General features: G+C 63.9%; 47 protein-coding genes, 1 tRNA gene, 3 pseudogenes and 1 riboswitch. Of the genes and pseudogenes, 14 read left to right on the top strand and 37 right to left on the bottom strand.

The annotated features are described in order from the left end of the window. On the bottom strand, positions 1-95 hold a 95-nt coding region (locus DBO86_RS26755; RefSeq protein ID WP_244185501.1), incomplete at its 3' end, for a hypothetical protein. A 99-nt stretch (positions 96-194) separates the two neighbouring features. Then, positions 195-1,001, bottom strand: a pseudogene (locus DBO86_RS14805) (DUF2167 domain-containing protein). Between the two features lie 99 nt (positions 1,002-1,100). On the opposite strand from DBO86_RS14805, the gene DBO86_RS26750 reads away from it, so the two are divergent. Next, complete coding sequence (locus tag DBO86_RS26750; RefSeq protein ID WP_244185561.1) at positions 1,101-1,256, top strand: hypothetical protein; 156 nt, start codon at positions 1,101-1,103, stop codon at positions 1,254-1,256. A gap of 185 nt (positions 1,257-1,441) precedes the next feature. On the opposite strand, the gene DBO86_RS14800 is transcribed toward DBO86_RS26750, so the two are convergent. Further along, the gene (locus tag DBO86_RS14800; RefSeq protein ID WP_108234069.1) at positions 1,442-7,621 is read right to left on the bottom strand and encodes a peroxidase family protein; all 6,180 of its coding nucleotides are present in this window, start codon (positions 7,619-7,621) and stop codon (positions 1,442-1,444) included. Between the two features lie 209 nt (positions 7,622-7,830). Next, positions 7,831-8,013: pseudogene (locus tag DBO86_RS14795) on the bottom strand (hypothetical protein); the annotation flags it as partial. Between the two features lie 666 nt (positions 8,014-8,679). Between DBO86_RS14795 and DBO86_RS14790 the strand changes: the two are divergent. The 3 genes from DBO86_RS14790 to DBO86_RS14780 are packed head-to-tail and all read left to right on the top strand — an operon-like array spanning position 8,680 to position 13,117. Beyond that, positions 8,680-10,419, top strand: coding sequence for a type I secretion system permease/ATPase (locus tag DBO86_RS14790; RefSeq protein ID WP_108234067.1), 1,740 nt, complete (start codon positions 8,680-8,682; stop codon positions 10,417-10,419). Positions 10,420-10,479: 60 nt separating this feature from the next. Then, positions 10,480-11,772 (top strand): HlyD family type I secretion periplasmic adaptor subunit, encoded by a 1,293-nt coding sequence (locus tag DBO86_RS14785; protein ID WP_425266796.1) that lies wholly within the window; start codon positions 10,480-10,482, stop codon positions 11,770-11,772. Position 11,773: 1 nt separating this feature from the next. Beyond that, positions 11,774-13,117 carry a TolC family outer membrane protein gene (locus tag DBO86_RS14780; RefSeq protein WP_074858964.1) on the top strand — a complete coding sequence of 448 codons (1,344 nt, stop codon included), beginning with the start codon at positions 11,774-11,776 and terminating at the stop codon, positions 13,115-13,117. Positions 13,118-13,151: 34 nt separating this feature from the next. Here the strand turns inward: DBO86_RS14780 and DBO86_RS14775 are convergent, their stop codons facing one another. The 4 genes from DBO86_RS14775 to DBO86_RS14760 form a co-directional block, all read right to left on the bottom strand. Continuing rightward, positions 13,152-13,676, bottom strand: a complete 525-nt coding sequence (locus tag DBO86_RS14775; protein ID WP_003461655.1) for a DUF2937 family protein — start codon at positions 13,674-13,676, stop codon at positions 13,152-13,154. 4 nt (positions 13,677-13,680) lie between these two features. Next, positions 13,681-14,454, bottom strand: coding sequence for a class II glutamine amidotransferase (locus tag DBO86_RS14770; protein WP_003461657.1), 774 nt, complete (start codon positions 14,452-14,454; stop codon positions 13,681-13,683). A 4-nt stretch (positions 14,455-14,458) separates the two neighbouring features. After that, positions 14,459-14,905: an HIT family protein gene (locus tag DBO86_RS14765; protein WP_003461659.1), complete on the bottom strand. Its 447-nt coding sequence runs from the start codon at positions 14,903-14,905 to the stop codon at positions 14,459-14,461. A gap of 63 nt (positions 14,906-14,968) precedes the next feature. Then, positions 14,969-15,442 carry a hypothetical protein gene (locus DBO86_RS14760; protein ID WP_039964782.1) on the bottom strand — a complete coding sequence of 158 codons (474 nt, stop codon included), beginning with the start codon at positions 15,440-15,442 and terminating at the stop codon, positions 14,969-14,971. A gap of 105 nt (positions 15,443-15,547) precedes the next feature. Between DBO86_RS14760 and DBO86_RS14755 the strand changes: the two genes are divergently transcribed. Continuing rightward, positions 15,548-17,590: a S9 family peptidase gene (locus DBO86_RS14755; RefSeq protein ID WP_108234065.1), complete on the top strand. Its 2,043-nt coding sequence runs from the start codon at positions 15,548-15,550 to the stop codon at positions 17,588-17,590. Positions 17,591-17,646: 56 nt separating this feature from the next. Here DBO86_RS14755 and DBO86_RS14750 read toward each other — a convergent pair whose 3' ends face one another. After that, a complete protein-coding gene (locus tag DBO86_RS14750; RefSeq protein WP_108234064.1) occupies positions 17,647-17,961 on the bottom strand; it encodes a hypothetical protein in 315 nt (104 codons plus the stop codon). A 75-nt stretch (positions 17,962-18,036) separates the two neighbouring features. Between DBO86_RS14750 and DBO86_RS14745 the strand changes: the two genes are divergently transcribed. Next, entirely contained in the window at positions 18,037-18,405 is a 369-nt protein-coding gene (locus DBO86_RS14745) for a YajD family HNH nuclease (RefSeq protein ID WP_108234063.1), read from the top strand. A 301-nt stretch (positions 18,406-18,706) separates the two neighbouring features. On the opposite strand, the gene DBO86_RS14740 is transcribed toward DBO86_RS14745, so the two are convergent. The 5 genes from DBO86_RS14740 to rnd all read right to left on the bottom strand — a co-directional run bounded on the left by DBO86_RS14740 (position 18,707) and on the right by rnd (position 23,188). Then, on the bottom strand, positions 18,707-19,933 hold the full coding sequence (locus tag DBO86_RS14740) for a gluzincin family metallopeptidase (RefSeq protein ID WP_108234062.1): 1,227 nt from the start codon (positions 19,931-19,933) through the stop codon (positions 18,707-18,709). A 101-nt stretch (positions 19,934-20,034) separates the two neighbouring features. Beyond that, entirely contained in the window at positions 20,035-20,484 is a 450-nt protein-coding gene (locus DBO86_RS14735; protein ID WP_075746827.1) for a YcgN family cysteine cluster protein, read from the bottom strand. A gap of 183 nt (positions 20,485-20,667) precedes the next feature. Then, complete coding sequence (locus tag DBO86_RS14730) at positions 20,668-21,600, bottom strand: D-2-hydroxyacid dehydrogenase (protein WP_108234061.1); 933 nt, start codon at positions 21,598-21,600, stop codon at positions 20,668-20,670. Between the two features lie 3 nt (positions 21,601-21,603). Next, a complete protein-coding gene (locus tag DBO86_RS14725; RefSeq protein WP_108234060.1) occupies positions 21,604-21,897 on the bottom strand; it encodes a YcgL domain-containing protein in 294 nt (97 codons plus the stop codon). 169 nt (positions 21,898-22,066) lie between these two features. After that, positions 22,067-23,188 carry a ribonuclease D gene (rnd, locus tag DBO86_RS14720; protein ID WP_108234059.1) on the bottom strand — a complete coding sequence of 374 codons (1,122 nt, stop codon included), beginning with the start codon at positions 23,186-23,188 and terminating at the stop codon, positions 22,067-22,069. 267 nt (positions 23,189-23,455) lie between these two features. Between rnd and DBO86_RS14715 the strand changes: the two genes are divergently transcribed. Then, positions 23,456-24,517: an SMP-30/gluconolactonase/LRE family protein gene (locus DBO86_RS14715; protein ID WP_108234070.1), complete on the top strand. Its 1,062-nt coding sequence runs from the start codon at positions 23,456-23,458 to the stop codon at positions 24,515-24,517. A gap of 153 nt (positions 24,518-24,670) precedes the next feature. On the opposite strand, the gene DBO86_RS14710 is transcribed toward DBO86_RS14715, so the two are convergent. Further along, the gene (locus DBO86_RS14710; protein ID WP_108234058.1) at positions 24,671-25,351 is read right to left on the bottom strand and encodes a spermidine synthase; all 681 of its coding nucleotides are present in this window, start codon (positions 25,349-25,351) and stop codon (positions 24,671-24,673) included. A gap of 129 nt (positions 25,352-25,480) precedes the next feature. Continuing rightward, on the bottom strand, positions 25,481-26,818 hold the full coding sequence (gene gdhA, locus DBO86_RS14705) for an NADP-specific glutamate dehydrogenase (protein WP_108234057.1): 1,338 nt from the start codon (positions 26,816-26,818) through the stop codon (positions 25,481-25,483). Between the two features lie 306 nt (positions 26,819-27,124). Here gdhA and DBO86_RS14700 point away from each other — a divergent pair, with 306 nt between their 5' ends. The 4 genes and pseudogenes from DBO86_RS14700 (at position 27,125) to DBO86_RS14685 (ending at position 30,739) form a co-directional block, all read left to right on the top strand. Next, positions 27,125-27,979 (top strand): sulfurtransferase, encoded by an 855-nt coding sequence (locus DBO86_RS14700; protein ID WP_108234056.1) that lies wholly within the window; start codon positions 27,125-27,127, stop codon positions 27,977-27,979. 187 nt (positions 27,980-28,166) lie between these two features. Next, positions 28,167-28,646, top strand: coding sequence for a hypothetical protein (locus DBO86_RS14695; protein ID WP_074858937.1), 480 nt, complete (start codon positions 28,167-28,169; stop codon positions 28,644-28,646). Positions 28,647-28,798: 152 nt separating this feature from the next. Then, positions 28,799-30,064: pseudogene (locus DBO86_RS14690) on the top strand (OmpP1/FadL family transporter). A gap of 63 nt (positions 30,065-30,127) precedes the next feature. Continuing rightward, complete coding sequence (locus DBO86_RS14685) at positions 30,128-30,739, top strand: response regulator transcription factor (RefSeq protein WP_108234055.1); 612 nt, start codon at positions 30,128-30,130, stop codon at positions 30,737-30,739. Here the strand turns inward: DBO86_RS14685 and DBO86_RS14680 are convergent, their stop codons facing one another. The 21 genes from DBO86_RS14680 to moaB form a co-directional block, all read right to left on the bottom strand. Further along, positions 30,740-32,488, bottom strand: a complete 1,749-nt coding sequence (locus tag DBO86_RS14680) for a hybrid sensor histidine kinase/response regulator (protein WP_108234054.1) — start codon at positions 32,486-32,488, stop codon at positions 30,740-30,742. Positions 32,489-32,500: 12 nt separating this feature from the next. Further along, positions 32,501-32,761 carry a lipase secretion chaperone gene (locus tag DBO86_RS14675; protein WP_244185560.1) on the bottom strand — a complete coding sequence of 87 codons (261 nt, stop codon included), beginning with the start codon at positions 32,759-32,761 and terminating at the stop codon, positions 32,501-32,503. A 278-nt stretch (positions 32,762-33,039) separates the two neighbouring features. After that, a complete protein-coding gene (locus DBO86_RS14670; RefSeq protein WP_108234053.1) occupies positions 33,040-33,591 on the bottom strand; it encodes a glutathione peroxidase in 552 nt (183 codons plus the stop codon). A 62-nt stretch (positions 33,592-33,653) separates the two neighbouring features. Then, a complete protein-coding gene (locus DBO86_RS27065; protein ID WP_269076709.1) occupies positions 33,654-33,779 on the bottom strand; it encodes a hypothetical protein in 126 nt (41 codons plus the stop codon). Then, positions 33,776-34,981: an MFS transporter gene (locus DBO86_RS14665; RefSeq protein WP_108234052.1), complete on the bottom strand. Its 1,206-nt coding sequence runs from the start codon at positions 34,979-34,981 to the stop codon at positions 33,776-33,778. The genes DBO86_RS27065 and DBO86_RS14665 overlap by 4 nt, the downstream gene beginning before the upstream one ends. Positions 34,982-35,033: 52 nt before the next feature. Next, positions 35,034-35,438 carry a MarR family winged helix-turn-helix transcriptional regulator gene (locus DBO86_RS14660; RefSeq protein WP_074858922.1) on the bottom strand — a complete coding sequence of 135 codons (405 nt, stop codon included), beginning with the start codon at positions 35,436-35,438 and terminating at the stop codon, positions 35,034-35,036. A 73-nt stretch (positions 35,439-35,511) separates the two neighbouring features. Continuing rightward, complete coding sequence (locus DBO86_RS14655) at positions 35,512-36,243, bottom strand: adenosylcobinamide-GDP ribazoletransferase (protein ID WP_108234051.1); 732 nt, start codon at positions 36,241-36,243, stop codon at positions 35,512-35,514. Further along, on the bottom strand, positions 36,240-36,812 hold the full coding sequence (gene cobC, locus DBO86_RS14650; protein WP_074858916.1) for an alpha-ribazole phosphatase family protein: 573 nt from the start codon (positions 36,810-36,812) through the stop codon (positions 36,240-36,242). The genes DBO86_RS14655 and cobC overlap by 4 nt, the downstream gene beginning before the upstream one ends. Next, positions 36,812-37,867, bottom strand: a complete 1,056-nt coding sequence (cobT, locus tag DBO86_RS14645) for a nicotinate-nucleotide--dimethylbenzimidazole phosphoribosyltransferase (protein WP_074858913.1) — start codon at positions 37,865-37,867, stop codon at positions 36,812-36,814. Before cobT ends, cobC begins: the two co-directional genes overlap by 1 nt. Beyond that, complete coding sequence (gene cobU, locus DBO86_RS14640; RefSeq protein ID WP_108234050.1) at positions 37,864-38,385, bottom strand: bifunctional adenosylcobinamide kinase/adenosylcobinamide-phosphate guanylyltransferase; 522 nt, start codon at positions 38,383-38,385, stop codon at positions 37,864-37,866. The genes cobT and cobU overlap by 4 nt, the downstream gene beginning before the upstream one ends. 89 nt (positions 38,386-38,474) lie before the next feature. Next, entirely contained in the window at positions 38,475-39,923 is a 1,449-nt protein-coding gene (locus DBO86_RS14635) for a cobyric acid synthase (RefSeq protein ID WP_108234049.1), read from the bottom strand. Then, positions 39,923-40,933 (bottom strand): threonine-phosphate decarboxylase CobD, encoded by a 1,011-nt coding sequence (gene cobD / locus DBO86_RS14630; protein WP_108234048.1) that lies wholly within the window; start codon positions 40,931-40,933, stop codon positions 39,923-39,925. The genes DBO86_RS14635 and cobD overlap by 1 nt, the downstream gene beginning before the upstream one ends. Continuing rightward, positions 40,926-41,834: an adenosylcobinamide-phosphate synthase CbiB gene (cbiB, locus tag DBO86_RS14625; RefSeq protein ID WP_108234047.1), complete on the bottom strand. Its 909-nt coding sequence runs from the start codon at positions 41,832-41,834 to the stop codon at positions 40,926-40,928. Before cbiB ends, cobD begins: the two co-directional genes overlap by 8 nt. Before the next feature lie 3 nt (positions 41,835-41,837). Next, a complete protein-coding gene (gene bluB / locus DBO86_RS14620; RefSeq protein ID WP_108234046.1) occupies positions 41,838-42,491 on the bottom strand; it encodes a 5,6-dimethylbenzimidazole synthase in 654 nt (217 codons plus the stop codon). Beyond that, positions 42,488-43,783, bottom strand: coding sequence for a cobyrinic acid a,c-diamide synthase CobB (locus tag DBO86_RS14615; RefSeq protein WP_108234045.1), 1,296 nt, complete (start codon positions 43,781-43,783; stop codon positions 42,488-42,490). The genes bluB and DBO86_RS14615 overlap by 4 nt, the downstream gene beginning before the upstream one ends. Next, positions 43,783-44,394 carry a cob(I)yrinic acid a,c-diamide adenosyltransferase gene (gene cobO, locus DBO86_RS14610; protein ID WP_108234044.1) on the bottom strand — a complete coding sequence of 204 codons (612 nt, stop codon included), beginning with the start codon at positions 44,392-44,394 and terminating at the stop codon, positions 43,783-43,785. Before cobO ends, DBO86_RS14615 begins: the two co-directional genes overlap by 1 nt. Before the next feature lie 435 nt (positions 44,395-44,829). Further along, positions 44,830-44,965, bottom strand: a riboswitch (cobalamin riboswitch). A gap of 39 nt (positions 44,966-45,004) precedes the next feature. Continuing rightward, the gene (locus DBO86_RS14605) at positions 45,005-45,325 is read right to left on the bottom strand and encodes a hypothetical protein (protein ID WP_108234043.1); all 321 of its coding nucleotides are present in this window, start codon (positions 45,323-45,325) and stop codon (positions 45,005-45,007) included. A 10-nt stretch (positions 45,326-45,335) separates the two neighbouring features. Next, entirely contained in the window at positions 45,336-45,860 is a 525-nt protein-coding gene (locus DBO86_RS14600; RefSeq protein WP_084340683.1) for an NlpC/P60 family protein, read from the bottom strand. An 85-nt stretch (positions 45,861-45,945) separates the two neighbouring features. Next, the gene (locus DBO86_RS14595; protein ID WP_092374575.1) at positions 45,946-46,578 is read right to left on the bottom strand and encodes a C40 family peptidase; all 633 of its coding nucleotides are present in this window, start codon (positions 46,576-46,578) and stop codon (positions 45,946-45,948) included. Positions 46,579-46,729: 151 nt separating this feature from the next. Beyond that, positions 46,730-47,944 carry a molybdopterin molybdotransferase MoeA gene (locus DBO86_RS14590; RefSeq protein ID WP_108234042.1) on the bottom strand — a complete coding sequence of 405 codons (1,215 nt, stop codon included), beginning with the start codon at positions 47,942-47,944 and terminating at the stop codon, positions 46,730-46,732. Continuing rightward, positions 47,941-48,480, bottom strand: coding sequence for a molybdenum cofactor biosynthesis protein B (gene moaB / locus DBO86_RS14585; RefSeq protein WP_017677474.1), 540 nt, complete (start codon positions 48,478-48,480; stop codon positions 47,941-47,943). Before moaB ends, DBO86_RS14590 begins: the two co-directional genes overlap by 4 nt. A gap of 68 nt (positions 48,481-48,548) precedes the next feature. Here moaB and mobA point away from each other — a divergent pair, with 68 nt between their 5' ends. The 3 genes from mobA (at position 48,549) to DBO86_RS14570 (ending at position 49,653) form a co-directional block, all read left to right on the top strand. After that, on the top strand, positions 48,549-49,139 hold the full coding sequence (mobA, locus tag DBO86_RS14580) for a molybdenum cofactor guanylyltransferase MobA (protein ID WP_084340684.1): 591 nt from the start codon (positions 48,549-48,551) through the stop codon (positions 49,137-49,139). A gap of 86 nt (positions 49,140-49,225) precedes the next feature. Next, the gene (locus tag DBO86_RS14575; RefSeq protein WP_003461730.1) at positions 49,226-49,447 is read left to right on the top strand and encodes a YgdI/YgdR family lipoprotein; all 222 of its coding nucleotides are present in this window, start codon (positions 49,226-49,228) and stop codon (positions 49,445-49,447) included. 129 nt (positions 49,448-49,576) lie between these two features. After that, positions 49,577-49,653, top strand: a tRNA-Pro gene (locus DBO86_RS14570). Positions 49,654-49,998 lie beyond the last annotated feature (345 nt).

The raw sequence follows: 49,998 nt of genomic DNA, 5'->3' as shown, positions 1-49,998 counted from the left end.
AGTTGCTTGCGGCATTTGACCTGCTCATGGCTGTCGACACCATGAACTTGAAAAACCTGCTTTGCCAAATCCACGCCTATGCGTTTAAGTTTCATGCGGGCTCCCCCTCCGGGATTGCTTGTTTTACAACCTTCAGTCTGGCGCAATGACGCCGTAGGAGGGAGGAGTCCATCTCATTGGGCTACGGACTAAACTCAGCGTTTGTCCGCATCGTCCGGTTTGTTCAGATCCATCACCGTTTGCGCTGGCTCTTGCGGTTTGGCCTCGGCAAACGGTGCGACCGGAGCGCTCACTGCGCCGACCGGCGCTTGCTTCTTGCGCATGCCAATGCGCTTGAACAGCCAGCCGCCCAGCACCACCGGGATGAACCAGAACTTCTTCAGCAATACCAGCAGCAGCGCCAGCAAACCAGTCTTGGCCGCCACCTTGCCGGCGACCAGCGCGCCCAGGCCGTATGCGGCTACGGTATCCAGATCCGGGTCGAACTCGGCATAGCGCTGGCCCGGGTTGAACTCGGTTGCAGCCAGCACGGCCGGTACGCTGGCCTCGATTTCTGCCAGTTGATCCATATTGGCGACGAAATTTAGCACCAGCACGCCCTTACGGCCCAAGACGCGAATGTTGTAGTTCAGGGTATTGGCCTCGGTGTCGCCAAACTTCAGCTCCTTGGCCCAATACAGCTTCTTGCCTTCGGTATCTTAGTGCGGCTCGGCGGCCCAGCCGACCAGTTGCACGGCCTCGCAGCCGTTCTCTTCACGCCAGGTGTTGGCCTCGCGCATGTCGGCCTGCATGTCCTTGAGCATGTCGCCGTAGTCGATATCGCCGGCGTCCTCATCGGACACGTAGCCGCTGTCTTCGTATTCGACGGTCACACCCCAGGATTCATCGGCCAGCGGCGACACGCCAGCCGGCAGGATCATGCCCAGCGGCGGAACGTCATCTGGCGGATTGCCCCAGCCATCGACCAACAGACGCTGAGCGTTCTCACCGTCGAGAAACACCAGGGTATCGGGCAGGTTGAGGGTGGCCAGATCGTTGCCCAGGACGACGCGGCCGCCCTTGAACTCCAGGCTGGCGACGAATTCTTCAGGACTGATGTATTGCGCCACATCCTCGGTCTCGATGACCTCGGCGTCGACCGCAGCGTTTCTGGCTCGGTCTCGGGATTGGCGTATGCAACACAGGTGAACGGCAGGACAGCAGCCAGCGCGGCTGCCAGGATCGAATCCTTGATCGACATGGGAACGGGTAAGTGAATGTAACTGCGTATTACGTTACCACGCTCGCGGAACTCGACATGCGTCATGCCGCAACTTTTTGCGATATTCCACCCCCTGCAAAGAAGACCACGGAGCACCGCCCCCGCAGGCGATGCTCCGCAGCCAACCTGGCGCCGACCTTGGCTACCGTGCGTGATCCGAACGCCAGGGATCACGCCACCTCATACCAACTGGAAGTCGGCGATGGTCACGCTGGTGTGGTCGGTCACACCGACCAGGCGGATATTGCCGCCATCTGCACCGCCCACCGTCACCAACACATCGTTGCCAGCATCGGCGATTGATACCCGACTGGCGAAAGTCGCCGCCGTCAGATTGAACGCCGCGATGTTGAGCAGGTCCTGCCCTCCAGCCGGGTTGGCGTCGAAACCGATGATGGTGTCGCTACCGAAGTTGGGGCCGAACACGAGGATGTCGTTGCCCTGATCGGCATACAGAGTGTCGTTGCCGGCACCGCCGATCATGATGTCGTTACCCGCACCACCATCGAGGATGTCGTCACCGTCGCCGCCGTCGAGGATGTCGTTGCCACCCTCACCGAACAGGGTATCGGCCCCCTCGCCTCCCAACAGACTGTCGGCACCGGCTCCGCCGTAGAGCGTGTCGTTGCCGCCCATGCCGCTGAGCACATCGTCGCCGCCCTGGCCACGTAGAATGTCGGCGGCCGCGCCGCCAGTCATCTGGTTGGCCAGGCCGTTGCCGGTGGCATCGGCAGCGCCTGTGCCGAGATGCACATAGTTCTCCACATTGGCCCGCAGGGTATAGCTGGAGGCAGTGGAGTAGACGGTATCGATACCGCCACCAGCGGTCTCGACCGTCACGTCGCCGGCATCGTCGACATAGTAGCTGTCGTTGCCCAGCCCGCCGACCAAGCGGTCGGCGCCGGCGCCGCCATCGAGCACATCGTTGCCATCTCCTCCCGTTATGGTATTGGCCAGGGCGTTGCCGTAGCCGGTGAAGTTGCCGCTGCCGATAAAGGTCAGGTGCTCGACGTTCTCGCCCAGGCCATAACTGAGCAGCGTGGTGCGCACGGTATCGGTGCCGGCGCCGGCGGCCTCGATCACCTGATCGCCGAGGTTGTCGACGATATAGATGTCGTTGCCCAGGCCGCCGAGCATGACATCGGCGCCGAGGCCGCCATCCAGGGTGTCGTTGCCGGCGCCGCCATCGAGGATGTCGTTACCGGCCAGACCGTTGAGCACGTCGTTGCCGCCCAGGCCGAGGATATGGTCGTCCAGCGCGGTGCCGTTGAGCGTATTGGCCGCGTTGGTGCCCATGATCACCGCACTGGCTACCACCGCCGTGGCAGCCGAGGTCAGCGACTCGAAGGTGCCGCGGTTGTCGGTGTAGCTGACCTGCACCCGCACCTGTTGGCCGGCCTGAGCCGCCGTCAGGGTGAAGGACTGTGCGGTGGCGCCGGCGATATTGCTGAAGCTACTGCCACTACCGACCTGCCACTGGTAGGCGAAGGTCACCCCGACCAAGCCGTCGGCATCGGCGATCATCGCCGTGGAGGCGATCAGCACCTGACCGACACTGGGCGAAGCATTGTTGAGTTGCGGCAAGCCGGTCGGCGCATCGTTGACGTTGAGCACCGGCGCGGTGACCGCGGACACCAGGCTCTCCGGGTTGCCCATGTCATCGTTGAAGCTGACCACCACGCGCAGCGCCAGCCCGACCTCGGCATCGCCGGGGGTGAAACTCTGCCCCGTACCGACCTGCACCCACTCGCCGGCCACCAGCGCCTGCCAGGCGTAGCTGAGCACAGCGAATTCGGTGCCATTGGGATCGCTGACGGTGGCGGCAGCCAGCAGCATCTCGTCCTCGGCCGGCGCCATGTTGCTGATGGCCACGCTGCCCTCGGCCGGGCGGTCGATCAACCAGACCACCTGGTCGGCGAACTGCACGCGGTCGATATTGCGCAGGGTATCGGTGCCGTCGGAGACGATCTTGCGGGTGGTGCTGAGGCCGTCCGGATCGAGCGGGTCGAAGGTGGTCACGGTGCCGCCGCCACCGGCGAAGCGGGTATGGCTGACGGTCCAGGTACCATCGAAGTTCTCAATGATGTCGTACTCGTCGGCCAGACCGAAGTACACCGCGGTGTCGATGTCGTTTTCGTCCTTGCTGTAGAGAATCTCACGCACGATATGTAACTGGCCGGGATTGAGCAGGCGGCTGAACATCGCCTGATCCAGGGTCAGGCTCTCCGCAGTGCCGGCCAGCACCCCGCTCTTGCCGGTGATCACCTTGGTCATACCATCGGCCGTGCCGATCTCGTTGCCGGCGTCGTCGCGAATGCTGATGCGCACGTTGAGCCAGGCCGCACCGTCGATGTAGTCGTCACCACCGCGGCCCTCGATCACGTCGCTGCCGCCGCCGCCGAGCAGGATATTGCCGGCATTGAAGGCGATGGCGGCCTCGAGGTCGCCCTCTTCTGGCGGCAGTTCCACCAGATAGTCGAGCATCTCGCGCAGACCATTGATACGGTCGACCCCGGCCTGGCTGAGGGCGTTGTTGGCGTTGAGCTGTTCCTCCTCGCCGGCATCCGGGTCGTTGCCGCGGTCGTCGCCGCGCAGCACATCGTCCCGATCCCAGCCCGACAGCGCCTCGACGTCGCTGAAGCGGTCGCGCAGCACCTTCAGCGGCTCGGTGTCGAACACCAACTGGTTAAGATCCGAGTAGGCGGACACCGTGCTGTCCTTGTGGATCACCCAGTCGAAGCCCCACATGCCGATATTCTTTTGGATACCCGCGCCGGCGAACATGATGTCGTCGCCGGAGTCGGCGTCGTAGTCGGTGTCGCCCTGGCCGCCGTTGAGCACGTCGTGGCCGAGGATCGGGCTCTCGAAGAAGATGTCACCGTTGTCGCCGGCGATGTAGTCGAAACGACCGCCGCCCTCCACCCAGTCGTCGCCGGAACCGCCGAACAGCGCGTCGATGCCGTCGCCACCGTGGATGAAATCGTTGCCGGTGCCGCCCAGGATCTCCTTGCCGTCGGTGCCGCCGATAACGAAGTCATGGCCGTCGCCGGCGAAGATCAGGTCGAGGCCGTTGCCGCCATGGATCACGTCGTTGCCGTCGCCGGCCTTGATGATGTCGTCGCCGCCGATGTCGGTGATGATGTCGTCGCCGTCGCCGCCCTGGATGATGTCGTTGCCGTAGCCACCCTCCAGGCGGTCGTTGCCGCCGTCGCCCCACAAGGTGTCGTCGCCGATACCACCGATCAGGGTGTCGTCGTCTTCGGTGCCACCCAGCACCACGTGCTCTTCACCGTTGTAGCGCAGGTAACCGTCGCCACGTTCCACCATGGGCGTCAGCGCCTGCATGATGGGGTTGCCCCAGACCGGGTCCTCGCCGATCTGCAGCGCCTGGTTCAGCTCGAGGATATGGTCCACCGAGGCGAACAGATCCCCCGGCAGGTGCGAGGAACCCGGCCGGCCGAGGTCGGTGTTGGCCATCACCAGCGAGGCGAAGGAGTTGGCCTCCAGCGCCCCCAACAGGTCGAGCCCCTGAGTGCGCGACAGGTAGTAGAAGCGGTCGCCGTCCTGCAGATTCTCCATCTGTATTTCGAAGACGAAGTTGAAGGTCGAGCCGAGCATGCCGCCGAACGGCATCTTGCGCTCGGCCAGGCCGCCGATCCAGAAGTCCACCAGGTTCAGGCCGGACTCGCGCCCGGCCCAGGTGCCGCTGCTGTTGAGGAAGTCGGTGCGATCGCTCGGGCTGCCGCTACCGCCCATCACCAGCAGAGTGGCGGCGGCGCGCTTGGCCTCGGCGGTATCGGCCGCGAGGATGCTCTCGTGCTGACCGTAGGCGGCGATGAAATTGATGATCGACGCCGGGTTCTTGATGTTCAGCGCGAAATCGACCCAGCTGACATAGGGCTTGAGGTTGCTGTCGCCGGTGGCGGCGAAGAACTGCTCGCGCGCACTGTTGAGTGACGGCACGCCGGTGTCGCGGCCGCGGGCGATATTGATCGCCGGCAGATCCAGGGGCAGCCCCACCAGGTTGTTGCGCAAGGCGCCGGTGACGAACTCGTCGATCTCGTTACCGGTTTGCCGGGTCATGCCGCGGATGATCGAGCCGGCCATGACATCGGCATCGGCGCTGCCGAACTCGACCGGGTTGAGGAAGGCCTCGATCAGGCCGATGTCGCTGGACTGCATGTCGAAGCTCAACCGATCCACCGTTTCGTTGAGCATGGAGTGGCCGAAGCGGTACACCACGCGGGCGAACTCGGCGACGATGGCCGCATCGATCTCAATATCCGGCTGCACCATGAAGATATCGGTGAACGGCTGGATCTTGCGCACGAACTCCTCGAACACCAGGTGCTGGTACTGCATCTCGTTGACGAAGCGCGCGGCCTGGAACAAGCGCTCGCCGTTCCAGATCAGCCCGTCGACACTCTCCGGCACAGACTCCACCGGCTGCTGCAGCCACTCGTTGATAAAGGCCAGATCGCCGCTGGCGAGAATGGCCTGCTTGTTGGCCTCGACCAGCCGATTGTGCTCGGAGTGGAACACATGGTGCACCGCGGTCAGGCCGATGTTCTCGTTGCCGCGGCCGTCGCCGGTGATGTAGTGAGCGTCGAGCAATTCGTTGTCGTACTCGAGGTTGCGTCCGGTCATGGAGTTGACTCCCACGGCATTGCCGGCCACCTCATCGGCATCGGCTACCAATTGGCCGCCGACTATCACCGGCACAGCGTTATGGGCGATATCGTCGAGGAAAGCATGCCCGGTACGCACAGCCCCCTGGGTGCTGATGGGATTGTCCGGATCGCCCTCTACCTGAACCGGTGGATTGCCGGGCATGATCAGCATGGCGAAACCGTTCTCGCCACGGATGAACTGACCGTACTGGTCGGTGGCCAGCAGCGGCACGTTGCCGATATCGGCATCGGTGAGGTTGATGCCGAGCATCTCGCGCGCCTGCGCCTTGATATCGGCCCAGGTAGCCAAGCCACCATTCTGGCCGTCGAGCAAATGCCCGGTGGCCACCGGCTTACCGTCGACCATGACGTACTCGCGCAGGAACACCTGATGCGAGGCGTGCGAGGTGTAGGTCTGGTTCTGGTCGACGAAGGGGGTGGTCTGGTTGACATGCTCACGCACGTCGTCGGGCGTGCCGAGGATGCCATCCGGCCCCGGCTGGTTGGTGGCGCGGGTAAGCACCATGAAGTTGCTGTGCGAGCCCTCAACGTACAGCGGGTCGTCCGGCTGCAGCGGGATATACACGGTGCCGCTGCCGCCCTTGTTGACCAGATCCAGGCCATGGTCGAAGAACTGGCCGAACAGGCTCATCCAGGCGTTGAAAGGCGCGCTCAGGCCTTCGTCCGGCGAGACGTTGGGCACCTGCACGCTGCCGTTGTCCATGACGATACCCATATCGTCCAGCAGCCCATCCAGCGCGGCCTGGGCAGCAGCAACCTCGGCGCTGCTTTCAGCAACCTCGGCCAGCAGCAGTTCGTGGGCGGCCGTATCGCTGGCCAACTGTGTAGCCGCTGCCAGAGCAACGGTCTGAGCCTCCATAGCAAGCGCAGCCGATGCGGCAGCACTTTCGCCAGCTGTGCCAGCCTGCTCCTGAGCTGCAGCAGTCGCAGCCGCTGCCGCGTTGTATGTGGCCAAAGTGCCGACAACATCACCACCGTTGTTCAGGGCGAAAATCAACGCCGCCAAGGCAGCCCCTTCCGCGGCCTGCGCAGCAGTTACCAGCGCCAACGCCTCGCTGTGCGCCAGGTCATCGGCATCGGCCTCCTCCTGCGCCAGCTCCACCGCTCCGGCTGCAGCCTGGGCCGCAGCGGCAGAGGCGGCCAGCAGCGCGGCGCTAGCCTCGACCAGCGCACTATTGCCCTGCGCCGCCGCCTCGGCGGTTTTCAACGCGGCCAGGGCGTTGGCCACCAACTGCGCATCGCCGAAGACGTCGCTGGAGCCGGCGTACTCCAGCGCGGCCATCACCGCCGCCGGGTTGTTCAGGCTCTGGTCGACGATCAGGTTGCTGATGATCCGCGGCTGCGAATCCACCACATATCCGCTGGTTTGTTCGTAGCTGGTCTGAGTGCCTGAACCGGGAAAGCCAGGAGGGGCGCCGGCACCATCGATACCATTTTCCGCATCGCGAAACTCGGGTTCCAGCAGCCGCGGCATGACCTGGTCGGCCGAGCCGTATTGCTCCTGGCCAGGTACCAGATTGTTGTAGGTACCGTCGACCGTGCGCAGACCGTAGGGCAGCAGCGGGTTGCCGACCAGGTCGTAGAGCGAGGCGCCAGCGGCGTGGGCTTCGGCGATCTTGATTTGCTGGAGGATGAACTCCAGATCGGATTGGGTTGTCTTGACAGCCATTTTGTTGTGCTCCCTCGATGTAAGTGCGACTGACGAAGGCGTCAGAAAAACCACATGCATACGGCAACATTGCAACGGCGTGGCTAAGCGCAGGCAGAAGAGTGTCTGGATCGGTGCAAGGGGATCGAGCCGCGACTGGCGCTTGCTCGACCCGGGCGGCGGCGGGCCGCAGGACGTGGCTAGGGCGGCCCGTGGCAATCCCACAGGCCGGCGGTGCCGCATGAGGTCCGGCCCTTCACCAGATTGTTGTAGCTGCCATCCACTGTACGCAGCCCCCAGGGCACCTGGGAGTTGGGCAGCAACTCGCTCAGGCTCTGTCCGGCGGCATGCGCCTCAGCAATGAAAATCTGCTGCTGGATGAACTCGAGATCGGATTTGATGAAATCGGCCATTTCCTTCCACCTCTGAAACCCAGCAGCTGAATGCGCGAAATAGGAGGAATCGCTGGCCCAGAAACAGCCCACCCCGTCCGTTGCGCATCACGCAATCGTCAGAGCGTTCCCGGGATAGAGGCCAAACGCTGCCACACCAACCTGCCGGGCTAATCGGCGTGCAATCAGTATTTGGTATGTCCCTATGCTGAAGCTGGCACGAAGCCTGGCGTCAGAAATCAGGCAGTAGGAGACCCGTGCAGTTTCAGGTCGGCGAAATGCCCTAGCAAAGACGCCTCAGGCGTCCGGTAAAACGTGATTCCGATGGTGATCACCCCATGCAGGAGCTTGCCAACGAAAGCTGTGTCGACTTATTGGCTTGGATCACACGCCTAGACTTAAGTCCAAGCCAATAGGATTGTCAAGATACCGTCAATCGCCTCATTAATTATCCTTATTTCCTATAAGCTTTTATTGAATAAAGATTTTTTTTATGAAACAAAACGAAACATCGAAAAAATAAGGCGATTAAATCCCTTGCACATCGACGAAAACCCCATCTATACCTAGAGGGCGACACCCAAAGAGACAAGAAAATGTCTCCAATAGACGGTCCTGCACACCAATCGTCGAAATGCCGTCATCCCATGCAGGACACCCAGCGAACATGCAGTGCCGGAGGGTCCCATGGACGTCCCGCAGCCCCCGCGTTCCGAGCTGGCCGAGGTGCTCTTTCGCCTGCGCCGCACCTTCTACGCCCTGGCCGCCTTCAGCGGGGTGATCAACCTGCTGATGCTGACCCCGGCTGTTTATATGCTGCAGGTCTACGACCGTGCCTTGGTCAGCAGCAATGTCACCACCCTGCTGATGCTCACCGTGCTGGTGATCGGCCTGTATGTACTGATGGCGCTGTTGGAAGTGGTGCGCTCAAGCGTACTGATCCGCGTCGGCAACCGCCTCGACATGATGCTCAACAAGCGCATCTTCGGCGCCGCCTTCGAGCGCAACCTGCGCCGCGCCGGCGGCAACCCGGCGCAGGCGCTGCAGGATCTCTCACAGGTTCGCCAGTTTCTCACCGGTAACGGCCTGTTCGCCTTCTTCGACGCCCCCTGGACCCCCATCTTCCTGCTGGTGATCTACCTGGTACACCCACTGCTCGGCCTGATTACTCTGATCGGTTCGTTACTGCTGGTGGGCCTGGCCTGGCTCACCGAAGTCAGCACGCGCAAGCCGCTGGCCGAGGCCAATCAGGCCTCGCTGGTATCCGGCAGTTTCGCCAACAACAACCTGCGCAATGCCGAAGTGATCGAGGCCATGGGCATGCTGCCGGCAATTCGCCAGCGCTGGTTCGGCAACCACCTGAAAATTCTCGAGCTGCAGACCCTGGCCTCCGACCGCGCGGCCTACATCGCCGGAGGCAGTCGTTTCGTGCGTGTCACCCTGCAGTCACTGATCCTTGGTGCCGGCGCCTTGCTGGCGATCCAGGGCACGATCACCCCGGGCATGATGATCGCCTGCTCGATCCTCTCCGGCCGTGCCATGGCGCCGGTGGAGCAGGTGATCTCGGCCTGGAAGCAGTTGCTCTCCAGCCGTGCAGCCTGGGCTCGGCTATCCGGGCTGCTGGCTGACTTTCCTGCGCACAAGCCGTCCATGCCGCTACCCAAGCCGCTGGGCATGCTCCACGTGGAGAACGCCTTCGCCAGCGCACCGGGCTCGCCCACGCCGATCCTGCGCGGCGTCAGCTTCAACCTGGCACCCGGCGAAGCCCTGGGCATCATCGGCCCCTCAGCCTCAGGCAAATCCACCCTGGCACGTCTGCTGGTTGGCGTCTGGCCGGCGCAAGGCGGCAAGGTGCGCCTGGACGGCGCCGATATCTATCAATGGAACAAGGCTGAGCTGGGTCCCTGGCTCGGCTACCTGCCACAGGACGTCGAGTTGTTCGAGGGCAGCATCGCCGAGAACATCGCGCGCTTCGGCGCAATCGACGGCGAGGCGGTGATCCTCGCCGCCAGGCAGGCCGGCGTGCACGAGATGATCCTGCACCTGCCGCAAGGCTACGACACCCACCTGAGCGCCGACGGCGGCTCGTTGTCCGGCGGGCAGAAGCAACGCATCGGCCTGGCCCGTGCACTCTACGGCGAGCCATCACTGATCGTCCTCGACGAGCCCAACGCCAGCCTCGACGACGTCGGCGAAGCAGCGTTGCTGCAAGCGCTGCTCGACCTCAAGCAACGCGGCAAGACCCTGGTGCTGATCTCCCACCGCCCCACCGTGCTGAACATGGTGGACAAGGTGCTGGTACTGCGCGAAGGCGCTGTGCAGATGTTCGGCAGCCGCGATGAGGTATTCGCTGCGTTGCGCCAGGCCAACGTGATCCCCACCGGCAAGGGGTCGCCGACCCTGGCCTCGGTACGGGCCAAGGAGTGACATGTCATGTCCGATCTGCAGTTCGAAAGCAAGGGGCTGATACTGACGGATAGCCCCTGCATGGTTGACATGGACGACGGCAAACCGAGTCGCTGGGGCTTGTCGCTGGTGCTCGCAGGCTTCGGTGGATTCATTCTCTGGGCCATTCTCGCGCCTCTGGATGCCGGGGTGGTGGCCAATGCCACGGTCAACGTCACCGACAACCGCAAGACCATCCAGCATCTGACCGGCGGCTCGGTCGGCGCCATCCTGGTGCGCGAGGGGGATCTGGTGCAACGCAACCAGCCGCTGATCGAGCTGGATGCCACCCGCGCCATCGCCGAGCAAGGCATGGTCAGCGCCCAGTACATAGTGGTCAGCACGGTGAAAAGCCGCCTGCAGGCCGAGCGCGACGGCGCCACACAGGTGGAGTTCGATCCCGAGCTGCTCAGCCGTTTCGCCGGCGACCCACGTTTGGATGCCTCGGTCGCCCTGCAGCAGCGCCTGTTCGCCACCCGCCGCGCGGCACTGAGCGGCGAAGCCGAGATTCTCCGCGAGAACATCCTCGGCGCCGAGGAACAGCTCAAGGGCCTGCGCCAGGTCCAGTACTCGCGCAGCGCGCAGATCAGGCTGCTCAACCAGGAGCTTGACGGGGTGCGCAGCCTGGCGGCGGAAGGCTATGTGACGCGCAACCGCATGCTCGAACTGGAACGCAACGCCGCCGAACTGAGCGCCTCGCTGGCGCAGAACATCGCCGACACAGGGCGTACGCGCAACCAGATCGCCGAGCTCAAACTGCGCATCCTCCAGCTTGAACAGAATTACCAGCAGGAAGTGCAATCGCAGCTCAGCGATATGCAGAAAGAGGCCGCCGCTCTCGCCGACCGCCTGCGGGCGCTGGACTACGAAGTCAGCAACACGGTGATCCGCTCGCCCATCGATGGCGTGGTGCTGGGACTGTCGGCCTCCACCATAGGCGGGGTGATCCAGGCCGGCTCGCGAATCATGGACGTGGTGCCGGCCAATGAGCCTCTGCAGGTCGATGCCATGGTGCCGGTGCAGGCCATCGACAAGATGCAACCGGGATTGCCGGTGGACATCGCCTTCCCCGCGTTCAATCACGCGCAGACGCCGAACATCCCCGGTCGCGTACTGACGATTTCCGCCGATCGCCTTATCGACGAGACCAACAAACAGCCCTACTACCTGGCCGAGATCGAGGTCACCACCGACGGCATGGACAAGCTGGGCAGCAATCGCATTCGCCCCGGCATGCCGGCCACCGTGACGATCAAGACCGGTGAACGCAACCTGATGAGCTATCTGATGAAGCCCATGCTTGACCGTATCGACGGAGCCTTCAAGGAGCAATGACATGCTCGTACGCCAGATATTGTCAGGCCTCTGCTGCCTGGCCTGCCTGCCCGCCCACTCCATGGATCTGTTACAGGCCTGGGAATTGCTGCAACTGCAGGGCCCGACCTATCGTGCGGCCGTCCACGAACGTGCCGCTGGTCTGGAAAATCCCGCTATCGGCAGAGCCGGGCTGCTGCCGCAGATCACGGCCAGGGCCAGCAAAAGCCAGGTCGACGGCACCCAGGAGCAACAGAATGCACTTGGCCGGCGCATCGAGAACGATCTGGACTACGACTCGGAAAACCTCAGCCTGCAATTGCGTCAGCCGCTGTATAACCGCCAGAAAATGGTCGAGTATCGCCAGGGCAAGCAGCGCGCCAGCTATAGCGAAGCGGTGTTCGATGCCAAGACGCAGAGCGTTGCCGTACGCCTGGCCAGCCGCTACTTCGATGTGTTGCTGACGCGCGAGACCATCGAGCTTTCACGCGCCAAGCTCAAGGCTTTCGAGCAGCAGGTAGCGGCTGCCAAACGCCGCTTCGATCTGGGCGACGGCACCATCACCGACGTCGACCAGGCCACCGCCCGACGTGACCTGGCGCAGGCCGGCGTGATCGAAGCCGAAGACAATCTGGTAGTCGCCCTGCGCCTGCTGCAGGAGTTGCTCGGCAACAACCCGGATCAACTCGCCACCCTGCACGCGGAATTTCCTACCCCGCCCCTGCAACCGGACAACCTCCAGGACTGGCTACAGAAGGCGCAATTGAACAACCCTTCGCTGCGCGCACGCCAGCTCAATCATGGCCTCGCCGAAGAAGAGGTCAAACGCGCCAGCAGCGCCCACTGGCCGACTCTCGACCTGGTCCTGGGCTATACCGACAGCGAGAGCGATTCGCTCTCCACCATCAACCAGACCAACCGCTACAGCTCCATCGGCCTGGAATTCACCATGCCGCTTTACTCCGGCGGCGGCGTCAGCGCGCGGGTGCGCCAGGCCACCGCGAGTCGTGAACAGGCCGGGGAAGAAGTCAATGCCAGCCGCGAGGAAGTGTTCTCCGCCACAACCCGTGAGTTCCACGGCGTGCAGAGCGGCCAGGCACGCATTCGCGCCCTGCAGCAGGCCGTCATTTCCAGCGAGCGGGCACAGGATTCAGCGCGCAAGGGGTTTCTCGCGGGCTCCAGTACCAATGTCGATATCCTCAACGCCGAGGAACAGGTGTTCATCGCCCGCCGTGATCTGCTCGAAGCCAAACTTCGCTATCTGCTCGCACGCCTGCAACTGGCCGCTGCGGTCGGCCTGCTCGGCGAGGACGATATCCTCCAGGTCAATGACTACCTGGGTCCGGAGTTGGCACTCGGCTACTGAGCCAGCGTTTTGCCCGATGCCCCTGGGCAGGTATTCAGCGCCAGTGGCGCTGTTGAGCGCGCCTGGTCTGCCCTGCGCCGAACATCCAGCCGCACAGCACCACCAGCACCTCCGCCAGCCAGGCCAGCAGCAGTGCGCTGATCACACCCCAGAGAATCGCATCCGGGGTAAACAGCACCTGATAACGGTAAGCCTGCAGGGTTTCCTCGAACAGCTCGTGATCCGCGCCAGTTGCCAGGTGCCAGGCCTGGGCGTACCAGGGCCCCTGCATGGCCTGCCATTCGCGTTCGAGCAAGGCGGAGCGCTGCACCAGGTGCCCGACGCTCTTGGCATCGCTGCGCATCACCGGGTCATCGCTGACGCGGTAGTGCGCAACCAGCGCGTCCATATCGCCCTTGAAGAAATTGCGCGCCGTTTCCTGAAAACCTTTGAGACTCTGCTGCGACTCCAGGCGATGAGCTTCGACCCGCTTGGCGTAGTCATCGACGAAGCCCGGCACCTGCACGCCGAGCAACAGGCCGAAAGCGAACAGCGTCAGGCGCAGGTAGCTTCTAAGCATGAGATCAGGCCTTGCCGTGAGTGATGCATTCGCCGCGGCGCCACAGGCGCCATTCGCCCGGCTGGTACAGCGACCACTGTTCGTTGTCGGTCAAAGGTTCAGTGGCGATGACGGTCACCACGTCGTTGGGCGTGGTCTCTGACTGGAAATCCACCTTCAGGTCAGCGTCCTTGAGCTGCGCAGGGCCAAACGGCGCGCGGCGGGTGATATGCGCGAGCTTGGTCGAGCAGAAGCTGAACAGCCAGTCGCCATCGCTGAGCAGACAATTGAACACGCCGAGCTTGCGGTAACTGGCACAGGACGCCACCAGCACCGGCAGGAGCATTTCCACCGATACCGGCTCGGGAAAGGCGCGACGCACGCGGTTGAGCAGGTCGCAGAACGCCGCTTCGCTGTCGGTCTCGCCGACCGGTCGGTAGAAGGTAGTGGAGCCTTCCAGGCCCGCCAGCTGGCCGTTATGGGCGAAACACCAGTTACGCCCCCACAACTCACGACTGAAGGGATGAGTGTTGACCAGGCAGACCTTGCCGACGTTGGCCTGGCGGATATGGCCGATCACCACTTCGCTCTTGATCGGGTAGCGCTGCACCAGCTGCGCCACCTCGGATTCGCTGCTCGCCCGCGGGTCCTGGAACAGACGCAAGCCGCGCCCTTCGTAGAAGCCGATACCCCAACCATCACGGTGCGGCCCGGTGCGGCCGCCACGCTGCATCAGCCCGGTAAAGCTGAACACGATATCGGTGGGTACATTGGCGCTCATGCCGAGCAATTCGCACATCGAATCAATTCTCCTTGCCGAGGATCAGGCGCAGACGCTCGGCTTCATCTTGCAGACGCGCTTCGATTCGCTTGCGGCCCATTGGCAGAAAGCGCACCAGCAATCGCCAGAGCAGCGCCGGCAGGTCACCCGGCCGACGCGGAATCAGGTGTAAATGGAGATGGGGCACGTGCTGATTGGAATCCGGACCGTCATTGATCAGCAGATTGATGCCGTTCTTACCGAAGCCGGCCTCGCGCAGCGCGGCGGCGATACGCTCGGCCAGCGTCAACAGACGTTCACGCACCGGTGGCGGCAGATCTCGTAGAAATGGCGCATGCAGACGACTGACGATCAGCACATGGGCCGGACGCATCGGGAAGATATCCAGCAGCACGATGAAATCTTCGTCTTCATACAGACGATGAGAGGGCAGCCGTTGCTCGGCAATGGCACAAAACACGCAATCCATCAGGCCTCCCTTGCACAAGGCCATCATGCTGAACGCCTGGGCCGGCAGGCGCAAGGGGTCAGATCAAATACGCGGTTCCATACGCCCCGAGCGATCGCGCCCGTAGTCACGAGTTGGCAGGTCGTCGCCCTCTTCCATGCGCTCGCGCAGGGTGCGCGGGTCCTCGTCGGGCTCGGTTACATGCTCGCCCTGACGCCCCTTCCACCAACGCTCGATGGGCCAGCGAACAGCGACGAACAATAGATACATGGCAAGCGCGATCAGGCTATAGAGCGCCAGATCAGCGACCGCGCGCCAGGCGTTGTTGCCAACCTTGAGCAATATATCCATGGCGGTCACCGCGAGGGCGGGCGCGAACAGTTCGCGCGCCGGGTCGACGATGGTCGGGCTGAACAGCAGCACGGCCATCAGCACCCGCAGCGGCTCGCGCAGGTAGCGCCACATCCAGCTGGTCAGGCGCATCCACACCAACAGGCAACCCAGAGCGGCAATCCCGTAGGCCGCCCAGGCCAGGAGGTAGTCGTTTTCATTCATCATAAGCAGGCGCCGGCGTGGCAGGTCTGGCAAAGGGGCGCTTATGATAGCGGCTTTTGCCCAGTGCGGCGCCCCTGCCGTCGCCCTCTCGTTCTCTGGAGCCACGCCATGTCCTCTGCCCCCATCGCCCGCCAGGAAGCCGGCAACGACCCTTATCACTGGCTGGAAAACCGCGACAGCGAGGAGGTGCTGGCATACCTGCAGGCCGAGAACGCTTACCTGGAGACGGTGCTGGAACCGCAGCAGGCGCTGCGCGAGCAACTGTTCGAGGAGATCAAGGGGCGCATTCGCGAAAACGACCTGTCGCTGCCCACGCCCTGGGGCGACTACCTCTACTACCAGCGCACCACCGCCGGAGACGAATATCCGCGGCACTATCGCTGCCGCCGTCCTGCCGATGGTTCGCTGGATATCGACGCGGCCAGTGAAGCCTTGCTACTCGACGCCAACGAACTGGCCGGCGGCGGCTTTCTTTCCGTAGGCGCCTTCAGCATCAGTCCTGACCAGCAACGCCTGGCCTACAGCCTCGACAGCAACGGCGACGAAATCTACCGCCTGTTCGTCAAGGAACTGGACAGCGGCCAGATCATCGAACTGCCCTTCGACGACTGCGACGGCAGCATGATCTGGGCGAACGACAGCCAGACGCTGTTCTTCACCGAACTGGACGACACCCACCGCCCCTACAAGCTCTACCGTCACCGCCTCGGCGACGCCGCTGCGCAAGCCGTATTCGAGGAAGCAGATGGCCGCTTCTTCCTGCACTGCTACCGCTCCAGCTCCGAGCGCCAGTTGATCCTGCAACTGGGCAGCAAGACCACCAGCGAGGTCTGGGTGCTCGACGCGCAGCAGCCGCAGGGCGATTTCAGCTGCCTGGCACCGCGCGAGGAAGGCCACGAATACGATGTCGATCACGGCATGCTGGACGGCCAGTGGTGCTGGCTGATCCGCAGCAATCAGAGCGGCATCAACTTCGCGCTCTACCGCGCCAGTGAGGCGCAGCCGCAGCGCCCGCACTGGCAACAGATTCGCGCCCACGACCCGCAGGTAATGCTCGAAGGCGCCACGCTGAACCAGCGTGCCATCGTCCTGGCGCTGCGCGAAGGCGGTCTGCCGATCCTCGAAGTGCAGCCACAGGGCGCTGAAGCCTATCGCGTGCAGTTGCCGGATGCCGCCTATAGCCTCTACGTGCAAGACAGCCTGGAGTTTCACAGCCCGGTGATCCGCCTGCGCTATGAAGCGCTCAATCGCCCCGCGCAGATACGCCAACTGGAGCTGACCAGCGGCGCGCAGCAGGTACTGAAGCAAACGCCCGTGGAAGGTCCGTTCGATGCCGACGCCTATGAAAGCCGACGCCTCTGGGCCACTGCGGCCGACGGCACGCAGATACCGATCAGCCTGGTGGCGCGCCGCGAGGTATTCGCCGCAGGGAAGCCTGCACCGCTCTATCTCTATGGTTACGGCGCCTACGGCGCGAGCCTCGACCCCTGGTTCTCCCACGCCCGCCTAAGCCTGCTGGAGCGCGGTTTCATCTTCGCCATCGCGCATATCCGCGGTGGCGGCGAGATGGGTGAAGCCTGGTACCGGGCCGGCAAGCTCGAACACAAACAGAACAGCTTCGACGATTTCATCGCCAGCGCCGAACACCTGATCGCCGAGGGTCTGACCACCACCGCACAACTGGCGATCAGCGGTGGCAGCGCCGGTGGCCTGCTGATCGGCGCCGTGCTCAACCAGCGCCCCGAGCTGTTCGCTGCTGCCATTGCCGAAGTGCCTTTCGTCGATGTGCTCAACACCATGCTCAACCCGGACCTGCCACTGACCGTGACCGAGTACGACGAATGGGGCGACCCGAATCAGCCCGAGGTATATGCACGCATCAAGGCCTACGCGCCCTACGAGAACGTACGCGCCCAGGCCTACCCGCCCATCCTCGCCGTCGCCGGTTACAACGACAGCCGCGTGCAGTACTGGGAAGCAGCTAAATGGGTGGCGAAACTGCGTCGCGACAAGACCGACGACAACCCGCTGCTACTCAAGACCGATCTCGGCGCCGGCCATGGCGGCATGAGTGGGCGTTATCAGGGCATCAAGGATGTGGCGCTGGAGTACGCGTTTCTGTTCCGTGTGCTCGGGATAGCACAGCCGTAGCAGCGACTTCAGCCGCGATTCCCCAAGCATCGCGGCTGAAGCCGCTCCTACACCGATCACTCCGCCTTGCGCTGCCCGTCCAGCCCCTGGCTATTGCGGCGCAGTTGCTCATCGAGCTGCGGAATCGATTGATCGCCAGCGGATTTCGGCGCAGTCCCTGGAGGCGTTTGTCCCTGCGGCGGCGGTAAGAGGGGCGCCGATCCCTGGCGCTTGATCGGTACTACTGTCGAAGGCTGGCCATAGGGCTGCGGGGTTGCCGTACCCGGTGAGCCGGCCTCCGGCGCCGACGGCATGCGCACGGGTTGCTGCGCCCAGGCTAGAGTGGCAAGGCTGGACGCCAGGACCATAGCGGCGAGAATGGGGATACGCATGATAGCTCTCCTGCTCGACTGGCTTTCGTTCTATTCTGGCAACACCTGCCCACGAACGTTCCAGTGAATTGCCTCATGACACCCACCAGCAAGCTCGACAAGATCCTCGCCGAAGCCCAGCAACGCCGCGAAACCAGCTACAGGGAAAAGGCGCTGCGCATGTATCCGCACATCTGCGGCCGTTGCGGCCGCGAATTCAGCGGCAAGCGCCTGAGCGAGCTGACCGTGCACCACCGCGACCACAACCACGACAACAACCCGGAGGACGGCTCCAACTGGGAATTGCTGTGCCTGTACTGCCACGACAACGAGCACCAGCGTCAGGTCGATTTGCACTACCAGAAGGAAGAAGCGGCCAGCGCCGGTTCCGGCAGCAAGGTCACGCACAAGGGGCTGGCTGGCTTGGCTGCCCTGCTGAACCGCCCGGAAGGCAAGCAGGACTGAACAGCCGGCCCAACCACCACCCCAGACGCCACGCCCCCCGTAGGAGCCCCGCCCCGGGGCGAAGCTTTTGCCTTTGCGGTGCTCTTTACACTCACCCTCTTTAGGGCATTTGCCTGGATATTGCGAGACGGCAGCTATTCACTGTGGCGCGCAGTTCCTGCATGAGACCGCGGTGTTCTGTAGCCTGGCGTAGGATCGAATTCATTGGCGATTCGCGGCTGAGGCCGTTCCTAGGGTCTGTTGCCGTTTCGCGCACGGCCGCGACGAAACGACAACAGACCCTAGGGGATTGCGCCAGGGCTCAGCGCAATAGGCGCGTATCCAGCGTCTTCGACGGCCCACCGATGACGTTCTCGGTGATGTCGATGAAGTCCTTGGTGCTGACCTTGTCCAGACGCATCAGACCACGGGTCACGTCATCCAGCGACAGGTTGCCCTTGTCCTTGGTCTTCTGCCGAATTTCCCGGTCCAGCTCCTGCAGCAGCAGCACCGCACGTGCGGTGACGGGGCCGCTGGCATTGTCGGTGCGCAGGCTGTTGACCGGCTTGCTCCAGCGAATCAGCTGCTCGCGGATCTTCTGATAGCGGTCCTCGCTGATACCACCGGCGCGGCGCATCAGCTCGATGGCGTAGTACTCGGCCAGGCCTTCGGCGATCCAGTCACTGCGCTCGCGGCCATAGATGCGGCCGAATACGTGCACCAGTTCGTGCACCAGTGAGCTGGTGCCATTCTCGCTGACCAAGGGCCGGTCGGCGTGCATGAAGTAGGAATTGGCCGCCGACAGGCCGCCACGCCACATCGGATCGCCAGCGCCGACGATCAGCAGCTTGTCCGGATCGCGCGGGAACACCTGCTGCATCTGCGGCCAGACGAAGGTGAGGAAGGTCATGATATCCATGCGCCGCATGCCCTCGCCGACCGGCGCGGAGATGGCGATTTCGGTATCACCCAGGCGGGTGCGCCGGGTACCCAGCTTGCCGGCCAGCATCCAGCCGGTCGGACGATCGAACTTGCGCTGCGGGTTGTCGATGCGAAAGCGGTTCTTGCCGATGCGCGGCCAGCCGGTTTCCACGCTCGTCCAGCCCTTGGGCAGCTCGAACTGCAGGCGCGCCACCAGCTCGGTCTTATCCTTCTGATCGAGCTTGGCCGCCGGCACCAGGTCGTCGCCGCGAAACAGCGCCCAGTCCTGGGTCATCCTGGCGTCGTAGCGCCCCGGCTGGCGTTCGCTGTCGATCAACACACGGTAGCTCAGTACGCTCTTGCCCTCGCCTGGCTGCCACTTACCGCGCCCGGCAACCTCCTGCGACCACTGGCCATCGGCCTGGAAATCGCTGAAGCGCCCGTCTTCGCCAAGATTGAAGTCAAGACTGCGCACGCGCTCGCCCTTCTCCAGGGTGATGCTGACTTCAGCCTGATTGCTCTCCGGCAAGAAGCGCACCCGGTAATCCAGATCGACCTTCTGCGTGGCAGCGAAGGCCGGCAGACCCAGAAGCAGCAGAGACGCGTACAACGGCAAGCGAAGGGACATCGAGCAAAACTCCTGATGCGGGACGTGGCAGCTTATGACAGCTGCGCCACAGGGCAAATTCCATTAACGGGGGACAGATTTGCCACGAAGCCGCGCGGCAATCAACCGGCGCGAAAAATCAGATGATCTTCCCAATCGTCTTCGGCCACGCTGTTCTCACTGAGCATGCGTCCTGATTGGGAAATGCGCTCGGCGTGCACGGCGTCCGGGTCGCCGCTGACCAAGTAGTGCCAATGTGGCAGGTCCTTGCCTTCGCTGACCAGGCGATAAGCACAGGTCGGCGGCAGCCACTGGAACTGATCGGCCTGCGCCGGAGTGAGCTGAATGCAGTCAGGCACATGTTTGACCCGGTTGGGATAATCGCTGCAGCGGCACGTCTGCAAGTCCAGCAATTTGCAGGCGATGCGCGTGTAGTAGACGGCGCCATCGTCCTCGTCTTCGAGCTTCTGCAGGCAGCACAGGCCACAACCGTCGCACAGCGACTCCCACTCCCCCTGATCGAGCTGGGCGAGGGTCTTGCGTTTCCAGAAGGGTTCGAGGTCGGCGGCCATGGCAGCGGTATGGACTCAGGCGAAAAAAGCGCGGCAGTCTAGCTTGAGCTCCAGCCCTGGCCAAGCGGCGCATGCCGAATGGCGCCATCAGGGATTGATTGTACGAGCCGGTCATCGCCGCTGGCGGGTTGCACCCGCCCTACAGATCGGCACCCGTAGGGCGGGTGCAACCCGCCAAGTGCCTCAATAACCGCGGGCGAAATCCACTTCACCCCGTAACGGCTCTCCCGTTTGCCAGCGCACCAGGTTGTCGATGAAAAGCTCACTCATCAGCGCCGGATCGGTAGGCGCCGAGCTGTGGCCGGTGAGCAGTAGGCGCGGGGCATTCCAGAACGCATGACCGGGCGGCAGCGGCTCTTCGCGACAGACGTCGATCACCGCGCCGGCCAACTGGTGGCGCTCAAGCGCGGCGACCAGATCGGCATCGACCACGGCGACACCGCGACCGGCATTGATCAGCACCGCTTCTGGGCGGAAATGGGCGAGCAGCCGGGCATCGTACAGATCGCGCGTGGCCGGCGTGTCCGGCAGCAGGTTGACCACGTAATCGGCCCAGGTGACCAGATGAGGCAGTTGATCCATCGCCGCGACCTGGAGAAACGGCGTCTGCTCACGCGCCTGACTGGCGACGCCGCGCAATTCCACGCCGAAAGGCTGGAGAAACTCGGCGACGGCCTGACCGATATCACCGCAACCGACCACCAACACGCGGCGTCCGCGCAGGCTGCGTGGCAGGCGGTGATCCCAACGCTGCTCGACCTGCGCCGCCAGCCGGGCGAACAGGCACCGTTCATGGGTCAGCAGATGACCGAGCACGTATTCGGCCATCACCTGACCGAAGATGCCGACAGCGCGGGTCAGACGGTAATCGCGCGGTAATCCTTGCGCCAGCAGCGGCGTGATGCCGGCCCAGGTCGATTGCAGCCACTGCGGGCGCGCTCCTTCGCGCAGCAAGGGCGCAAGCAGATCGGGCTGCCCCAGCCAGAGGTCGCAGTCGCCGGCCAGCGCACGCAGCGCTTCGGGCTGTGCGCCAGCTACCAGTTGCAGTTCCGGACAGGCCATGCGGATGCGCTCGGCATAGCGTGCGTGATCATCCTCGGCGATCAGCAGGCGCATCGTTTACACCGGGTCGTTGCGGCGCAGCAGCTCGTCGGGCAGATGCTGGATGTATTCCTCCTCGGGCGGCGGCATCTGCAGGTGATAGCCCTGCTTGTCGAGATTCTCCAGCACCAGGCTGATGTCCTCGCGAGCCAACTGGCGCTCCGGGCTGAGCACCAGATCGAAGGCATGCGCGGGCGGGCCGAACACAGCGAGCAGCCCTTCGGGCACACGCTTCAGGGCATCGGCCTTGAGCACGTAGAGATACATCTCGTTCTTGCGCGGACTCTTGTAGATGGAACAGATGCGTTTCACGCGGATTCTCCTTCAGCGGCCAGCAGGCTTTTGAAAAATGTTGGCGAGGCAGGCTGGCCTGGGCAAAAGCAGTCGAGAGAGCGCAGTTTACAAGCGGCTAAATGAGCATCTCGACCGGGCTGGCGACCCAGACTGCTTTTAACAACGGCCAGACAACGTAGATAATTTTTCAATCGCCTGCGAGGCAATCGAGCAGCGCTTGCCCCATCAACTCCCGACGCCAGCCGCGCAGGGAGTCGGGCAATTGATAAGGACCATTGGGATAGCCGCTTTTCAGCAGGGCTTCCAGGGTTTTCTTGCGCAGCATCAGCTCGGGCACGATATCCAGGCGCTCGCCCTCGCGCTGGCCGACGGCGCGCAGCTTCTTCAGCAAAGCCGAGGCTTCGATGGGCAACGGCTCGGGCAAGGCTTCGGGCCACTGTTCGGGCGGCAGCGCCGCGGCATCATGGATCAGCTGCAGCAGCGTCTCTCCGTCCTGACGCACGGTTTTCGGGTGCATGTCCTCGATGCGCGCCAGCGCCACCAGGTTATCTGGCTGGGTACGGGCCAGTGGCCACAACGAATGCTCGCGCAGGATGCGATTGCGTGGCTGGTTGCGCGCGCGCGCCTCGCGCTCGCGCCAGGCGCACAGCGCGCGCAGCACGGCCTGCTGCTGGCGCGAGAGTTTCCAGGCCAGCTTGGCATCGCGCCAGGCATCTTCCGGAGCGACTTCACGACCAAGATTGGCAACCAGCTCGGCACCGTCCTCCAGAATCCACTCGACCTTCTGCGGCGCCAGGCGGGCCATCAGGGCGCGATACACCTCAACGAGATGCAGCACGTCCTCGGCAGCGTAACGCACCTGCAGTTCGGACAGTGGCCGCTGCAGCCAATCGGAGCGGGTTTCGCCCTTGGGCAGTTCGATATCGAGCAGCGCCTGCACCAGGCGCGAGTAGCCCATGGAGAAACCGAGATTGAGATAGCCAGCCGCCAGTTGCGTATCGAACAGCGGCGTCGGCAGGCTGCCGGTCAGGCGCAGGAAGACTTCCAGGTCCTCACTGCACGAATGCAGCACCTTGACCACGTTCGGCGCTTCGAGCAGCGCAGCAAAGGGTTGCCAGTCGTCAATGCGCAAGGGGTCGATCAGATAGGCACCCTCGCCAGCGCTGACCTGCAGCAATCCGGCAATCGGGTAGAAGGTATCGACGCGCATGAACTCGGTGTCCAGGGCGACGAATGGCTGCGCCTGCCAGGCGGCGCAATGCCGGGCCAGGCTGGCGTCGTCGAGAATCCAGTGAATGTCGTTAGCCACGCGGCTCTCCCGTTAACGGGCATGCCGCACAGGCACCCCGCATTATCAAATGCCTACGCGGCATACCCGCCCCCTCATCCGGCGCTTCGCGCCACCTTCTCCCGGAGGGAGAAAGGCCCTAAGGAAGGCGTCGCTACGCGACTCTCACGCTAAGAATGCCGCGCAGTATATATGTCCGGGGCAATGCACGGGGCGCGGCCTGCCGCCGATCAACGGAACTGTGTAATCTGTGCCGCGCACCACCTCCGAAACGGACGCACGATAATGCTGAAGAAACTGCTTGCCCTGCTCGTCGTACTGCTGGCCGCAGCAGCCGGCTACCTGGCCCTGACCCCGAGCCCGATCGATCCGCTGCCCTGGGACGCCGCGCCTGCTCCGGCGATGACCGGCGTGCTGGAGCCCAACGACACCCTGATGAAGGCCGAGCTGTTGGCCCGCGGTCAGGTGCATGGCCCGGAAGACACCGCCGTCGATAGCCAGGGCCGGGTCTACACCGGCTTGCACGATGGCCGCATCGTGCGTGTGCTGGACGATGACAGCCTGGAAACCTTCGCCGATACCGGTGGCCGTCCGCTGGGCATGAACTTCGACGCCAGTGGTCACCTGATCGTCGCCGACGCCTACAAGGGGCTGCTGAGCATCGACCCGCAGGGCGCGATCAAGGTGCTGAGCACAGAAGCTGAAGGCTTGCGTTTCGCCTTCACCGATGATCTGGATATTGCCAGCGATGGCACCATCTACTTCAGCGACGCCTCCTCACGCTTCCAGCAGCCGGACTACCTGCTCGACCTGCTCGAAGCGCGTCCGCATGGGCGCCTGCTCAGCTACGACCCGACCAGCGGCGAAACCCGCGTGCTGCTCGATGGCCTGTACTTCGCCAACGGCGTCGCCCTGTCGGCGAACGAGGACTTCGTGCTGGTCAACGAGACCTATCGCTATCGCATTACCCGCTACTGGCTCAAGGGCGACAAGGCCGGCCAGCATGACATCTTCATCGACAACCTGCCGGGCCTGCCGGACAACCTGCAGGGCGACCGCAATGGCACCTTCTGGGTAGCACTGCCGACCCCACGCAAGGCCGACGCCGACTTCCTCCATCGCCACCCCTGGCTCAAGGCACAACTGGCCAAACTGCCGCGCGCGCTGTGGCCGAAGGCGGTCCCGTACGGCTTCGCCATCGCCCTCAACGAGAACGGCGAGATCGTGCGCAGCCTGCATGACACCAGCGGTACGCACCTGCGCATGGTCACCTCGGTGAAGCCGGTGGGCGACTACCTGTACTTCGGCAGCCTGGACAACGATCGCATCGGCAAACTGCAGATTCATTGAGACAAGACTCCACCGGCGAATGACAGCGAAAAGGCGGAGCAGTCATTCGCGGTGGTGCGGTGGCGCGTCATGTTGGTGGGCTGAAGCGGATCGCCGCCCGGCCCATCCTACGGTAGGGTGGGCTTCAGCCCACCAAATCGAAAGGCTGCAGGCTCAGACCTTCTGGGCAATCCAGATGGTATGTCGCGTGCCCCTGTTGCCATGGGCATACACCTGCACCGCCTCGCCCTTGAAGCCCGCCTTGCGCACCTTCTCCGAAAATGCCCGGTCGGCGCTGGACGACCACACTGCCAGCATGCCCTTGGGCCTCAGCGCCTTGGCACACTGACGCAGGCCGTCCATGCTGTACAGCCAGTCATTACCCTTCTGGGTCAACCCTTCGGGGCCGTTGTCGACGTCCAGCATGATCGCGTCGTAGCACTGCTCGGCAGCCTGCAGCACCTTGGCGACGTCCTCCTGAATGATCACTGCACGCGGGTCATGCAACGGATAACCGGACTTCGCCCCCAGTGGGCCACGGTTCCACTCGACCACCCCGGGCACCAGCTCGGCCACTGCCACCTCGGCGTCAGGCCCAAGGTGCTGTAGCGCCGAGGCCAGGGTAAAGCCCATGCCCAACCCGCCGATCAACACCCGTACCCGTGGGCGACTGGCGATCTGCTTGCAGGGAATTGCGGCCAGGGCATCTTCCGAGCCGTGCATGCGCGTATTCATCAGTTGCCCGCCATCACCACCGGCGATCTTGATGACGAAGTCTTCCCCATGCTCAAACAGGTTCAGCGCACCATTCGCACCCGGGATCGGAGCGGTGTCGAGCAAGACAAAACGTTTCATGCAGAACCAAGACCTGTGTAGCGAGCGTGAGGGCAGGCAGCATGCCTGAATCGGCCGGGCAACACAGCCCCACCAGAAACGACGAGGCCCCGCGTTCTCACGCGGGGCCCCGAGTCTACTGCGATGGGCTCAGACCACGCCTTGCGCCAGCATCGCATCGGCGACCTTGACGAAGCCGGCGATGTTGGCGCCCTTGACGTAGTTGATACGGCCATTCTCTTCGCCATGGTGCACGCAGGCATGGTGGATGTTCTGCATGATACCGTGCAGACGCTCGTCCACCTCGCCGGCGCTCCAGTGCAAGCGCATGGCGTTCTGGCTCATTTCCAAGCCGCTGGTGGCCACGCCACCGGCATTCGACGCCTTACCTGGGGCGTAGCAGATGCCGGCCTCGACGAACAGGTCCACCGCTTCCAGGGTCGAAGGCATATTGGCGCCTTCGGCCACGCAGATGCAGCCATTGTTCAGCAACGCGCGGGCATCCTCTCCGTCCAGCTCGTTCTGCGTCGCGCAGGGCAAGGCGATATCGCACGCCAGGCCCCAGGGACGCTGACCGGCGAGAAACTGCAAACCGTAATGCTCAGCCATCTCGCGCAGACGGCCACGGCGCACGTTCTTCAGATCCATCAGGTACAACCACTGCTCATCGCTCAGGCCGCTCTCGGCATAGAGAGTGCCATCGGAGTCGGACAGCGAGATCACCCGTCCGCCCAGATCCATGACCTTCTGCGCGGCGTACTGGGCGACGTTGCCGGAACCGGAAATCGCCACGCGCTTGCCTTCGAAGCCCTGGTCGATACGCTTGAGCATCTCCTGGGCGAAGTACACGCAGCCATAGCCAGTGGCTTCCGGGCGGATCAGGCTGCCACCGTAGCTCAGGCCCTTGCCGGTCAGCACCGAGGTGAACTGATTGGACAGACGCTTGTACTGGCCGAACAGGTAACCGATCTCGCGCCCACCGACGCCGATGTCACCAGCCGGCACATCCAGGTCGGCACCGATATGGCGATACAGCTCGGTCATGAACGACTGGCAGAAGCGCATCACTTCGCCCTCGCTCTTGCCCTTGGGGTCGAAGTCCGAGCCGCCCTTGCCGCCGCCCATGGGCAGCGAGGTCAGCGAGTTTTTGAACACCTGCTCGAAGGCGAGGAACTTGAGCACGCCCAGGTTGACCGAGGGGTGGAAACGCAGACCGCCCTTGTACGGACCGATGGCGCTGCTCATCTGGATACGGTAGCCGCGGTTAACCTGCACCTGGCCACGGTCGTCGACCCACGGCACGCGAAACAGGATGGCCCGTTCCGGCTCGACCATACGCTCGAGAATGCCGGCCTCGCGATAGCGCGGACTGGCTTCGAGGAAGGGCCATAGGCTGCGCACCACCTCCTCCACCGCCTGGTGGAACTCGGGCTGGTCAGGATCGCGCTGTTTCAGGCGCGCCAGGAAAGAATCAACGGACAACGACATGCGGCACCTCGACACCACAAAAACAAAGTGGCCGGCACTCTATCAGGCGGCAAAGCACCAAAACAGATCAAAATGTCGCCTTGATGAAACTTCTTAGTGCATTTACTCGCACAGCAAGACTGGATACGGCTCTATAACGCGACTCTAATGGCCTTATGGCGCACCAAAACAACACCAGCGCTGCACGTATTTTGCCCCCATCTGACCTGCTGCGCACGACGGCGCCACGGTGCGATCTCAATGGAGGATCGAACAGCAGGCTAGGCGGTATGATCGGGCAAACGTTGCTACGACACAGGAGGCACCATGCCACTCGCTCAACTGATCAGCACGGAACAACTTCAACAACGTCTAGGGCAGGAAAACCTGCTGATCCTGGACTGCCGCTTTGCCCTCGAAGACCCGGCCTACGGCCGCCGCAGCTACCTTGATGGGCATATTCCAGGCGCCCACTTCCTCGACCTCGAACAGGACTTGTCCGCGCCAGTGGTCAAGGGCGTCACCGGCCGTCACCCGCTTCCCGACCCGAGCGCACTGGTAGAACGCCTGCGCAGCTGCGGCCTGAAGGCGGACAGCCAGGTGGTGCTGTATGACGATGGCCCCGGCGCCTTCGCCGCGCGCGCCTGGTGGTTGCTGTTGTGGCTGGGCAAACGTGATGGCCTGTACCTGCTCGATGGCGGCCTGAAAGCCTGGCGTGAAGCCGGCCAGGAGTTGACCACAGCGGCACCGAGCAATGCCCCCGGTGATTTTTCCGCGCAGCCCGATAACAGCCTGCTGCTGACGGCCGATCAACTGGCCCAGCGTTTGGGCAACCCGGACCTGACCCTGCTCGATGCGCGGGCACTACCGCGCTTTCGAGGCGAGGTCGAGCCGCTCGACCCGGTCGCCGGGCACATTCCCGGCGCGCAATGCGCCGTGTTCACCGACAACCTGGGTAACGATGGCCGCTTCCTTGCGCCGACCGCCTTGCGCGAGCGCTTCGACAAACTGCGCGGAGAACGTCCCCTGGAAAATCTGGTGGCTTATTGCGGCTCCGGCGTCACCGCCTGCCACAACCTGTTCGCCATGAACCTCGCCGGCTACCCCTTGGCACCACTCTATGCGGGGTCCTGGAGCGAATGGATCACCGTTCCGGCACGTCCGGTTGCTACCGGCCAATGAACAGCGGTTTAAGCACGAATCGAAATATGCCTAATAGCTCAAGTCAGTAATCAATTTAAAAACAGACCGTTACCGCTTAAATATCGCACTAGGCTTGAGAATGAGCGGCTAACTCCGCTCCCGGTGGAGTCTTTATCGAACAACGATCAGAAGCACGGCCCCCACCGGCACCTTCCGCGAGGATGCAATGGGAATAGCCGCCTGCGATCTCAGCCAGCACGTGATCCGCCCGACCCTTGTCTACCTGCAGCGCCACAGCAACAGCGCCGAAGCCCTGCTACTCGGAACTGCCGCTTGCCAGTCGGCGCTGGGCAGCGCGCTGGATACGCCGCAAGGTCATGGCTTGTATCGCATCAGCGAACCGACCCACCAGATGCTCTGGGATCAATACCTGGCCTTCGATCCGGAGCTTGCCAGCCGTGTTCGCGGCCTTGCCAGCCAACACGCGTTTCTCGAGGCGCCGCACCTCGAACTGACGGTCAACCTGCGCTATGCAACGGCCATTGCCTGGCTGCTGATCGAGCAGGAAAAGCTGACGCTGCCGGCCGCCGATGACGTACTGGCCATGGGCCGAATTTGGTGCAAGGTTTTTCAGCCGCAGGCAAGTCAACAGGATTTCCTCGAGACCTGGCAGCGCTGCATCACCCCAGTGAGCCGGGTAGCCTGACCATTCAATCAGGAAATAAACTTCGTATTTTTCATACCTATTTGCAGAAATTGCCTGACAATCCACTCAATATCATTGAATTTGTTTGCCTTGGCAGGGAGCGGGAAAAACGGTAGCGTGCGCCGCTCGCCTCACCACAGGAGCCTCCCCCCGTGAGCAAACGCCTTCTCAAGACCGGCCTGGCAGTTGCCATCACCGCCACCTCGGGCCATGGTTTCGCCAGCGGCTTCGCCCTCAACGAACAAAGCATTTCCGGCATGGGTACCTCCTTCGCCGGCCGCTCATCGTTCGCCGATGACGCCAGCACCGTGTTTGGCAACCCGGCCGGCATGTCCCGCTTCAAGCGCGACGAAGTGTATGTAGGGGCGGCGGCGATTCATGCCAAGAGCGATATCAGCCACGCCAGCGCCAACGCCGGCCTGCGACACTGACAGGCAGCAACGACGGCAATATGGTGCCGACCACCGGCGTACCCATGGGTTATTACGTCAAACCGCTGGACGACAAGGTCGCCTTCGGTCTCGGTGTCTACGTGCCCTTCGGCCTGATGACCGACTACGAGCGCACGTTCCAGGGCCGCTACTACGCCGACAAGAGCTATGTGCGGGTGATCACCGTGCAGCCGACCTTGAGCTATCGATTCAACGACAAGCTGTCGGTGGGTTTCGGCCCGACCTTCAACCACATCGAAGGGGAACTGAGCTCCTCGCTGCTTAACCCGGGCAACAGCGACGGCAAAGTGAGGGTCAAAGGCGACGACACCGCCGTCGGCTTCAACGCCGGTGTGCTCTACGAGTTCACCCCGAACACCCGCGCAGGCGTGACCTAACCATTCGCGCGTGAAGTACGAACTGGAGGGCGATACCCGTGTTTCCGGTAACGGTGCACTGGCTGCTATCGCCGGCAAGTACGACGCCAATCTGGGGCTGACTACGCCCGAGTCGGTGGACATGTCCATCACCCACAAGCTGACCGATGCCCTGACGCTGCATGCCGGCAGCACCTGGACGCGCTGGAGCCGCTTCAAGTAAATCCGCGTGGAGAACAATTCCGCAACGCTGCCGGCCAACCTCTCCACCATCGTCGAAGAGCAGAACTGGCACGACGCCTGGGCCCATGCAGTCGGTCTGTCGTACAAGGTCAGCCCGCAGTGGACGCTACGCACCGGTATCGCCATCGACCAGTCGCCGACCAACAACGTCGACCGCTCGCCGCGCGTGCCCTCCGGTGACCGCACCATCTTCAGCGTCGGCGCCGGCTGGAGCCCCAACCAGGACATGACCATCGACGTGGCCTATTCCTACCTGCAGGAAGAGTCGGTGGACGTGAACCACGCCAGCGCTACCCGTGGCACCTACAGTGCGCGCTACAAGAACAGCGCTCATGGCCTGGGGGCTTCACTCAGCTATCGCTTCTAATCGAGGCGCGGCTTTGGCTAAACTTACGCGGCAGAACAACAATAAAAGCCGCGTGAGAACATCATGACTGCCCTCTGCACCACCCTGCCCGACAATCTTCGCCTGCTGCTGGTCGACGACCACCGCATCTTTCTCGACGGCCTCTCCCTGGCCTTGTCGCCACTGAGCCAGAACCTGCAGATCCACACCGCGCACAGCGCTGCAGAAGCGGAGCAGTGCCTGCGCCAGCATGACTACGACCTGGTCCTGCTCGACCTGCGCCTGCCTGACGAACCCGGCATCGAACTGTTGCAGCGCTGGCTGGCGCGCGGCGAGCGCACACCGGTGGCGATTCTCAGCGCCAGTGACTCCGCGCTAGAGGCGCAGGCGGCGCTGGCCGCCGGTGCGCTCGGCTTCATCCCCAAGAGCTCCGATGGCAACGCACTGCGCCAGGCAGTGACCCGCGTCTTGGTGGGCGAAATCCTGCCGGCGCCAAGCAGCTCATCACCGCTGACACCCAGGCAGTTGGAAATTCTCCAGTTATTGGCAGAAGGCTTGCCGAACAAGGCCATCAGCCGCGAGCTGGGTCTGGCCGAAGACACGGTGAAAACGCACCTCAAGGCGCTGTTCGAAACCTTCGCCGTGCATACCCGCACCGCCTGCGTCAGCGCTGCCCGTCAGCGCGGCTGGCTGTGATCAGGTGAGTGCCTGGCGTGCCTGCAACTGAGTGGCCAGCACCTGGCGCAAACGCGCCGGCAACAGGGGCTTGCCCAAGGGAATGACGTGCGCCGGCAGGCAGCGTTCATGCAGTTCCGGGCTCAGATCAGCAGTGATCAACAACGCCGGCAACATCTGCCCTGCCGCCTCGCGCAGTCGCTCGATGGCCTGCAGCCCGTCGCCCCGCTCGGCTAACCGATAGTCGCTGATCAGCAACTGCGGCGCCTCCTGGCGCAGAGCCTGCAGCGCACCGGCCAGATCGGCGCAGGCCTGCACCTCGCAACCCCAGCGACGCAGCAAGCCGGCCAGGGCTTCGCGCCCAGTGGCGTCGTCTTCGAGCAACAGGATGCGCCCGCGCAACGCCAGCGCAGCATCAACGCGTGGCGCCGGCGCCGGTACCTCGGCCAACGGCAGGCGCAGGACGAAACGCGCACCGGCGTCAGGTCGGGAATGCAGCCGCAGGGGATGCTCCAGCACCTCAGCCAGCTGCCGCACGATGGCCAGGCCGAGACCGAGACCGCGCTCGGCATTGCGCCCGGGATTGTCCAACTGACGGAACTCCTCGAACACCAGCGCCTGTTCCGCCTCGCTGAGACCGCGGCCATCGTCCGCCACCTCCAACACGATTGCGTCGCCGTCACGCCGCACACTCAGCTTCAGGTGCTGCGCCTGTGCGTGCAGCAGGACATTGTTGAGCAGATTGCGCAGCAGTCGCTCCAGCAACAGCGGATCGCTGTACACCCCGTAGTCGTCACAGTGCAGCTCAAGTTGCAGCCCTTGTTGCTGCGCCTCTGGAGCCACTTCGGCAATCAGCCGCTCAAGCAATGGGCGCAGGGCGAACACATGTGGCCTGGCCTGCACGCCACCGGGCAAGGTCAGGCGGGTGTAGTCGAGCAACGATTGCAGCAGACGCCCCAGCTGCTCTACCGAAGCGGCCAGACGCGCGCTGATGCGCCGGGTTTGCTGATCACCGCCCTGTTCCGGCAGGTGTTCGGCGTATAACCCCATGGCGTTGAGCGGCTGGCGTAGGTCGTGACTGGCAGCCGCCAGCAGACGCAACTTGCGCGCGTCATCGGCTTCGGCGCGCTGGCGCGCCAGGTCGAGCAGGCGCAGGTTCAGCCAGGCACCGCGCTGACCGTGCTCCTGCATATAAGCACCGACGCTGCCGATCAGGTTGGCACAGAACAGAAACAGGCCCTGGTAAGCCAGCTCACCGCCGGTTTCGCCGAACAGCACACCCACACCGATGAACAACAGGCAGAAGCTCCAGCTGCACAGACTGATCGCGCGGAACGACAGCCCAAGCAGGGCGTAGCCGAACAACAGGACGAGGAACAGGCCGTCGTAGGGCATCGCCACGCCCTGCTGCCAGCACAGGTGCACGATCAACGCGACGCTGACACCGTTGACCCAGTAGGCCGCGGCATAGACCAATGGCACCCTGGCAGGCGGTGCCTCGATACGGCGACAGTAGAAAAAGGACAGCGCCAATACCGCCAGTGCGAGCAGGCGCAGCGGTAGCACCGTGAGACTGACCGTCAGCGGCATCAGCAGAAAATCCAGCAGCGCATAGATCAGCTGGAACAAGGCTGCCGTGGGGGCGATCAGGGGCAGACGCCGACGAATGCGCTGCACCCGATGCTCGGCAAAACCCGCCTCCAGCTCGGCGACGAAACGCAGCGAGCGATAGCCTCGGCGCTGCTGGGCCAACAGCAGGCGCTCGCTCATGGGTGGCGTCCGTCAGGGGTCGAGCGGCTCCGGCTGCTTCGCGGCAATGGCGTCATAGGTTTCCACACGGTGTCGGTCTTCACTGCTGAACAGCCGCTCGCGCAACTGGCGCTGCAGTTGCTCGCCATCCGCCTCGCTCAGCCCCCGACCTTGCAGGCTGGCCAACTCATTGCGATAGGCCTGGTAATGCTGCTGCCAGTCGCGCTCGCGACGCTGCTCATCGAGCAGGCGCTGCACGGTGTCATTGAAGGCAGCGACACTGGCGACGTGCACCCGGGCGCCATCGCGCTCGAGGTTCCAGGGAATGGTAGGAAGTAATTGACCAGCCCGCCGATAGTTGGCCTAGGCCTCGACGGCGCCAAGCAGAGCGAGTGTTGCCAGGGCAGCGGTATAGACGCGACGCATGGGTGCCTCCTTATTGTTCTTGTAGGGCACGCCGGGTGAACTGCCTCCGGCTCCTGGCCAGTCTAGGCAGGCAGACGGACACGGCCCATCGCCCAGATGGGTGAAGGGCCTTGAAGCGGGACGGCTCAGAGCCTGTTCAGAGAATCTCAGGGTTGCGAGGCGATCGCCTTTTCTACGGCGGCAATCAGCTCGGGATCGTCAGGCTTGGTCAGACTGGAGAAACTCGCCACCACCTTGCCCTGACGGTCGACCACGTACTTGAAGAAGTTCCAGCGCGGCTGGCGGCTCTGCTCGGCCAGGCCCTTGAACAACGGGATGGCATTGGCACCGGAAACCGGCTGCGGCTCGGTCATGGCGAGGGTCACGCCGTAGTTGACGTAGCAGACGGTGGCCGTTTCCTTGCTATCGGCGGATTCCTGGCGGAAGTCGTCGGACGGCACGCCCAGTACTTCCAGGCCCTGATCCTTGTACCGCTGGTAAAGCGCTTCAAGCCCTTTGAATTGCGGGGTGAAGCCGCAAAAGCTGGCGGTATTGACCACCACCAGCGGCTTGCCCGAGAACTGACAGAGCTCGATGTTTTCACCTTTGGCGCGCAGCTTGGGCAGTTCGCCCTGGAGCATGGCCGGACACTCTGCGGCCAGCGCCGGCAACGCCAGGCTGGACAGCAACAGGGAACAGGCAAGAGGGCGAAGAGACATGGCGGTGACCTCAGGCGATGACGCGATTCCACCACGCTACTCGCAGGCCCAGACGCAAGCAACTAGCAGATACCGACGCCCAACTGCAGCAACGCCAACCCACCCTGGCGCCAGCCCCACCAGGCCAGCGCCAACAGTAGACCAAAGCCCAGCGTCAGGCCGGCGAACAGCAGTACCCTGCGGCTCACGCCGGCGCACCTTGCAGCCGCGCCACCGGCACCTCACGCACCGGCCAGTTCAGCGCGGCAGCCATCACACTCAGGCCAATGGAGATCTGCCAGACCAGGTCGTAGCTGCCAGTGGTGTCGTAGAGGTAGCCGCCCAGCCAGCCACCGAGGAAGGAACCGATCTGGTGGAACAGGAAGACGATACCGCCGAGCATCGACAGGTTGCGCACGCCGAACAGGGTCGCCACGGTACCGTTGGTAAGCGGCACGGTCGACAGCCACAGCAGGCCCATGGCGATACCGAACAGGTAGGCACTCCACTGCGTCAGCGGTGCCACCAAAAACAGCGTGATCACCACCCCACGCAGCAGATACAGCGCACTGAGCAGGCGCGGCTTGGACATGCGTCCACCGAGCCAGCCGGCGATGTAGGTGCCGAAGATATTGAACAGGCCGACCAGCGCCAGCACCGTGGTACCGGTCAACGCCGGCAGATGGTGATCGACCAGATAGGCCGGCAGGTGCACGGCGACGAATACCACCTGAAAGCCGCAGACGAAAAAGCCCAGCGCCAGCAGCCAGAAACCGGAGTGACTGGTGGCCTCACGCAGCGCTTCGACCAGCGTCTGCTGCGGACCATTGGTCACTGGTGGCGGCGTCTCCTTGATCATCGCCGCCAGCGGAATCATCAACGCCACCAGCAGCTCCAAGGCCAGCAGTGCTGCCGACCAGCCGAGCCAACCGATCAGACCGAGCGTGCCCGGCAGCATGGCGAATTGACCGAAGGAGCCGGCCGCCGCAGCGATGCCCATGGCCATGCTGCGCTTTTCCACCGGCACGGCGCGACCGACCACGCCGAGAATCACCGAGAACGACGTGCCGGACAGACCGATGCCGATCAGCAGACCTGCGCTCAGCGACAACGACAGCGGCGAGTCGGCCATGCCCATGCACACCAGGCCCAGCACGTAGAGCACGCCGCCGATGACGATGGCCTTGCGCGCGCCGAAACGGTCGGCCAGCGCACCGGTGATCGGCTGGGCCAGACCCCAGATCAGGTTCTGCAGGGCGATGGCGAAGGCGAACACCTCACGGCCCCAGCCGAATTCCGCACTCATTGGCGGCAGGAACAGGCCGAAACCATGGCGCGTGCCGAGCGACAGCGCCAGGATCAGCGACGCGCCGAGCAGCAGCCAGGTGGTTGAACGCCATGTAGTTGTCATCGGTATCTCCAGCGGACGGTCGCCTGCGACCGTGTAGGCAGTGATGCGGCCTTCAGGCCAGTTCTTCGAGCAGCCTCATCAGCTCGGCACGGCGATCTGCGCCTAACCGGGCATTGAGTTCACGCTGCACCTGTTCCCATAGTGGCAGCGCCTGTTCGATGCGTTGCAGGCCGGCTTCTGTGAGCCGTACCTCGCGAGCGCGCAAATCGCGCCCTTCTCCCAGTTGCACCAGCCCCTGTTCCTCCAGCACCCGCAGATTGCGCCCGAGCGTGCTGCGATCGAGCCCCATGGCGTCGGCGAGCAGGGAAATGCTCGGTTGACCGAGCCGCTGCACATGACGCAACAGGGAAAACTGCGCGGCACCGAGCCCGACGGCCGCGAGGGCATCGTCGTAACGGCGGGTGACACCACGGCTGGCGCGGCGCAGTTGGGTACAGAGACAGGAGGTCGGCAACATGGATACAGGTATATACCCGCATCAGCGATGGGCACTCATACAGTTGCCCACCGCCTCGCCATAACAGTTGAGGTCAGAGACTCAGGGCCAGCGTCAGGAGCACGGCGCACTCGGCCAGCTCGACCAGTGCACCGGCGGTATCTCCGGTGGTGCCGCCCAGGCGTAGCAGCAACGCGCGACGCAGCCAGACGAACAGCAGCAATGCCGTGGTCAACGCCAGCAGCCCCGCCCAGCCGAACAGCAGCATGCCCAGTAGATGCACGCCCAGCACCCAGGGCAGTTGCCCGCGCGGCAGATGATCGACCAGGGCCTGACCCAGCCCACCGGCCCGCACGTAGGGCGTGGTTGCCAGCAGCAACGGCAACAGGCTGCGCCCCAGCCAGGGCAGCAGCAACAGGTAGATGCCGTGCCCGGCCTGCAGGAGCGTGAACAATGCGGCGAACTTGAGCAGTAACAGCAGCACCAGCACCACCACGGCGATAGGGCCGCTGCGCGGGTCCTTCATGATCGTCAGAGTGCGCTCGCGATCACCGAAACCGCCGACCCAGGCATCAGCCGTATCGGCCAGGCCGTCCAGATGCAGACCGCCGCTCAACCCCACCCACAGCGCCAGAATGATCGCCGCCTGCAATAACGCCGGTGTCGGCCCCAACAACAGATGGGCGCCCCACAGCAGCAGACCGAGCAGCAGCCCCACTAACGGGTACCAAAGCAGCGAGCGCCCCACCTGCTCGGGGGTCGGCATGCCCGGCAGGCTGACCGGCAGACGAGTGAGGAACTGCAAGGCGATCAGCAACGCGATCATGGCAACTCCGCCAGTTGCCCATCGGCATCCAGGCGCAGACGAAAACGCTGGGCATAGCCGACGTTGACCTGCAGCAGATCCTGGCGTGGCAGGCCGCGCGCACGCGCCAATAGCAGGCGCATCACACCGCCGTGCGTGATCAGCAGCAGCCGCTCTCCCGTGTGGCGCTGCTGCAAGCGCCGCAAGGCAGCCAGCACACGCGCCTCGAACTGCAGCAACGGCTCGCCATTAGGCGGCGTGAACGCATAGGGATCGGCCCAGAAGCGACCCAGCGCCTCAGCATCGCTGTCCATCAGCTGGGCAGCAGTGCGCCCTTCCCAATCACCGAAATGCAGCTCTTGCAGATCCGCCTCGAAGTGCAGCGGCAAGGCATTGGCCAGCGCGACTTCCTCGGCAAAACGCGCGCAGCGCTGCAGTGGCGAGCTGATCAGGCGATCCCAGGGGCCGGCGCCCTGCACCGCTGCGCGCAGTTGCGCCCAGCCCTGCTCGGTCAGCGCATCATCCAGGCTGCCACGCAGCCCACCGCCCAGCTCGGTTTCACCGTGACGCAGCAATTCCAGATGCAGCATCAGCTCGGCCTTTCGGCGACGGCCGCTTCGGCGAAGGTCGCCATCTGTCCGTGCAGGGCGCAGGCCAGGCGCAGCAACGGCACGGCCAATGCAGCACCACTGCCTTCACCCAGACGCAAGCCCAGCTCCAGTAGCGGCTCCGCTTCCAGCGCCTGCAGCACACGCACATGACCGGGCTCGGCACCGTGATGGGCAAACAGCAGCCAGTCGCGGCAGCCAGGGTTCAGGCGCACGGCGAGCAAGGCCGCAACGCTGCAGATAAAGCCATCGACCAATACCGCCATGCCTTGCTGCGCGGCGGCCAGGTAGGCGCCGGTGAGTGCAGCGATCTCAAATCCGCCCAGGTGGATCAGCGCCTGCAATGGCCCGTCGATCTGCGCCCGGTGCAGGGCCAACGCGGCATCGATCACCCGCGCCTTGTGCGCCACACCCGCGCCATCCAATCCAGTACCGGGCCCTGCCAGTTCGCTCGCCGGGCAATCCAACAGCCAGCAGGCCAGCGCTGCCGCCGCAGTGGTATTGCCGATGCCCATCTCGCCACCGACGAACAGATCACAACCAACGGCACGCGCGCGTTGGATGCTGTCGCGGCCAGCTTCCAGGCAAATCATCGCCTGGGCCAGGGTCATGGCCGGATCACGGGCGAAGTTCTGCGTACCGGCACCGACCTGCAGATGACGCACGCCTGGCAGCGGCGGCAAGGGTGCGGCAGTACCCAGGTCGATCACCTCGAGCGCCGCATCCAACTGACGCGCGAGCACACTGATCGCCGCACCGCCAGTGACGAAGTTGGCCAGCATCTGCCCCGTCACCGCTTGCGGATAGGCGGAAATGCCCTCGGCCACCACGCCATGGTCACCGGCAAAGATGGCGATCCACAGCTTGTCCAGGCTCGGCCGCTCGCGCCCCTGCAGCGCTGCCAAGTGAATAGCCAGTGCTTCCAAGCGGCCGAGCGAACCCGTGGGTTTGGTCAACTGCTGTTGCCGCGTTTCGGCCTTGGCCCTTGCAACATGATCGAGCGGCTGACACGGCCCTTGCCACCATTGCAGACTCATAACGCATCCCCCTTGAGCACCATGGGCAGCCCGGCCACGGTGAACAGCACACGCTGGCTGCGCTCGGCCAGCGCCTGGTGCAGCCAGCCGGCCTCATCGACATAACGGCGAGTCAGCTCGCCCAGCGGCACCACGCCCAGCCCGGTTTCGTTGCTGACCAACAGGATGCGTCCTGGCAACCCATCCACACAACCGAGCAACAGCTCGCGCTCAGCCTCAAGCCGCGCCGAATCCTCCAGCATCAGTAGATTGGTCAGCCACAGGGTCAGGCAGTCCACCAACAGGCAACGGCCGGGCGCAGCCTGTTCGCGCAGCACACGGGCCAGCGCCAGCGGCTCCTCGACCAACGCCCAGTGCGCCGGGCGACGCGCGCGATGCTGAGCGACGCGCGCATTCATCTCGCCATCGAGCGGCTGGCTGGTGGCAATGTAGGCGACCTCCAACCCGGACTCGTCGGCCAGCTTCTCGGCCAGCCGGCTCTTGCCGGAACGAGCACCGCCGAGGATCAATTCAAGCATGCTTCCATCCACATTCATTCAGCCCTGCGGAAGCGAGCTCTGCTCGCGAACCGTACGGGACATAAAAGCCTCGCGAGCAGAGCTCGCTCCTACAGGCCGCAAAGCGCTCTGAGTTTTTCAGTATCCAGATGCAGTTCCACCTGGTCCGCCAGGCGGTCGATATCGCGCTCGCGCAACGCCTGGTAGTCCACCGTCTGCACCTCATGCAGCCCGGCCCAGCGCAACAGTGCGGCGAGCGCCGACGGCTGCTCGAACAGGCCGTGCAGGTAGGTGCCGAGCACCTGGCCATCGGCGCTGAGACCGCCATCGCTGCGACCGTCGTCGAGCTGCACGGCGCCGTTGAGGCCCGGACCACGACTGACGCCGGCATGAATCTCGTAGCCGCTGACATCAGCCTGCTCCAGGCACAGCCGACCGCGGACGTTACGCAGCTGTTTTTCCGGCTCAAGCAGCGTCTCGAAATCCAGCAGGCCGAGGCCCTCGCTGCTGCCGGCAGCGCCTTCCAGGCCATGCGGGTCGTGAATCTGCCGGCCGAGCATCTGCAGGCCACCGCAGATACCCAGCAGCTTGCCGCCGTAGCGCAGGTGGCGGGTGATGGCGGCGTCCCAGCCCTGCTCGCGCAGGCGTGCGAGATCGGCGCGCACACTCTTGGAGCCGGGCAGGATGATCAGATCCGCCGGGGGAATGGCTTGCCCCGGCCCGACGAAGGTCAGCTGCACCTGTGGGTGCAGGCGCAACGGATCGAAATCGGTGTGGTTGCTGATACGCGGCAGAACCGGCACCACCACGCGCAAGGCCTGTTCGTCCTTGGCCTGCTGACGGGTATCGACGGCGTCTTCGGCTTCCAGGTGGAAATCCATCAGATACGGCAGCACGCCGAGCACCGGCTTGCCGGTACGCTGCTCGAGCCAGTCCAACCCCGGTTTGAGCAACGCAATGTCACCCCGAAAGCGATTGATCACGAAGCCCTGGACACGCGCCTGCTCGCTCGGGCTGAGCAGTTCCAGGGTGCCGACCAGATGGGCGAACACGCCGCCCTTGTCGATATCTGCAATCAGAATCACCGGGCAATCCACCGCTTCGGCGAAGCCCATGTTGGCGATGTCGCCGGCGCGCAGGTTGATCTCGGCGGGCGAGCCGGCGCCTTCGACCAGCACCAGTTCATGGCGCTCCAGCAACCGTGCATGGGATTCCAGTACCGCTGCCATGGCCACCGGCTTGTAGCCGTGATAGGTCAGCGCCTGCATGTTGCCGATGGCGCGACCGTGGATGATCACCTGGGCACCCATGTCGCTGTTGGGCTTGAGCAGCACCGGGTTCATGTCGGTGTGCGGCTCCAGGCCGGCGGCCTGTGCCTGCACCGCCTGCGCGCGGCCGATCTCGCCGCCGTCGGCGGTCACGGCGGAATTGAGTGCCATGTTCTGTGGTTTGAACGGTGCCACGGAAATGCCCTGGCGCCGCGCCCAGCGGCACAGTGCCGTCACCAGCGTGCTCTTGCCGGCGTCGGAGGTGGTGCCCTGCACCATCAAGGTCGGCATCAGGGCGTTTCCTCGAGGTTCGCCAGCATCGGCGCGCACTCAAGCAGCCCCTGCTCCAGACGCAACCAGCCACATTCGTCGGCCGGCAGGCCGAAGCGCAGGCTGTCCAGCTCGGCGAACAGCCGCACCAGAATGCCGCGCCGCGCCAGCAGCTCCATGCAAGGCACGGCGCGACGGGTGCAGCAGAACTGGAACAGCGATGAGCCACCGGTCACCGGCATGCCGCAATCACGCAGCAGCGCCTTGAGGCGCTCGCCGTCAGCCAGCAGGCGCTCACGCTGGCGGCGCTGCCCCTCACCATCGACCAACAAGCTGAGCGCCACGCTGCGCGCCGGGCCGCTGACGGCCCAGGGCCCGAGCAGCGCCTCCAGCTCATCCAGCAAGGCCTGTGCGGCCAGGACAAAGCCCAGACGCAGACCGGCCAGGCCGAAGAACTTGCCGAACGAGCGCAGCACGATCAGCCCCGGCATGTCGCTGTAGGCGGCCAGGCTGTGCTCCGGCGTGCAATCGATGAAGGCTTCGTCGACCACCAGCCAGCCGCCGCGCTCGGCCAGTTCATTGTGCCAGTCGAGCAGGCGCGCCGGCTCGATCAGGCGGCCGGTCGGATTGTTCGGGTTGACCACCAGCAACACATCCAGGTGCGGCAGCGCGCGATGCACCGAACCCTCACTGAGTTTGGTGACACGATGGCCTTCACGACGCCAGGCCGCGGCGTGCTCGGCGTAAGTGGGCGCGATGATGCCGACGCTGGCATTGCGGCGCAGACGTGGCAGAGTCTGGATCGCCGCTTGCGAACCGGCTACCGGCAGCAGGCTGACGGCGCCGTAGTAGTCGCGCGCCGCCTGCTCCAGGCCGTCATCTGCCTCAGGCAGGCGCGCCCAGGCAGCCCCCGGCACAACCGGCAGATCCCAGCCGTAGGGCGCGACACCGGTGGACAGATCCAGCCAGTCCTCCAGGGGGATGCCGTAGCGCTGCGCGGCGGCGCGCAGTCGACCTCCATGCTCAAGCAACCCAAACCTCCCACAGCGTCAGAATCACCAACCACAAACCCACGCCAGCGACGACCCGATTCATTGCCCGCTCGATATCCCGTGCCTGCGGCGGCGGGCCTTCGCCCAGTTGCGGGCGCTCATGCCGCTCGCCGTGATACTCCGCCGCGCCGCCCAGGCTTACACCCAAACTGCCTGCGCCAGACGCCATTACCGGGCCGGCATTGGGACTGTCCCACAAGGGTGCCTGCCTACGCCAGCAGCGCAGCGCCAGAGCCGTACGCCCAAGCAGTGCATAGGTCAGCGCCACCAGGCGCGCCGGGATGTAATTGAGCAGGTCATCGATCTTCGCCGCCGCCCAGCCAAAGCGCTCGAAGCGTTCGTTGCGGTAACCCCACATGGCGTCGAGGGTATTGCTCAGGCGGTACAGCACGACGCCGGGGGCACCGGCGACGATGAACCAGAACAAGGCGGCGAATACCGCATCGGAGCCATTCTCCAGCACCGACTCGGTGCCGGCGCGAGCCACACCGGTGGCATCCAGTTCGGCGGTATTGCGGCTGACCATCCAGCCGACGCGCTCGCGCGCCAGGGCCAGGTCGCCCAGACGCAGCGCCTGCGCCACCGGCTGTGCGTGCTCATACAGGCTGCGCAGGCCAAGGGCGAAGTACAGGGCGAAGATCTCCACCGCCCAGCCAAACGAGCTGACCTGCACCAGCAGCCAGGTGATGAAGGTCAGCGGCAGCACTGCCAGGCACCAGGCCGTCACGCCATGGCTGCGCCAGCCACCACCAGCGGGATTGAAACGCTGCTCCAGGCGCCCGGCCAGGCGGCCGAAGGCGACCAGCGGATGCGCGCGGCGTGGCTCGCCCAGCACGGCATCCAGCGCCACGCCGGCACAGGTGATCAGCGCCAGGCTCATCGTTCACTCACCAGAGGATCCCCATCGATTCTCGAACAGCAATTCGGACAGCGGCCGGGGCGTGGCCCAGCCCTCTTCCACCAGCATCGGTTTTTCGTAGAAGGCGTGCACCGGCCCCAGGCACAACAGCGCCACCGGTTTGCTGCCAGCCGGCATGCCCAGCAGATCGGCCAGCGCTTCGGGATCGAACAACGACACCCAACCCAGGCCCAGCCCTTCAGCTCGTGCAGCCAGCCACAGATTCTGAATGGCGCAGGCCACCGAAGCCATATCCATTTCCGGCAACGTGCGTCGCCCGAAGACATGCGCCTCGCGTCCCTCCATCAGCGCCACCGCCAGCAGCTCGGCGCAATCGCGGATGCCTTCGACCTTGAGCCGCATGAACTCATCCGAACGCTCGCCCAGGGCTTCGGCGGTGCGAACGCGCTCCGCCTCCACCAACGCATGGGCCGCCTCACGCAATTGCGGATCGCTGATACGAAGAAAGCGCCACGGCTGCATCAGGCCGACGCTGGGCGCATGGTGCGCCGCTTCGAGCAGTCGCGCCAACACCTCGGCAGGCACCTGTCCGCCAACGAAGTGGCGCATGTCGCGGCGCTCGGCGATGGCGCGGTACACCGCCGCACGCTCTGCTGGAGTGAAGGCATGCTCGCTCATGGACGCAGCAGCGCAGCGGCCGCCTCCGGATTGGACGGCAGATAGAAGTGGATATAGCTGGCCGTCAGTCGCCCCAAACGATACACCGCCTCGGCCACCGGCTTGCCGTTCGGGCAGCGACCGAGCGCCAGAGGCTGCAAGGGACTTTCCAGCCGCGAGTGATGGTAACTGTGGCCACGTAGCTCGCCTTCGGGCAGCGTCACCTGCTGCAAGGCCAGGGCGGTCAGCCGTGGCTGCAAGGCGGCGCTGCCCGCCAGCAGGCCGAGCATGCGCCCGCTGGCACCTTGCTTGTCGCGCAGTTCATCAAGCAGATAGAGCATGCCGCCACATTCGGCGAGCAAGGGTTTGCCGGCCTGGTGATGAGCACGAATCGCCGCGGCCATGGGCTGGTTGCCTTCCAGCTCGGCCAGGTACAGCTCCGGATACCCGCCAGGCAGATAAAGGCTGTCCACCTGCGGCAGCTCGCGATCAGCGAGCGGCGAGAAGTAATGCAGCTCAGCGCCGAGCGCCTGCAACAGATCGAGATTGGCCTGATAGAGGAAGGCGAACGCCGCATCGCGCGCAATGCCGATGCGTACGCCAGCCAACAGCGGCGCCAGTTCATCGACCTGCGGCGCGGCGAAGCTCACCGCAGGCGGCAGCAGGTCGACGTTGGCGCTGGCCGCCAGCGCATCGGCCGCGGCGTCCAGACGTGCGTCCAGATCGGCCAACTCACCGGCCTGCACCAGCCCCAGATGGCGGCTGGGCAACTCCACTGCGGCACTGCGCGGCAAGGCGCCGAACCAGCGAATGCTCGCTGGCAGCGCATCGCGCAGAATCTCGCCGTGGCGCGTGCTGGCGACACGGTTGCCGAGCACGCCGGCAAAGGGCAAGTCCGGCTGGAAGGTGGCAAGCCCGTGGGCCAGGGCGCCGAAGGTCTGCGCCATGGCCGCACCGTCGATCACCCCCAGCACCGGCACGCCAAAGTGGCGTGCCAGGTCGGCCGCCGACGGCTTGCCATCGAACAGGCCCATGACCCCTTCGATCAGGATCAGATCGGCCTCGCCGGCCGCCTGCCACAGCAGGCGACGGCTCTCTGCCTCGCCGACCATGGCCAGATCGAGCTGGTACACCGGCGCGCCGCTGGCACGCGCATGGATCATCGGATCGAGAAAGTCCGGGCCGCACTTGAACACCCGCACCCGCCGCCCCTGACGGGTATGCAGTCGCGCCAGCGCGGCAGTGACAGTGGTCTTGCCCTGACCGGAAGCCGGCGCAGCGATCAGCAGCGCCGGGCAGTGACGTGCGCCCATCAGAATTCGATGCCCTTCTGTGCTTTTACTCCGGACTTGAACGCATGCTTGACCAGGCTCATTTCAGTGACAGTGTCGGCGGCCTCGAGCATGCCTGGCAACGCGCCACGGCCGGTCACCACCACATGCTGCAGCAGCGGCCGGGCCTCGATATCAGCCAGCACCGCGTCCAACTCGAGGTAGCCATGCTTGAGGGCGATGTTCAGCTCGTCCAGCACCACCAGGCCGACCGACTCATCGCTGAGCAGATGCCGGGCCACCGCCCAGGCTTCCTGCGCCTTGGCGATATCACGCTGGCGATCCTGGGTTTCCCAGGTGAAGCCTTCGCCCATCACGTGATAGCTGACTTCCTCGGGAAAACGGCGGAAGAAGGTTTCTTCACCGGTGCTGGCCGCACCCTTGATGAACTGCACCACGCCGACCTTGATGCCATGGCCAAGGGCGCGCGCGACCATGCCGAAGGCGCTGCTGCTCTTGCCCTTGCCATTGCCGCTGTGCACCAGCAGCAGGCCGTATTGGTCCTGGGCCTGAGCGATCTTTTCGTCGATCAGGGCTTTCTTGCGTTGCATGCGCGCCTTGTGGCGGGCGTCGCGCTCGGTGGACTCGCTCATGCTGTGCTCCTGTACGTCAGGCACCCGCGCCGCCTGTTCATCGAACAGTACGAACGGCAATGAGGAAGAATCGCGATGATCCGCACGCACTCATCCAGGCGCCAATGGCTGGTCAGGCGAGCGGAAGACGAAAAAACACGAACACCCCGGTCAAACCGGAGCGTTAGCCGGACAGCGCCCTCCGCGATGCCGTGAAACTGCGACAGGCCGGTCTCCGGGCTTGTGAGCGAACCATGGGTTCGACGCCGCGCCTTCCCGTGCATAGCACAGTGGCTTTGCAGACTGCGTGAAAACTACTGCGCTCGGCCATGCGGCGTTAAAAACAGTCTCGTGCGCGAGTCCGATCAAAATGCTCATTTACAGCTCGTAAAGTCGAGCGCGACTCCGACCATTTTTCGCCTGTTTTTGCCTTGCCTGACCTTCGCTCGCTACGTTTTCACACGGTCTGCTTAAGCAGCGTTTGACTCACCTACCGTTGCGGGGGCAGCGCCGGCATTGGAACCGGCTTCCCTGTTTCACCCCTTGGCCGCCATTCACAGCGACGCGGGGCACCTGAAGCAAGGCGCGCAGGGTAGAGGCTGGCGGCCCTGCGCGTCAACGCCAACGCCACTCAATGCCTGGGTGTGAAACCTGGCGGTTTGCTCGCCAGCCACTCGACGAAGGTACGCAGGCGCTCATCTCCCAACAAGGCCTCGCGACTGTTGAAGGTCAGCGCCAGCTCCTTTTCACTGAACAGCCGGTGGATCTGGTTATGACAAGCACGGCAGACCCACAGCGTGGCGGTAATTCGTTCCTGACGAGGATACCGCCTCTGTACGTAAGCCTTGTCGTGTAGTGACTTGGGAATCAGGTGATGGCGGGTCAAGGCCACAGGCCGTGCACAAAACTCGCAGGCCTCAGGTTGAGGCGGCAGGCGAATGGGGTCGGCCATAAACGAAAGCTCAGGGGTTGCGAGCGAGCTCTGGAGTGATAACACGCTTGGCGTCGAGATAGACACGCTGCCAGTAGACGTTATCGAGGCTGTCCAGACGAACCGTGCCACCACTGGACGGCGCATGCACGAAACGCCCATCCCCCACATAGATACCGGCATGACTGACAGCGCGCCCGCCATTGGTGGCGAAGAACACCAGATCACCACTTTGCAGGGCGTCACGACGAACATCTGGCGTACGCATCGCACTCAGCTCACGAGTAGAACGCGGCAGGCTGATGCCAGCGGCATCACGGTAGACATAGCCGATCAGGCCACTGCAGTCGAAACCGCCATCCGGTGTATTACCACCGTAGCGATAGGGTGTTCCAACCAGGCCAAGCGCGCGAAACAGCACATCTTCGGCACCGCCCTGATAGGACGAAGAAGCAATTGGCGGCGTGTAGGCAGGCTGAGGAGAAGGGGCGCGACTGCTACAGGCACTCAGTAGCAGAACAAGAGAAATTACAGCGACACGGGTCGTGACGGGCATAAGCGAGGCGATCCTGAGCCTGAATGCGCCCTACTCTGCCCGAGACACGACGAACGGCGCAACCCTGGGGTTACGCCGTGAAACATCAGGGATGACGCCTGGCTGCGACTTGATCGTCCACTGGCGCCAGCGCCAGTACGCGCTTGGCTTGCAGGTAGCTGCGATTCCAGTAACTGTCATCCAGGCTATCGATGCGCACACCACCGCTGCGGCTGCTGCTGGAGTGGATGAACTGATCATCACCCAGGTAGATGCCGGCATGACTGACGCGACCACGACCACGATCATTGAACAGGATCAGATCACCCGGTTCCAGATCGGCGCGCGCCACCTTCGGCGCATCGAGGTTGATCAGCTCACGCGTGGAACGCGGCAGTTCCAGGCCGACTTCCTCGCGGAACAGGTAGCCGATAAAACCGCTGCAATCGAAACCAGTCTGTACCGAGCTACCGCCGTAGCGATAACGGGTACCGATCAGCGAACGCCCGAGATCGAGCAGGCTGTCGGCCAGTTGCGGCATTTCATAGGGTTGATCGTCGATCAGCGCGTTGATCTCATCATCGGCAGGTTCATCCTGCTCGATCATCAGGCGAGTCACAGGTTCGACTGCTGCATCGCTGATCGGTTGCTGCGGTTGCGTCTGCGGCGCATGGCCGGCACAGGCAGCGAGAAAGACTGTGAGTGCAATAGGCACGAGGGGTGCGAAGCGTTTTAGCATGGGCACGACCGTGTCGAGTGAATTTAACAAGTCGGCGACTATGCCTTCTATAACGTTAATTTGCAAATTCTATCGACAGAATTGTGACTCAGTGGTCTCGCCATTTCATCTAAAGCGCCCAACCATCTGCATGGTCGGGCGACTCGGAAACCTAGCCGAGAATCTCGCTGAGCGGAATGAAACGCAACATATCACCCTCGGCCAGCGTACTGCCTTCCATGACCTCGGCTAGCCCTTCAGCCCAGGCGGCGCTGCGCAAAACGCCGGAACTCTGATTGGCATAGGGCACCACGCGCCCATGCTCCAGACGCGCGCGCAGGTACTCACGGCGCATACCCGGCTTAGCCCAGGTAAAACCTGCCGGCACCGCGAAGCCCAGTGGTTCGACCCGCTGCACCCCAAGACGACGCAACATGTAAGGACGCGCCAGCAGTCCGAAGGTGACCAGTGTCGAGGCCGGGTTGCCCGGCAAACCTATTACCGGAACGCCCTGATAGTGGCCGAAGGTCAGCGGTTTACCTGGCTTGATCGCCAATTTCCACAGCGCCAGTTCGCCCGCCTCGCGCAGGGCTATGCCGAGAAAATCCGCCTCCCCCACCGAAACGCCACCGGTGGAGAGGATCAGATCGACCTCGCCCAGGGCGCCCAGCGCTGCGCGGGTGCGTTGCAGGTCATCAGGCAATATGCCCGCATCCACCACACTGCAGCCCAGCCGTTGCAACCAGGCAATCAGCAGACGGCGATTGCTGTTGTAGATCTGCCCCGGCCCAAGCGCCTGCCCCGGCTCGACCAACTCATCACCGGTGGACAGCACGGCAACGCGCAGGCGCCGACGCACCGACAGCCGTGCGGCGCCTAGAGAGGCTGCCAGCCCCAGCTCGATTGGCCCCAGGCGGGTACCGGCCGGCAGCACGCATTCGCCGCTGCGGGTTTCCTGACCTTGAGCCCGTACGTTCTGCCCGACTTTCAGCGGCTCGCGGAAATGCACGCGCCCTGCCTCATCCAGCTCAACGTTTTCCTGCATCTCGACGGTGTCGGCACCTTCCGGTAGCGGCGCACCAGTGAAGATGCGCGCGCAGGTTCCGGGCTCCAGCGGTGTGGGCGCGGTGCCCGCCTGAATGCGCTGGCTAATCGGCAACGCCTGGCCACTGCAATCAGCCAGGCGCAGGGCGTAACCGTCCATGGCGCTGTTGGCCCAAGGCGGTAGATCCAGCGCTGCGATCAGCGGCTCGGCCAGCACACGACCATCAGCCTCGGCCAGCACGATCTGCTCGACCTGCTCGATTGGCGCCGCATCCGCCAGAGCCAGCAAGCGCTCCAGCACCGCCTCCATGGGCAGTAGACCGGGGTGATCGCAACCACTCATCCGCGTGTCTCGCAGGCACCCACCTGTTTCAGATGCGGCACGAAGTTGCAGGGGCGGTGCCGTGCATCCAGTTGTTCGCCGAGAATGCCGTCCCAGGCGGTGCGGCAGGCATTGGTCGAACCCGGCAGGCAGCACACCAGGGTGCCGTTGGCCAGACCGGCCAGCGCACGCGACTGGATGGTGGACGTGCCGATATCGGCCACGGAGATCTGCCGGAACAGCTCACCGAAACCATCAACCTGCTTGTCCAGCAGGCAGGTGACCGCTTCCGGCGTGCTGTCACGCCCGGTGAAACCGGTACCGCCGGTGATCACCACGACCTGTACCTGATCCTCGGCGATCCAGGTCGCTACCTGGGCGCGGATCTTGTACAGATCATCCTTGAGCAGAACGCGAGCGGCCAACTGGTGGCCAGCGGCGGTCAGGCGGTCGACCAGCAGTTGACCCGAGGTGTCGGTCTCCAGCGTGCGCGTGTCGCTGACGGTCAGCACGGCAATGTTCAGCGGCACGAAAACCGCATCGGCCTTATGGTTCATGGCAGGCATCCAATTGGGAGAGAATGGGCGCTGTTATATCACACAGCCTGTCTTCGGAGACCGCCCGCATGCCCGTATCCAACCCACTACCCCCCTGCTCGGTGCTGCTGCTTTCCGGCGGCCGAGGCCAGCGCATGGGTGGCCGTGACAAGGGCTTGCTGGACTGGCGCGGCCGCCCACTGATCGCCTGGCTGCATGACCTGACCAGACCCTTGAGCGACGACCTGATCATCTCCTGCAACCGCAACACCGAGCGCTATGCGCCTTATGCCGACCAACTGGTCACCGACGAAGATCAGGATTTTCAGGGCCCACTGGCTGGTATCCGCGCCGGCATGGCTTCGGCACGCCATGAGCAAATGCTGGTCCTGCCCTGTGACGCCCCCCTGGTGGACCGTGCACTGATCGAGTCACTGCTTGCCCACGCGGGGAGCCGGCCGGTGGTGATCCGCCAGGGCAACTACTGGCAGCCACTGTTCTGCCTGTTGCCCACGGGGCTCAGAGACGATCTGGAACACGCCTGGCAATCCGGTGAACGCAGCCCGCAACGCTGGTTCGACAACCTAGCCCCCATCGCCGTCGACTGCACGCTGGAAGATCCCCGCCTGGCCAACCTGAACACACCGGAAACGCTCGCGAACGGCATATCGCCTTGCTGAAGCGAGAAGCCCTGCGCGGAACTCATACGACAGTTTCACGTCTGAGCGAGGGTATAGCACCTCTTTAGCACCCAAGGAGACACACCATGACCAAACGGATAATCCCCGCCCTGCTGATGGCAATCGGCTTCACTGTGCTGGCCGGCTGTTCCACGCCGTCGGTGATCACCCTGAATGACGGGCGTGAAATACAGACGGTAGACAAACCCCAGTTCGATGAAGAATCCGGCTTCTATGAATTCGAGCAACTCGACGGCAAGCGCGCCACGATCAACAAGGATCAGGTGCAGACCGTCAAGGAACTCTGAGGCGAGAGCCCGAGCCACCGCTGAAGGACAGCGGGGCTCGCCCCGGCAGCAGAAAGGGATATCGGCCTGCTGATTTTTTCAGGCTAACCCCTTGTGCGGTAAAAGTTTTTCAGTAGAATACGGCTCATTCGGAGTGTAGCGCAGCTTGGTAGCGCGTCTCGTTCGGGACGAGAAGGTCGCAGGTTCGAATCCTGTCTCTCCGACCAATCCCTTGTTCCTACATGTTCCTACATGCCTCGGAACCCCAGAAAGCCCGGCCTCTAGCGCCGGGCTTTCTGTTTCTGCTTGTCTCATGCCATCCCTAGGGTCTGTTGCCGTTTCGCGCACGGCCGCGACGGAGCCAGTTTTTGCGTGGGTTAGGCGCGAGAGGCGAAGTTTGGTCGCCCAAATGAGCCGTCGAGTAACGACGTACCACGCAAATACTGGCCCGTCCCTTCGGGTTGCGCGGCAAATTGCGCCATGCGTCGTTGCGGGATTTGGCAAGGGACCGACCATTACCTGCATCCCGCGCCTCGCGTGGCGCAATTTGGCGCAGCAACGCGGCTCGCGTC

It is taken from the genome of Ectopseudomonas oleovorans (assembly GCF_003052605.1).
Classification (GTDB): Bacteria; Pseudomonadota; Gammaproteobacteria; order Pseudomonadales; family Pseudomonadaceae; genus Aquipseudomonas; species Aquipseudomonas oleovorans_A.
The sequence above is the reverse complement of the archived record's forward strand: the minus strand, read 5'-3'. Positions and strand labels throughout refer to the sequence as shown.

Coding starts and splice junctions, on each gene's coding strand:
- DBO86_RS14800 (WP_108234069.1), bottom strand. CDS start 7,621: ATGGCTGTCAAGACAACCCAATCCGATCTGGAGTTCATCCTCCAGCAA.
- DBO86_RS14790 (WP_108234067.1), top strand. CDS start 8,680: ATGGACGTCCCGCAGCCCCCGCGTTCCGAGCTGGCCGAGGTGCTCTTT.
- DBO86_RS14785 (WP_425266796.1), top strand. CDS start 10,480: ATGGTTGACATGGACGACGGCAAACCGAGTCGCTGGGGCTTGTCGCTG.
- DBO86_RS14780 (WP_074858964.1), top strand. CDS start 11,774: ATGCTCGTACGCCAGATATTGTCAGGCCTCTGCTGCCTGGCCTGCCTG.
- DBO86_RS14775 (WP_003461655.1), bottom strand. CDS start 13,676: ATGCTTAGAAGCTACCTGCGCCTGACGCTGTTCGCTTTCGGCCTGTTG.
- DBO86_RS14770 (WP_003461657.1), bottom strand. CDS start 14,454: ATGTGCGAATTGCTCGGCATGAGCGCCAATGTACCCACCGATATCGTG.
- DBO86_RS14765 (WP_003461659.1), bottom strand. CDS start 14,905: ATGGATTGCGTGTTTTGTGCCATTGCCGAGCAACGGCTGCCCTCTCAT.
- DBO86_RS14760 (WP_039964782.1), bottom strand. CDS start 15,442: ATGATGAATGAAAACGACTACCTCCTGGCCTGGGCGGCCTACGGGATT.
- DBO86_RS14755 (WP_108234065.1), top strand. CDS start 15,548: ATGTCCTCTGCCCCCATCGCCCGCCAGGAAGCCGGCAACGACCCTTAT.
- DBO86_RS14750 (WP_108234064.1), bottom strand. CDS start 17,961: ATGCGTATCCCCATTCTCGCCGCTATGGTCCTGGCGTCCAGCCTTGCC.
- DBO86_RS14745 (WP_108234063.1), top strand. CDS start 18,037: ATGACACCCACCAGCAAGCTCGACAAGATCCTCGCCGAAGCCCAGCAA.
- DBO86_RS14740 (WP_108234062.1), bottom strand. CDS start 19,933: ATGTCCCTTCGCTTGCCGTTGTACGCGTCTCTGCTGCTTCTGGGTCTG.
- DBO86_RS14735 (WP_075746827.1), bottom strand. CDS start 20,484: ATGGCCGCCGACCTCGAACCCTTCTGGAAACGCAAGACCCTCGCCCAG.
- DBO86_RS14730 (WP_108234061.1), bottom strand. CDS start 21,600: ATGCGCCTGCTGATCGCCGAGGATGATCACGCACGCTATGCCGAGCGC.
- DBO86_RS14710 (WP_108234058.1), bottom strand. CDS start 25,351: ATGAAACGTTTTGTCTTGCTCGACACCGCTCCGATCCCGGGTGCGAAT.
- gdhA (WP_108234057.1), bottom strand. CDS start 26,818: ATGTCGTTGTCCGTTGATTCTTTCCTGGCGCGCCTGAAACAGCGCGAT.
- DBO86_RS14700 (WP_108234056.1), top strand. CDS start 27,125: ATGCCACTCGCTCAACTGATCAGCACGGAACAACTTCAACAACGTCTA.
- DBO86_RS14695 (WP_074858937.1), top strand. CDS start 28,167: ATGGGAATAGCCGCCTGCGATCTCAGCCAGCACGTGATCCGCCCGACC.
- DBO86_RS14685 (WP_108234055.1), top strand. CDS start 30,128: ATGACTGCCCTCTGCACCACCCTGCCCGACAATCTTCGCCTGCTGCTG.
- DBO86_RS14680 (WP_108234054.1), bottom strand. CDS start 32,488: ATGAGCGAGCGCCTGCTGTTGGCCCAGCAGCGCCGAGGCTATCGCTCG.
- DBO86_RS14670 (WP_108234053.1), bottom strand. CDS start 33,591: ATGTCTCTTCGCCCTCTTGCCTGTTCCCTGTTGCTGTCCAGCCTGGCG.
- DBO86_RS14665 (WP_108234052.1), bottom strand. CDS start 34,981: ATGACAACTACATGGCGTTCAACCACCTGGCTGCTGCTCGGCGCGTCG.
- DBO86_RS14660 (WP_074858922.1), bottom strand. CDS start 35,438: ATGTTGCCGACCTCCTGTCTCTGTACCCAACTGCGCCGCGCCAGCCGT.
- DBO86_RS14655 (WP_108234051.1), bottom strand. CDS start 36,243: ATGATCGCGTTGCTGATCGCCTTGCAGTTCCTCACTCGTCTGCCGGTC.
- cobC (WP_074858916.1), bottom strand. CDS start 36,812: ATGCTGCATCTGGAATTGCTGCGTCACGGTGAAACCGAGCTGGGCGGT.
- cobT (WP_074858913.1), bottom strand. CDS start 37,867: ATGAGTCTGCAATGGTGGCAAGGGCCGTGTCAGCCGCTCGATCATGTT.
- cobU (WP_108234050.1), bottom strand. CDS start 38,385: ATGCTTGAATTGATCCTCGGCGGTGCTCGTTCCGGCAAGAGCCGGCTG.
- DBO86_RS14635 (WP_108234049.1), bottom strand. CDS start 39,923: ATGCCGACCTTGATGGTGCAGGGCACCACCTCCGACGCCGGCAAGAGC.
- cbiB (WP_108234047.1), bottom strand. CDS start 41,834: ATGAGCCTGGCGCTGATCACCTGTGCCGGCGTGGCGCTGGATGCCGTG.
- bluB (WP_108234046.1), bottom strand. CDS start 42,491: ATGAGCGAGCATGCCTTCACTCCAGCAGAGCGTGCGGCGGTGTACCGC.
- DBO86_RS14615 (WP_108234045.1), bottom strand. CDS start 43,783: ATGGGCGCACGTCACTGCCCGGCGCTGCTGATCGCTGCGCCGGCTTCC.
- cobO (WP_108234044.1), bottom strand. CDS start 44,394: ATGAGCGAGTCCACCGAGCGCGACGCCCGCCACAAGGCGCGCATGCAA.
- DBO86_RS14605 (WP_108234043.1), bottom strand. CDS start 45,325: ATGGCCGACCCCATTCGCCTGCCGCCTCAACCTGAGGCCTGCGAGTTT.
- DBO86_RS14600 (WP_084340683.1), bottom strand. CDS start 45,860: ATGCCCGTCACGACCCGTGTCGCTGTAATTTCTCTTGTTCTGCTACTG.
- DBO86_RS14595 (WP_092374575.1), bottom strand. CDS start 46,578: ATGCTAAAACGCTTCGCACCCCTCGTGCCTATTGCACTCACAGTCTTT.
- DBO86_RS14590 (WP_108234042.1), bottom strand. CDS start 47,944: ATGAGTGGTTGCGATCACCCCGGTCTACTGCCCATGGAGGCGGTGCTG.
- moaB (WP_017677474.1), bottom strand. CDS start 48,480: ATGAACCATAAGGCCGATGCGGTTTTCGTGCCGCTGAACATTGCCGTG.
- mobA (WP_084340684.1), top strand. CDS start 48,549: ATGCCCGTATCCAACCCACTACCCCCCTGCTCGGTGCTGCTGCTTTCC.
- DBO86_RS14575 (WP_003461730.1), top strand. CDS start 49,226: ATGACCAAACGGATAATCCCCGCCCTGCTGATGGCAATCGGCTTCACT.